This is a genomic window from Halalkalibacter flavus (assembly GCF_036663575.1).
Classification (GTDB): Bacteria; Bacillota; Bacilli; order Bacillales; family Bacillaceae_D; genus Halalkalibacter; species Halalkalibacter flavus.
This window is the reverse complement of sequence record NZ_JAWRVK010000033.1, coordinates 1-48591: the sequence shown is the minus strand read 5'-3', so window position 1 is coordinate 48591 and position 48591 is coordinate 1. Positions and strand designations below refer to the sequence as shown.

The window sequence follows — 48591 nt, the reverse complement described above, 5'->3', positions numbered from 1 at the left end:
CTTATAATTTGACTGCGATCTAGATGGGTAGCATGAAAAACATTCTCCACATACTCTTTGTACACATCCTCATATCTTACCGTCGGTCTATACATATAAACCCCTCCTGACGTCTTGTTGACGTGTATTGACTCCCATTAATACAACTAGCATCACCATTCCATTTTATTGGCGTGACGCTCCCTTCCGTCTTTGGTAAAGGATATGTAAGGGAGTTTTTATTTAGTCCAAATTTTTTGGAATTCCAGACAATTCAATTTTTCAATTATTTCGGATGTTTAATAAATAGGATTTTTGACCATCCTCTTTAGTATTGAATAATCAAATGATAAGGGGTTGTTATAAATGTTTTTCGGATTAGGTAGACGCGGAAGTAAGTTTGGTAGGTTCTTAGATAAACACGGTATAAAACAAAAAGATTTAGCTCAACATAGCGGAATTTCTAAATCAACTATTAGTCGTCTGGTTCAAGGAGATTCTTTTCACCCTTCTATGAAGAATGGGAAAAGAATCATAAAAACATTGAGAGATGTTTTTAAGAAGGATGTTGATTATGATGATTTTTGGAGCGTTTAAGAGGCTGTTAGAGTCGATATCTAATGGCTTTTTATTATTTGAAAAGAAAAATGGACTTCTCATTAAATTCGAGAAATGACTGTTTAAAATTGCGGAGGAATTTCCAAAATAAGTATTAAAGGGGTGTAGTTTGGAATGGGTGAAAAAATCCTTAATTTACAATGTAACTTATTAGTATTGTTTGGAATATTCTTTGCGGTTCGCTTTAATATACACAAAAGAAATATACATACAGGTAGAGGGCTATCCGATCAATACCTTAGAATTTCTTATATCCATCATTATAATTGTTGGAATATATAGACAATTGGAAAAGCAAATAGAATCTAAAGATCAAAAAAGAGTTTAAATGCTCATCTAGGGGTAGTACCAGCGAATCTGTACCACCCGCAATAAGTCGTAACCCCTACATCAGTAGTGAGGGCATTTCTTCCCATTTGATACGAGAATATACGTTCGTATATAATGTATTCAAAAAGGTGATCTTTTGAATCATATAGAGCGTAAAGTTAAACAAATTATACAAAACATACAAATGACAAAAGGTAGGAATCCCACTATAGAAGAATTAGTACAATGGACTGGAAGAGATAAGAAGGATTTACTTGCGATTTTGAGAAGACTTAACAAAATTTAAGTAGAGTATGCGATATTCAACGTCCGTTAATTTGCGTTTTAGACGTTTTTCAAAGCTTTTAACAACTTCTGCAAAATTGGGCTTCATGGAATAACACTCCTTTCCCCTTTATAATATCCAAAATTTTACAATTGTCAATGAGATATAATGTATTATCTGACATGAATTATTATTCCATTTTCTTTAACTAACTCAATTACAGAGTTCAATATAATGAACCATCTCTATCAAATTACCATGTAAAGAAGCCCTCACATCTGTGAAGGCTTCTTCTGCATGTAGTTTATAAATTAGGACTACCTATGGAAAGAAAGGCAGTCATTTTATCAAAATACAGCATGAAAAGAAAGGAGGTGAGTATGTTATATGTTTTATTATCTCTCTATATATTATATAAATTTTTTTAAAGTGTGTTAGTAAGTTGTAGCCCGGTTGTTGAAGATCATGTTTGCATAGACTTGTTGAATAAACAACCCTTTAGAAGTTGAAGAAAGTCATTAGAATGCTAATAAATATCAATATGAAACTAATTAAATACATTTGTTTAAATAATATTTTTTTATTATTCGTAAAGTATATGTCAAATCGCAAAACCCTTGATAAAACTGGTTTTTGCGATTTTTATCGTTTACACATGATTTTATACACTCTAGAATTATTAAGGGTTTTACCTGTTTTAAGTTATGTAAATTATCAACATTTATACATAAAATTATGTATAATTGAAAGACCCCCTTCTCCTATAGATCCTTAGAGCAGACTGATAATTCACAGTTTGCTCTCCTTTTTGTTTGTTATAAATCATTTTTATTAAATTAAAGCACCCGTTTTGTTCCACAAACAATGACCATTTAATTTAAAAACTTATAAAAAATGTTTCCAATCGCTACTATATAACTAGCTCTTTAATGGTGTTAAGTATCCCTTCTGAATAAGAACCTATGGTTAAACGCCCATGTCCATTTTTTGCCTCATTTGTAGCATTCTCAAGTAAATAACCGAACTTTACAGCCTGTAACATTTTTAAGTCATTACCGCTATCACCGAAAGCAATTGCATTTTTTCGGTCTATCTTAAATTTTGCTAATATATATTTCACAATCTCATCTTTTCCAGTTCCTAAAGGTATAAAATCAATATCATATGCATTCTCTGGGTCTCCAGCCAAAGGATTGCATTGATTGATGTTTATGCCAATTTTAAAATCACAAGCAACTTGTCTAATATGATTAAGGTTTAATTGGTCGTCCCCTTCATTCTTGCAGAAATAGTAGTAATTGCTTTTGTATTTTGATGCGCCCATCTGTGATTGGCTATCTAAAACAATATTTTTAGAAGCCAATAAATCAACTATCTCTTTTATTTTACCGGGATGGTAATTGCCATTATCAAACCTGTTAAGCCATTCTACATCAATTTCACCTTGTTTTAACTTGTTGAAATAATGAATTTCCGTCCCCAAATCACTTGCAATAAAATGAGGAAGATACTGAAATCCACCCCTCTTCATTTTTTCAAGAACAGCCTCAATGCTGCTACCCGTTACCAAGCCAAAAAGTAAACCAGAAACCCTACTTTTTTCTACGATAGTCTGTTCTAATGCTCGTATTTGACTTTTTCGTTCAGCTGTTAATTGGTGAGGAAAGTACGTTTCATCAAAATCACTAAATACAATGTACTTAGGATTTGGTACTTCAGGTAAAGTTCTAAAAAGGTTGTAGTCCATAGAGTAACCTCCATAAATTTGAGTTAATCTGTAATATTTCAGAGCTGATGTAGCTTCTATTGGAGAAATAGCACCCAACGCCATTACTATTGGTTCATCATCATATCACTTCTTCAACTCTTGAGCAGTTTAAGTACATTTCTTCACAATTTCACACCAATATTAACATAAATATCCATTTTTATTTATAAGTGTTATTCCGTTAAATGGCCCTTTACATTAAGAAAGGCACTTTTCCTTGTTTCAGAAAAGTGCCCTATTACTGGAATTATTCAGGCCATTGAAAAGAGTTCACACTTATTGAACATTATGCTCCATAGATGAAAAAAACAAATACAAGTGGGCGACCACTAATACGTTAAATCACCAGAAGCCTCCATCTGAATGGATAATTTGCCCCGTAATCCATTCAGATTCTTCACTTGTTAGAAAGACGATTAACTTTGCAGCATCTCTAGGTTCACCGATTCTACCCATCGGGAATTTCGGTAATAAGTGTTCCTTCAACTCACTGTTCATCCATCCACTGTCAGTTGGTCCAGGATCTACAGCATTAACCGTGATTTTAAGTGGTGCTAATTCAAGAGCGACTGATTTAGTAAAAGTAGAAACAGCACCTTTTGTTGTAACATATGCCAAATTGCCAGGCTCAGGTGATTTGTCCTGACCTGACACCATGTTAATAATTCGACCACCATGTTTGCCTTCAATTTGACGAGCAAATTCAACAGTCAAAAGACACGTTCCTCTAACATTTACGCTATAATGAGCATCGATGATGTCTGCATTTATGGAACGAAAATCCACGTCAACGGAATGTGTTGCATTATTCACAAGAATTGATGGAGAACCCAGTTTCTCGTGAACTTCATCAAGCAGTTTCCTCGGTGCATCTGGTTGCGAAAGATCCAATTCCATTGATTCACATCGTACTCCAAAGCTGCGGATCTCCTCCATAAGATGTTGCGACCAATTGGAATCATCATCTATAAAATACTTCATCAGACGATCATAATTTGACCAATGAGTGAAAAAAATGTCTGCGCCTTCTCTGGCTAATTCTCGACATATTGCAGTACCGATGCCCTTTACTCGACTAGCGCCAGTAACAATCGCGATCTTATTCATTAATCGTTTCATAAAAGTCTCTCCTCGCGGAAACACTGAACAAAGTGATATTGGAGATGTATGCTCACCATACAAAAAAACGAATACCCTAAAATAGGCATTCGCTCGGTGTGTTTATAGCACATGAACTCAGCGATCCTATAATGGTTTAAATGAAAATAGACGATTGATCCTTCAATAAAAAAGGAATCAACAAATCCATTCAATTACTTAGCCATTAAAGGATATCTCCCATTAAAGTCCATGCTCCTTTCGTACATCTCCATTCTTATATGGTATTATAATTACCAATTCTAGTAAATTACTCAAAAAAAAACTACCTTGCAAAATTACTTCCCGTTTGCTCAATATGCCTTTCTCCATTTAATGGCCCTTTAAATAAAGATAGAGCGCAATTCTTCACTTCAGAATTGCGCCCGATTGTGGAAGATTGAAATTACAAAAAGCTACAGACAATGGCTCCTTAGTTATTTTACTAAAGCACTTACTTAAAGAAGCTATAAAGGTGGTCACTAATTGACCACCTTTTACTCATACATTAACTTTATAATTAAGTGCTAACTCATCCCCAGGTAATCCCCTTATTCCCCAGTTATGTTTCGGTGTTTCAAAAATTGTTATCTCAACATCTTGAGGGGATATACTCAATTCACTATTTATACGTTTAAATAGTAGGTTAATTAAATATTTTTTAGCTTCTACCGTTCGACCTTCAAACATACTAATCTCAATTACAGTATATGATTCAGTTCTTCCACTCGCAAAATAAAAATCTTCTTTGTCCATAGGGAAAAAGCGATGAAATTTCTTATCCGAAGGAAATTCAAGAGCTTCCACCATACACGAATGAATAACATTCGATAGCGTTTCCTTAATTGGATTTAACCTATCATTAACCCCAAAAATTTTAATTTGTCCCATTCTCATCTCACCTTTCTCTTCTCATCTAAACTAAGCTCAGCTAACAATAGATACTATTCTTTAAAGAAGCAACAAATTCCTTCTTCAAGTATTGCGCCCTATTCATTAAGAAAGAGCGCAATTCTTATTCCAGAAAAGCGCCCGATTGCTGAAGATCGTTGTATCAATCTATTTAAGAAAAGCACCCGTTACCACAATAAGAATTTTAAATTTCAATGTTAAAAACTACCCAAAATAAAACTATTATTCCAAACATCAATAAGCCAAATAGAAAAGCAGCTACCCGATATACTTTAATATGAATATGTTCTGGGAAGATTTTTTTAGTAATCCATAAAAATAACTTCCCAAAGACTTGAAACAACGTAGGATACGCTGACATTATATCTAAGAAGTTCTCATCAGGGTTATATCTCTTAAAAGCATGTTGAAAACCAATGACTCCAAAAAAGCCAAAAATAAGAGTAGCCAATAAAGGTACAAAGAAATCCATCACGTTACCTCACATTTTTCTCTTTTCATTTAAGTATAACACTGTCTGTTCTTTTTAAATTATCCTGTCCTTTACTTGAAAAGAAAAGGGCGCTACCGCAATTTCATCGATTTCAATAATATTTAAGTCTTCAGTGGCTGGAACATTGCTTTCAATATAACCTACTTCATATCCAAAGTCGTCATTAGTAATGACTGTTTGAATTTCCCCATTTTCTTCAAATGGTCCATCCATTTGGACTATTTCTTTGGCTGTCCATTGACCGTCTTCTTTATGAACATCAGCAACCCAAATGTCTTCATCATTCATTGCCCCTCTAAAAACTATTAAGACTAACTCTTCATTTACTTTATGGGAACCATATACATTTATTTCTCTTTCTTTGTTTTCAATCTCTATCGCCTTTAAAGCATCTTCTGGATAATTTGCTGTTTCTTGACTACCTTCTGGACTACTTTCATTACATCCTGCAAGTAAAAAAACAAATGAAATGATTATAAGCATTAAGTTTAACTTCATTTTTTTTCACCCTCTCTAAATTTTTAAAATATGTACGTGGATTATGACAAATAAGAACTGTTGCAATAACCTGCCCTATAACGAAAGAAGCGAATACCCTGTTAAGCATTCGCACCCGTTAACGCAAGAATAACCCCTTTTTATTTACTGGTAAACCCTTTCCCAAGAACTGCTTTTTTATCCAAACCAACAAAAACTACAAGGTTTCCAGTGGTATCTGTCTCAGTGTTATTAAAAGTAACAGAATAAACTTGGTCTTTGTCATAATTTATATCAATTGATGCTTTTATATCATCATTAACAGGTACTTGTTTTACAATTGAATCCTTTGGGCTTACTGGAATTAAAGCACTTTCTTCATCAGTTAAACTATTGAAAGCTACCATCTCAATTGGCATTTGGTTCTCGGTCTTGGATGCAGAATAGAAAGAAACTATTCCTATAACCATAAATATTAAAAGTACCCCTAAAATCCCGAAAATAAGAAGTATAATTGATTTCTTCAAAATTCTCCTCCCCTGTATCAAATGGCTTGGCTTCCATAAGCATTTCCCATAAAAATTCAATAACCTTGTTAAACAATCCTGCCACTTTACTTTAAGTACAATTCTTCACAATCTCTAATATTTTAACATAAATATCCAATTTAACCGCCAAGTTTTATTCCATTAAATGGCCCTTTTCATGAAGAAAGACGCTTTTCCTATTTCAGAAAAGCGCCCGATCGTTGAATATCATTGTTTAAATCTTATTCAAGATAATGATTCTTTAGCTAAATAAGGAATATGTTGTACAATTTCAATGCTTTGAATTTATTTTTCTTTCATACTTCCAATCCATTTTTTGCAGTTCCTTAGCTATTAACATATTAAAAAATCCATGTCCTACTAATACTATCGATGTGTGTTCTTGGGCATATTCAACCAATAAATCATATGCTATTTTAACTCTGTCTTTTGCGTTGCTCAAAGATTCTCATCCCCACGAATAACCACTAAACCATAGGCATCTTAAAATCACTGCCCAAATATTAGGATCTAATTTTAAACCTCCTAGTTTTATTAAAAGATTCGGTAGCTCTGTTTCACGAAATAAAGGTTCTGATCGTCTATAAAAAACTTTTCCAAAGCAAAAAAGCCAGCCTTAAGGCCAGCCCATAAAAAAATAAAAAAACAGAGTACTTGCTAGTTCACGATACACCTCTATCACAACGCCGCAATGAGCTCCTCCCCATTGTTCCTTGGATTATTCACCAACGTACTGACTTCATATGCACTCATCTTTTCGCTATCATAAGGTTGCAAAATGCTTTTCAATAAATCTTTATCATCAATGCTTTGACCTACCCATGCTTCCCTGTTTCCTTCTTCTAAAAGAACGGGCATCCGATCATGAAGTTCGCTCATCATTTGATTTGGTTCTGTCGTAATAATGGTACAAGACACAATTTCTTCCCCATTCATTCTCCAACAATCCCATAAACCAGCAAAAGTAAAGGGGTCCCCACCTCCAACCGTAATTCGATAAGGCTTTTTCTGACCATTTTCTCGTTTCCATTCATAAAAACTGTCCGCTACGATCAAACAGCGTCGACGCTTCAATAACTGCCTAAAGGCAGGCTTCTCGTCTATCGTCTCCGCACGAGCATTAATCATTTTATACCCAATCTTCTTATCTTTTGCCCAGGACGGAACAAGCCCCCACTTTAAAAAACCAGCCTTCAATCCCTCTTTATGCCCCACGATACTCAGAACATCTTGTGATGGAGCAATATTGTAATTAGCTTTTATCTCAGGAAATAGGATTCCAAATTCCTCTTGAAGGGCCTCTGGACTTGCCGTTAAGGTAAACCTTCCACACATCGTCATCGCCTCTTTCATTGTTTAGATCCTATACAACCGCTATATCCAATGATTTTTAAGAATGCATTTCGTCAGTTGACCTTCTTTATTGAAGTCCTTTTATTTGCTTGCAATTAGGCCTATGTAAGATACCAGTAAAGAGACATCTTCATAGAATAAAGAGAAAATAAATCTATCGTCGGGCTGTTACAGTTGGTTTTAGTCAAAAAAGAGCTTCTCAACTAGGAGCTCTCTTTTATATCGCTTAATGAGGTTGCACTCTCAATAGGACAACTGGTACAGCAAGAAGAAACACCCATAAAATTCTTATCAATGCTTTGGAACCGCCCTTGGTTCCAATCTGTAATATCAGCTCATGCGCTCTTTGCTTTCCGATCAGTCTGTCGTTCTGTCACCAAGACTGTTCATTCTATATACCCTTCGACAACTATAAAATGAAAAAGCAACGCGTCTGCTAGCTTATCTTTCACCTTCATTTCGATCAGCACTGATTTCAGAATGGGAATGAATCAGCCACAAACTCAGCTTCATTTTATGATTGATCACATAGCAGAATGGAATCGACATCAATACTCCCCAATAGAGGTTTTGAAAATAGTGGCGATTCATTTTCCAATCTCCTTTTCTAGGTATGCTTTAACGCCAATACTAAGATTCATCTTTGAGAGTGGACTCTCCCTTTTTCTTGTGCACAAAACATCTCAACAGACTTTTTGTGCCAATAGGGCGTCCCTCCAAGCTTTAGATCAGGTTCTGGTAACTTCCCTCGATGAAAATACACATTCAATTTACGTTTATCATAATTTAATCCATTCTCCGACAAATAATCAGCAAAAGTCTTTTGGGTATAATAATCATTACTTTCTTTTCGGACAAACGAAAGATTTGGTTTTTGAATTAAAAAGGTATCTTCTTTAAAGAATTCAACCATCAACTCTAACGCTAATTCTAACCAATCATTATCTAAATGCTTATATAACAACCCAATATTGAACATTTCTTGATCAGGATCTTGAAAAAAACAAGCTAATCTCAAAAAAGTACCTTCAATATCATCTAATTCTTTCACAGCGTCTTGAATATGAGCGGAATCCTTCAACATCGCTTCAAAACTAGGGAACATGTCAATGATCCTTTTCGTTGCTTTATTCAATTCATCCCCTCCTGTTGACTTAGTCAACTTCAATATAACACCCTGTGTTGACCAAGTCAACACAGGGTGTTCTTTGTTCTGCTTGCTGCGCCAACGCGAAGCTTTGGAAGCAGCTCGACTTGTAGGGGTTCGATACCCCTACAAGTCGAACGTTCGCACAAAAAAAGAAAAGAGAAGGACATCCCATCCTTCTCCTTGTCATAGTTAGATATGATCATGTTCTTTCATACTGTAATATCTAGCATCGGCATTCACGATGATGTGATCAAGTACCTCTATTCCAAGCACCTTGCCACATTCAGCTAAACGCTTCGTCACTTCAATATCTTCTCGGCTAGGCTTTACATCTTGCGACGGATGCTGGTGACTTACAATGATGGATGCACTATTATTCAAGATGGCAGACTTAAACACCTCTCTAGGTACAACAAGACTAGCGTTAAGACCACCAACATGACAACGATGAACCGCAACGACTCTATTTTTCGTATTCAGGCACATCACAAAGAACACTTCACGGTCTTCATCCCCGATGAATGTTGCCGCAACCTTTGCTCCATCCTCAGGACTTCGAATGATAAACGTCTCGCCACCTTCTACCTCGCGAATGACTTGCTTAATTCTTTGAATTTCGTAAACTTTTTCCATTGATAACACTTCCTTTCTTTGTTTGACAAGGAAGCAATGATGGGCGCAAACCGTGTGAAGGGTTCGCTCACGGAGAAGCGAACTTGCCAGTCAGGCATAGGTAACAGGCATGATCTTTGCCTGTTAGCGTTCAAAACCGAGTGAAGCCCAATGACTTAGGGGCAGTTAGGAAGCGGTCTTTGCTTCTTACTGCCCCTTAGCCTACTTGGCTTTGCCGATTTTGTTTGCCTGACGCCCGCCCTTCACACGGTCATAAGCCCACTCATTATAATGAAGAGAACAAAGAAGGATATATACACACTAACCCAAATAAAGCGATCCAACGGGCTACCGTTGGCTGGGTATTGGGCGAGAAGCCCAAGGTCTCTACGGTTTTCGGCTCGTTCGGTACGGCCCTTGAGGCAAATGGAACAGGAACCTACAGATTGTAGGCGAAGAATTGAGCCGTACAATCTGTGGTTATCGGTCCATTTAGTACCGAAGCGACACGTACAGAATGACGGAACGCGTTATTTTGCTTTCCGATCAGTCTGTTGTGATGCCGCCAAGTCCTGTTTGGCTATATGGAAAATGGCTTTCTGTCTTTCTAAGAATGTTCTAACGAACCCCCTTTTTCTAGTTCACTGAAGAAAACCCATAAGAATTTCCATAGTAAAAAGCCCTGTATCATGATTACAAGGCTACATTTCCACGCTATATTCTTTAATCATCGCGACCACTTCATCAAATTCATATTTTTGATTCACGACATCCACAACAAAATCCTCAGCTTGCTTTTGACTCATGTTAAATTGAAAACCATTGTAGGCAAGGAATTGAATCAGTGCCAAAAAGGCCGTTCGTTTGTTTGCGTTATGAAAGGTATGATTTTTGGCTAATGACTCAAACAAAGCTCCCGCTTTTCCGAAAATGGTCGGGTAAGCCTCTTCACCAAAAGCGGATTGTTTGGGTCGATTGATGGCGGAATTAAGAAGATCAGGCAACTTCACCCCTTTATGTTCCTTAGGGCTATATCGTTCAATAACCAGTAAATTGATGGCAATCACTTCTTGTTCAGTTAAATAACGTATCAACGGTCAACCAGCCCTTTAATGGTTTCATCATACTGTTTCATGTTCTTATCTAGAATATCAAAGAAATCGTCGCTAACACCTTTTGGCAACTGTACTTTTTGACTTTTTCGAATCACAATGGCGCCATCCTGTTCCTCAATAAAAACGTCATCACCGTGCGCTACACCAAGACGCTTTAGCAATTCTGCTGGAAACGTCACGCCTAAACTATTTCCGATTTTCGTTACTTTGCGTTCCATATTTTTCACCGCCATTCTTTTTCCCTCCTTCTATGCTATTCAAATCATTCTATGTTTATAACTGTTATAACAATTATAATTTAATACAAATCAAAAAAGCAAGGTTGCTACTCTGTACACACCAAACGTCACAATGGATGTCCTTTGATGTCAATCATGAAAAAACTACTTGATATCAGCCAATAAATGTCATAATATTTAATTAATATCTACTTGTCTCATCACCTTATCTTCTTAAAGCTCCTTCCTATCGAACTTAGCATAGTAAAAAAACACCCGAAGACCAGTAATCTACCTTCTCCATAGTTAACTCATTAAAATCTTCTAAAAGGTTTCCATCTCTTTTTTACCTGATTTCCATTCCCTACTTTCAATACCCTATAAAATTAAAATATAGATTTAGAAAGGTGCGATGTAAATGAGCGTGATCTCTCCAGCTTTATTTCCTGTGAGCGGAATACTCGAGATAGCAAATGATAAGGAGTTTGTTTTTTAAGATCTGGGGATTCGCGGATAGATGATAGAGACATTTATGTTTCTAAATCTCAGATTGGGAAATTTAATTTTTTAAGAACAGGGGACCTCGTGACTGGACAAGTACGATCACCAAAACAAAATGAACAATATTATGGATTAATGAAAATTAATGAAATTAATAGATCTCCTCCAAAATCTCAGATACTCAGGCCTCATTTTAAATCGTTAACTCCTATCCACCCAAACAAAAAAATAACCCTTGAAGGAAAAAACCATAGCATAACAAACCGCCTCATAGACATATTTGCGCCCATTAGATTTGGCCAGCGTGGACTGGACTTATCGCAGCCCCACCCAAAGTAGGGAAAAAAACGCTATTAAAAGACATGGTTAATGGGATTGCTCATAATCATCCTGATGCAGAATTATTGATCCTTCTCATCGATGAACGCCCTGAAGAAGTAACAGATATTAAACGCTCTGTCAAAGCTACTGTACATAGTTCTACATTCGATGAACTTCCCAAAAATCATATTAAAATTACGGAACTCATATTAGAAAGCGCCATGCGCCTAGTAGAAAATAAAAAAGATGTCATTATTCTCGTAGATAGTATTACACGGTTAGCAAGAGCTTATAATTTGAGTGTTCCACCAAGCGTTTGAACCCTTTCAGGAGGATTAGATCCTGTGTCCTTTTATGGACCGAAGCGCTGCATCTTTTAAGCCCGCTATGAGGGGTTCTTCTCATAGCGGGAGCGCAGCGTGCGGAGCGTGCGGAGCCATTGTAAACACCTTTTGAACACGAACTTTAAGTACTATACAATTTTCATTTTTCCCTTATCATTAGACCACAGCCTATTAACCCCTTTCCGTTCAGTTATGGCTAAATGATCAAGTAATTCTAAAAATGGAACTAAGTATTTTCGCGAAACAGTTAAGGCATTCTTAGCCTCTTTTAAAGTGAATTCATCTTTCGTCTGATCAATCAGTTTGTTAAGGTTATATTCAAACACCTTACTATGAATGGTGTATTTTTCATCTAGAAAATAAGTGATTCTTTTACTTTGCAAAAAGAATTTTAAATCATCATGCATCTCTTTAGGAATTCCTTCTTTTGATATCAACTCTTCCCACGGATCAACATCTAAACCTTGTCCCTGTAGTTTCTTTAACAAATTCTCGATTCTATTACTCCATTTTCCAGGATAATTCGGTTCAAAGCCAACGCCTGTGAGAAATTGCTCTTTTCTTTCTATTTTTTTTCTTTAATAAGCTGGTCAATGATAACCTCTGCCGATTTTTGAGGAACATAAGATTTTAAGGATTGGATAATTTCAGCTTTCTTTTTACCAATTCTCATCGGAAATTTCAGATGGTATTCTTGTAAATCTAGTTGGACAATACCTGTTATTTCATTGTATATCTCCGAAGTCATGTATTGTCCTTCAATGAATTGAATAACATCCCCTTGCTTTAAAAGTACTTGAATATTTTCAATTACTACTTCCTCTATTAAACTTGTCTGTTCAACTAATTGTTTGATTGACATGAATTTATGCTCTTTCAACGCATCTGAAATTCGCTCACTTGGAGTCCCTTCCTTCTTACGAGCTAACAATCTAACTGTCTCTTCTCCAAATCTAAAGCGCTTCCCATAAGGATCAATTACAGTACCTCCGCCAATAATTTCTGATGGTGTCGGTCTCCGTAAAATGTAATGATCTCCTCTTTTCGTTACAATCGGTTCATTGAGGCGGACTTGACATAGTACTTCCTCTTTTTCTTCCAGCTGATTGCGATCAAAAAAGACAATCGTTCCTACAACTTGAGCTGTTCCAATATGTACTTTTACTAAAGAGCGCTGTTTAATTGGTAGTTTTAACACATTAACCGTCTGAAGTGAAATATCAATTATATTTGTACTTGAGAACTGATTGGATGAGACCAATACGTCCCCTCGATGTATCATATCTTTCGATAAACCACCCAAGTTAAGAGCCACCCTTTGTCCTGCTTGCGCCTCTTTTTTTGCTTGATGATGAACTTGCATTTGTCTGACTCTTACCTTATCACCCTGTGGTAAAATTTCAAGGATATCTCCTTCTCTAACAGTACCTTCATAGGCTGTTCCACGAACAACAGTACCTTGGCCATGCACGGTAAAAACCTGATCAATAGGTAAACGAAATGGCCCTTGGTAAGAACAACTCCGACCTGGTATATCTTCTAGTACAATTTGAATTTCATGTATCAATTCATCTATGCCTTTACCAGAAATACTGTCTACAAGAGCTAACGGTGCCTGTTCTAAAAAAGTACCTTCTACATGTATCTTAATATCTTCCTTTACTAATTCTATAAACTCTTCATCAACTCGATCAATCTTTGTTATGACAATAAGTCCTCGTTTAATTCTTAAAAAAGACAAAACTTCAATGTGCTCTTTTGTTTGAGGCATTATTCCTTCATCTGCTGCAACAATAAGCAGCACCATATCAATTCCTGCGACACCAGCAATCATTTGTCTAATAAACCGTTCATGCCCTGGAACATCAATAATGGAAACTTCTAATTCAGCATTTATCTTTAATGGAGCGTAACCAAGCTCACTTGAAATATTACGTTCCTTTTCTTCCTTCAAGCGATCTGTTTCAATATTGGTTAATGCTTTTGTTAGAGCTGTTTTCCCATGATCAATATGCCCAGCCATACCAATTGTATAAAATCTATCTTTCATAAAATCACCTACATTCATTTAATCTAAAAAATATCATTTTCATGTAAACGCTCTCTTGAAAAAATAATCATTCTTAGTATATAATAAAAATAGTTAAACTACGGGGGTGGTTGGGGTTGAACAAAAGCTCCCGTTAATAAAGTGCAAATAACAGTTCCACAACTCTCGCTCCCATTTGCTTAGTATCGCTCTCCTAATTACTTATGCAATAAAATAAGAAGATAACTATTTTCACTGCTGCATAAATGACCATCACAGCAACAATAGCTAATCCGATCAGCAAAAGAGTATAAAGAAAGATATCGAAAAAGGTTTTTATTAGAAAAACCAACCCTCCCCCGATTAGTATTGCTACCCCAACGATTAATAAATTTGCTTTCTATTTGTGTCTTTTACTTCTCTACTTCTTCCATGTACCTCCCCTTCCTAACCCTAGCGCTTTAATTATTCGTCGTATTTCTTTTTTAGAAGCTCAAGCGCTTCTGAAATTAAGTCAATAATCGGTTTATCTTGAAAATAAGAAAGTCGTTTGTACTCTTGAAAATCTTCAGGATGTATTCGGACTGACTTATATTTAGGTTGCTGCTTTTTTTCTGCTGAGAGTTTATTTTTTCCCGCTCATATTCCTCGCCTGCCCTTTCTACTATATGATCTTAATATCAGTATTCGATAACACAATAACACTTATGGACTAAAATTTTCTCAAAATTATTAATTTTAAAACAAAGGTTCAAAAAATGAGCCTTTGTTTTATTTTTCCCTAGTATCCAAAATGGTTTTTATCTCACAAGGTTAATCAGTTATATTCGTAATCATATATATAATAATATAAATAAAGCATTATATATCATTATCATATATATAATGCTTTATATTATTACGAATACATTGACTCATATAAAATTTCTAATTATACTGTTCATATAGCACATTGAGCATACGATTATATATATCGATAGGGGTTGTTAAAATGAAAGAATTCGTTATTGATTTAGGAAATGGGTTTGTTAAAGCTAAAAGTGAAAAACGTACCATTGTCGCACCATCTAGCATTGCCTTTTATGAGGACTTAGGTGAAGGTACACTGGATGATTTCTCTGTAGAACGTTCTTATAACGTCTTTGAGAGCACTATTCATGACGAAGTACAATATGTATGGGGCACAGGTATTAAAGACGCTGTAAGCCATAATAAGCTGCTGCCTACGTATACGCACAATAACCGATATAGTAATAAGCGTTTTAAGTGTCTATTCCAATTTGTACTTGCTGAATTGGCAAGTGATTTTGAAGAAAAGAGCATGGATGTTCTTTTAGTAACTTCTTTGCCGTCCAATGAGATTGGATCGGAAGATGAGAAAAAGCTAAGAGAATTCTTGAAACGTACTCATTCTGTTAAACGAAACGATAAAAATTATACGATTAACGTCGAAATCGTAAAAGTGAATGAACAGCCATTAGGGACGCTCTTGAACATTCACATGAACGAAACCTATCAAATACATAAGGATTTACAGACAAAAACTATTGTTGTAGTGGATTTCGGTTCTGGAACTACAATCGTTGATACGTATAAGAACATGAAGCGTCTTCCTGACAGTTCCATCACTATTCTGGAAGGGCAAAATGACATCTACAAAGAAATCGCTAATAAGATTAAAAAGAAGTACAGCGTGAAAGACTTGTCATATACCTATGTTGAAGACGGGTTTCGTGATGGTTCATATACCGCAAAAATCTCTGAACGAGCAATATATCCATTCGAAAATATTGCTCAATCAGTAATCGACAGATTTTGTGCATCCATTATTACTCGTATTGATACGACACTCACCAATCGTGATGCGGTTGATGTCTTTACACTAACTGGTGGAGGAGTTAATAACGTTGGTGATACCTTCCGAGAAGAATTAAACGAAGATGTTATTCAAATGCCAGACGGGGATACGCAAACGGCGTCCTTAGAAGGAAACTGGAAGTTTGCAAAAGCCTTGTCAGAAAGACTCAAAAAAGCAAAAGTAGGCCAGGAGTGAGAACGTGACATGGCAACGAAAAAAGTAATATTCACTTATGATGATATAGAAGATAAAGAAGTTCATACGTTCTTTTCGAAACTACCTAAGGGAGATAAATCGAAACATATTCGCAGAGCATTAAGAGCTTATGTTACTGGTCAGAGCGCTTTTAGCGCTCCTCCAGCTGATTTTGAAGAAGAGGAGCATCCCAAATCCTCTCTACACAGTAAAAAGACTGAGAAAGAACCTGAAAGTGATTTTACAGACCTTCCAGATGATTTGTTTAATCGATAAGAAAAGAGTGCATAATTCAATCATGGCGGAAAGCGTAAAGGGGCTAGAAGACCGGCATTAGGAGAAACTAAGAAAGTTTCCTTACCCCTTTCTGAATTTGTTAGGGATCTGCTTGAAACTATGAAACCTGTTGAAAAGAAATCTTTGTCGGCTGTTGTTCGGGATATAATCGTCGGATTCTATGAGCAACAAAAGGACTCTGATTTAGAAAGAGACGAAGGTGGTTCCTTGCATAAAAAGTAACCCACCCTGTTTAGTTTGGCCACTGAAGGGGTGAGTTACGATTCTCTTTAAAGTGCCGACCGTTTATTCTGCGGTCATGCAATTGTATATTGTCGAGAGTGGTTGCTGCCAGTCTCGGAAAATGCTGAAATGAACATATTCCGAAGACCATAAATGATGAAAACGTATAGTAGAAACTTAAACGTGACCTAGTTAAAGCGATTTGAAAAAAGGATAAAAAATAACCATCTATTGATAAGTTATAACTTGGGCTTCTGCATTAAAAGGAAAGCCTAAAAGCCCCAAATAAGACTGGTTTCCTCCTACATCAGAAAAGGTCTGGCCAAGATAAATGATTTTCAAACTGTCGGAGTCAGTAATAGTCATGTTTATGAAACGTTAATTTAAGATAGAAAAACTCCCTACTATAACGATTGAAAATGGGTCAGTCCTACAAACAGAGCAGCAAGAACATATCAAAATGGCGAATAATAATAAATATTGAAGAAAAAGAAACGAAAGAAATTAGAAATACTCTGGAAAGAAAATACCCTTACTAAATAGAGGAGTTTACGTAAGACTTTTTGAGTGGTTGGACTTATGGTCTTCCGAAAAAATAAATCCCTTTTTTTCAGCAGCAGCTTGAATGAGTTCAATTTCAATATACATTTTTTCAGTTAAAATCCCTTTTTCAATATTTTGTCTTATGGCAAAGTAGAATTCTGAAAGTAAATCAACTGGTAGCTTATCGTAAAGTGACATATGAAAAATCCCCCTTAGTTTGAATAAATTAAATATACTATATGATTGATGGTTAGTTCGATAAATTAGGACAAAACTTTACATTCTTTTTAAAAATTAAATTTATAAAATGGTAAAGAGCAAACTGCTGTGCTAGTTCGCTCTTCTCTGTATACATCAATAGTACCCAATAGATATATATAGGATGGCCGTGTGTCAGACATACACAATGGGCTATTCATCATAGTAGAAAATGCTACAAAATAACTTTACCATTTTTGTAATTTTCAAACAAGTCTAATTGATATCCTTTATCAAATTCATTCTTTTGGTTCACGATATCCTGGAAGATTGATCACTACGAAATACAAAATGGTTTTATTGCAACAAAAAGCGACCCTGTACATTCACATTATAATGACTAGGTCGCTTATTCTATTTCCTCACTCATTAATTGAACATTCCTTTCATTGTTATAAAATCTTATTATAAGGGGGGACTTAGAGTAAATTTCTAACTAGAGTTAGAAATCCAAATCCATTCATAGCGTTATAAAAAAATACACCTACACCTTTATTATTTTTGGAATCACCCATCTTTTTCTATAGGTATTTTCTACATTTCATACAGATGTAAATTTCAACTTCTATTAGCTTAGTTATATCAGCTGTCCTATCTCAAGGTATAAACAATAATTACCAAAAACATTTTACAAATCTGAGTACATTAATAAAAAAATTATTTTACAAAAAAGCTACAACAAGCAATGTGACTTTGGTCAGTATGATGACATATAGTATGATTTCCTTCATTTCCTTCCAAATTTTAAAACTAGTGACACGATTTCATCCTACGTAAATGCTAGCCTATCCTTTAGGCATTAATCTGTTTTTAAAGTGGTATAACCAAAAATTTTGAATAGGAAAGACAACTGCCTTGTCTATTATCCTTTCCAAATAATTGCTTGATATGTATTAAGCAGCTTGTCGAGTTCTTGACTACATTTTACCGTTTTTTCGTTTCGTAACCCATAATTCATTCCAAAACGAATCATTTCTTTTTTCTTTTCTGAAATGTATTTCAATAACTGCTTTTTGTCCACTTTTCTTACCCACTCTCTACTTTTTTTATAACTCCTATTATGAAAGAGATTCGTAGAAATGAAAACACATTAGACAATAAAACAAAAAACTCTACATATATAGTAACAAAACGTGACTTTGTGTATTCAAATAGAATGACTATGTCGCTTATCATTTCCTCATTCATTAATTGAACGAACTTTTTTTCTAACCTCCCCTCTCTTTTTTACAAATTCCGTATTATTTAGACATTTGTTTGTAGAGAGGTAATAACTTTATATACGTTTGCTTACTATTGATACCCTCTTACAAAATTTTCAATGCATTAAAAAGGAGAATGGGCAGCATCCTCCTTAACCTAATAGCTTTCCATCATATTATTGCAAAAGACTTCCTACTTTTAAACCACTCATAATAGTGGAATGCCAAAAAGTTGTTACTTCTGTACTGACAACGGTGTACAGTTTTCGCCAACTAAATGGAACACAATTATTTTCCATATTTGTAAACAGTGGTTAACCTCAAGTCCCTTGAGGGGTACGGCAACCAAAACGACTTTCAACCGCCACATCTGAAAATTTTTCCATATGAGGAATCAACCTACCATATATATGGGTAGGTTTTTATTTTATCATTAAATAAATTAAAAAGTCAGAAAAATATACGTGGCAAAGAAGGGAACTCTATTGCCTAGTATTCAAGATACCATTTACCCTCGAATTAAGAGTAGTTTAACTGAACAAGACTTACAAGAAGTCTATACTCCTAGAAGAGAAGAAATTGAGTGGACAGATACTAAGTCTAGAGGAAATATTCAACAGTTAGGGTTATTGGTTCTGATTAAGACCGTGCAAAAGCTAGGTTTTTTTCCTCGAATGTTAGATATCCCTCAAACGATCATTGAGTATATTGCCAGTAGAGTACAATTACCTCTACCTAGCAAGGAAGATTGGATAGCCTATTGTGAATCTAGAACATGCGAAAGGCACTATCGTTTCGTTCGAGATTACCTACAAATTCGTCCTTTTAATGAGCAAGCTCGTCAATTCATGATCAATACGATGGACAAATTGTCTTTGAGCAAAGATGAGCCTGCTGACCTCGTTAACGCAGCTATCGAAGAATTAATTCGCCAATGTTATGAACTCCCTGTTTATAACACATTAAAAGAAGCAGCGAACGAAGTTCGTAAGAAATCATATCGTGTGATCTATGAACAGATCAACGGTAGATTAAGTGAAGAGCAAAAAGAAACGATCAATGAACTTTTCCAATCCACAGAAGGAACGACTTATAGCCTATGGAATACGTTAAAAGAAGATGCGAAAAGTGCTAAGTTATCTTATCTAAAAGATTTGATTGCTCATCGTGACTGGTTGAAACAACAACAAATCCCCTGTGAAGCATTGAAAGAAATCCCTGTCATCAAAATCAAACAAATGGCAGCAGAAGCGAAAACCTTAGATGCAGGTTGAATGATGAGAATGAAAGCAGATAAACGCTACGCTATTGCGGTTTCACTTGTTTATGTTCAATATTCAAAAGTATTAGATGATATTGCTGAAACCATGATTAAACGCATGATGAGTATTCACAAAAAAGGTCGTCAATTTTTGAAAGACTATAAAGAAAAGAGACAAAAGAAAACCGATTCATTGGTTGAAATGCTTCATCATTTACTGTTGGCTTATCAACTTGAAGGCGAAGCTGAAGAGCGCATTCAAGCGATGCAGAAAGTGCTTGGAGATCGAGAAGAACAGGTATTGCGTGATTGTGAAAATCATTTAGCACTTAGTGGAGACAACTACTTTTTATTCTTATGGCGGTTTTTTAAGAGTCATCGCTCAACTTTCTTTAAAATTATAAAATCTTTACCCTTACGTTCCACTAATCAAGATACAGCTATTGAAGAAGCTGTGTCGTTTCTGTTATCCCATCAGTATACTCGTAAGGAATGGATTTCAGTGGTTCACGTGGAGAAAATTGGTCCATGGAAAAAAGAAGTAACTCCTTTACTTGAACTATCTTGGATTCCTGATGGGTGGTGGAGATGGCTCAGTCGCAAACGAAAGAAGGAAACTAGACCTGAGGAAGTAAACCGTCGTCACTTTGAAGTTTGTCTCTTCTCTCAAATCATACTGGAGTTAAAAGCAGGAAACTTGTATATTGAAGGTGTATGCCGATTATCGGGAACAGTTGATTTCATGGGAAGAGTACGAGAAGAGTGTGGAAGAGTTTTGTGAGCAAGTTAACTTATCCCCTATTGCAACTGATTTTATCCAAAAGATGCGTAAGCGATTTCGAAAAGTAGCTCGACAGACCGATCAATCCTTTCCACGTAATGAACAAGTACGTATTGAAAATGGCGAAGTTGTCATTGGCAAGATCAAAAAGAAATAAAACCCTTGGTTTCTATTTGATTTAGCCGAGGGTTTTTATTTAAATGGGAATATTTTCAGATGTGGCGGTTCATTATTCGAATTGTTCACGTACCCCTTGTTCAGCAATCGCGCCCAATAACGGAACAACTCTATTTTCAATCCACAGTTCATTAATCCACCTTTTAATTCAGATGTTCTTTCCTTTCACTATAAAAACACCGCTTTATACAAAAAAATCGAAACAGGGTAAAACATCGCGACTTTATTTCAAATCCATAGATACCATTTTCGTCATATAAGGACCGTTATCAGCAAAGCCGATACGACCATAGAACTTTTGTGTCTTGTTAAAGTTGACGAAACTTTCGTGCGGTAGGCATACTTTCAACCGTTTAAGAGAATGTTCTCGACAAAACTCTTCGACGGATCGAACTAGTGCCGCACCCAGCGACAGACTTCGATGCGATGGATGAACCCACAGTTCTTGAATAAGTGCATAGGATCCACCCCTGAATATAACCTCTTGGATAAAAACAGTCGCACATCCTATGAGATTTCCGTCAGTCGTTTCAGCAATAAAAACAGCTCCAGGAATCGTGTTACTTATAATACTTTGAAATACATCTGCTGCTATTTCAGGCAGTTTTACATCTTTACCCCTTAATTCCGTACACAAGGAGCGTATCGCCTCAATTACTTTATGTTCATCGGTATGTCTAGCCGGACGAACTATCCAATCCATAATGCACATCCTCTCTCCTGCTTTGTACCTATTTCACACAATGGTTGAGATCGTATTGGACTTTTTCTGTGTAGCTTATAAAGTTTGAGCAAAAATACCTCGCAAACCCTTATTTTACGATAAATAAGAAGAATACATTTTGAAAAGATTGATCAAAATGTATTCTTCTTTAGATTTTTATAAAAAAAGTTTGATCCACACTGGAACACTATTTTCTTATTTATTCAACTTCATTAAGCTTCCGAAAATTTTTTACCCAATAACTTATATAATGCCTGTGTTCCACTATTCTCTTCACCTTTGTTTTCAAGCTCCTCATATAAAGATTTAGCTAATTTTAAACCTGGTGTCTCTAAATCCATTTCCTTAGCACTTTCAAGAGCTATTTTCATATCTTTAATGAAATGTTTAATATAGAAACCAGGCTTAAAATCCCCATTAATCATTCGAGGAGCTAAATTACTTAAAGACCAACTCCCTGCGGCTCCTGTTTCAATGCTTTTTAAAACCGTTTCCGGATTCAATCCTGCTTCTTCCGCATACACCATTGCTTCACATACGCCTATCATATTAGAGGCAATAGCAATTTGGTTGCACATTTTAGTGTGCTGGCCAGCACCAGCCTTTCCTTGTAAAACAATGTTCGTACCCATTAACTTAAGAATAGGGTATACGATTTTAAAGTCCTTTTCTTCTCCACCAACCATAATCGTTAAATTCGCTTCTTTTGCCCCAATGTCTCCACCTGATACAGGAGCATCAAATGCATGGAGTCCTTTATTTTGCGCTTCTTCGAAAATTTTCTGAGCTAAGATTGGACTAGAAGTTGTCATATCTATAAGGTATGTACCCTCTTTAGCATGATCTAATATTCCTTGTTCTTCTAAATAAATTTGTTCTACATCTCTAGGATAGCCAACCATTGTAATTATAACGTCTGATTCAATGGATAGATCAGCTATCGTATCTTTTAAAATGGCTCCTCTTGCCACTAATTCTTTTGTACGAGATGGCGTTCTATTATATACAAGAACTTTATAACCAGCTTCTAATAAATGATTAGCCATACTTTTCCCCATAACACCGGTACCGATAAATCCTATAACTGAATTATTGTTTAGCATCATATATCCTTCCAAACTATTTATTAAATTTGCTTCTGTATATAATCCCAGATGCTTTTTCCAATTAGGACTACAGTAATTGCAATGAATAAAAGCTTAACATAAGCAGCTCCACTTTTTATTGCCACTCTAGAACCTACGAACGCCCCTAGTACCATAGCTATACCCATAGGAATTCCATAGTAGAAGTTAACTGAATTAAATAGAATAAACGTAATTAGAGCAGCAAGATTACTACCAAAATTTAAAACTTTTGCATTTCCAGCTGATTCAACAAAGTCAAATCCTAAGAGTAAAAAAGCAAATATAAGAAAAGAACCTGTTCCTGCTCCTAGAAATCCGTCATAAAATCCTAGAATCAATGTAGCTAAAACAATGAAAATAGTAGTTTTCAATGATAATTTCTTAAATGTAGATTCCATTCCCCAATCCTTTTTTAAAAGCGTATAGATCGTTACAAGGACTAAGAGTACTAAAATAATAGGTTTTAGAAATTCAGGTGGTATTAACTGAACAACATATACACCAATCCCTGATCCTATTATAGATAGGGGTAATAATTTCACAACTAATCTCTTGTTGATTTTTCCTGATCGAAGAAAGTTAATGGTACTCGTTAAAGATCCCATAGTGGCTGCTAACTTGTTGGTTCCTAAAGCAACAGAAGGAGGGAGTCCAGTAAATAATAAAGCAGGAATCGAAATAAGGCCCCCACCACCTACTACAGAATCAATAAAAGCTGCAGCAAATCCAGCAAAAATTAAGAAAGTTAATATATCTAAGCTAATATCTTCCATAGATTTTGTCCTCCCACAAATGTATTAATCATGTAGTAAACGCTAAAAGAACAAATGCATATAGTAACATTTGTTCTTTTATTGTCACGTCAGAGGGTAGAAGCAATTTTTTGCTCTTGAACTAAGTATTTAAAAATTGAGAAATTAGTTTTGTTAAATACATTTTCTTGTACTGTTAATATCTCTTCATTATTGGAAGGAATACAAGCTTCTTTAGCATTAGAAGACAGAGTGATAATACGTCTACAATTTGGATCTATTATTTTTGTTCCCTCTAAATTTGGTTTAGGTGGGAAGTAAAAATGAGCTGATAGGCAAGGATCGTTATGTACCCTAGCAGGAATAATTTGATGAATTAATCCTTTTTCCTCAAAGATCATCTCCCCTGGCTGAGCTATTGTAATGTCCTTAACCAATAAACTTTTATTATTAATAGTATATTTGATATTTATCAAGCTCCCAGACAAAACAAAAATGACAGCAGAATCATCATGAATATGAATATCTGAACCTTTAAACCATGTCATTATCAAGGCACCAATTTGACTTGTTCCTATTTTGTTTCTGTAATAGTTTCCTTGAAAGTGGTTAGGTACTTCACTAATATATTTTTTAATGTCTTCTATTGAAATTTTAATTTCAGAGACATCCTTGACTAATTCATTTAATTCAGGAGTTTTAGATTCATATTTCTTGATAATCTTCTTTATTATATCCACCTTTAATGTCCTCCTCGATTGATATTAAAGTAAGCTACTAGAACCCTTCAATACGACGATTAATAGCATTATAGTTTTTTCCAAATTTATTTACATCGTCAATGAGGTATACTCTATGCAGTTCACGATCCCTATTATTAAAGGTAGGAGTAAATGGTGCTCTTCCGTGAGCAGATAAATGGTTATTAATAATTAGTAATGACCCTGGTTCTAGTTCAATCGCTTCTCTAACCATATCTAGGGCAGACTGTAGTGCTTGTGCAGCTTCCTCTCCCTCTTTAGTATCGCTAACTAAACCATCCTGTCTAATTCTTAAAGAAGGATATCCTTTTTTGGAAGAAAGTAAAGGTATTTTAGATTGTTGTATTTTATCTGCTCCAAAATGAGGAGGAATCGGAATGATGTATTGTGGTTTCTTAAGCTCTTCTATCTGATCACTTGAAAGAAGGTTTAACGCTCTTTCAATACTAGAAAGATATGTATACCCTCCTTTGACATTATTTAAGCAATATAATGAAATGAAGTCTGGTGGTGTTTGAATATAAGGTAACTCTGTATGGAGGTCAAACTTATTCCAAGTAAAATAAGCAGTGGTTTTTTGGGCATCTTGGGTTTTAATAGGCTTATTGGCCATAACTAACTTTCCCTCATCAACATGCGCAAAGGGATAACCGATTAAACTCGTTAACAATAATAGAAGCTCGTCATGCTTTCTTTGAGGTAGATTCTTTAGTAAAAGATAGCAATAATCAGAATCCTTAAATTCTAAAAGATTATCTTTTAATGCTTGCGGTATGTTTTCCTTTTGCAAATGTATTTGATTTATTGCTTCTTCACTTTGTTCCTTATCACTTTGAAATTAATTAATGCTCTTTACCAAAGCAAGTATTTTTTGTTGGTCTGAAGGTGAAACTGAAACAAGTTTTCCTGAATTTAGTGTCTCAACAAACATAATAATACCTCCTCATTATTTGAATTATCAATCAATAATTGATATTACACTACCGCAAATAATAAATAAATACTTTTTGTAATTTATTTACAATTAATTTTATGATAGTGTTACCGATTGGCAATTGAAAAAGAGTTTTGACAGAAAAAATTTTTAAAGAAGAAAATGAATTAAAGATCAGACATCTTATTTGGAAGATTGTTTGTAGCAGAAAAAATAGAAAAGAGGCAGATGGTGCTTTAGAATAATGTTTGATCTAATTGATACGAATCACCTTGATAACTAACAAAAAGAAAAAACGTGTTTTAAAAAAAGATTTTTTATTAAAAGTACTAAAAAGACAGTAAACTATTAAGTTTATTGAGGTTGTATATAATGTCACACATCTTAAAAGAGTGCGAGGTACTCTTTTTGTTGTTGTTACAGAGGTCTGGAAAAGGTCTTAAACCAACAAAAATAATCTTATATATAATGTTAGACATTATAAAAAGACGTTAATGTATCATTACTTTAACGTCTTTTAGGTCAGTTAATGTTACATAGTAGATCAAAGCACGTTCTTAAAATATTCAATTAGATCATTCTTTTATAAGAAAGTTTGATTATTTCTGTGTATCCTTTCTTAATTCACTAATGGAAGATGATATATTAACCAAAAACCGATCAATTCAGCGAATTACATGTTTATTGCTTCTCGGCTAAAATTTTCTTAATGCTTACTAATTGCACACAAGAGCATAAAACTTCAATAGCTTTTTCCAGTTCTTCAACAGAAGGAAATGTAGGAGCTATACGTATATTTCGATCTCTTGGATCCTTGCCATAAGGATATGTGGCTCCTGCCTTAGTCAACTTGACACCAACTTCGGATGCCATATTTATAACATCTCGGGCACAACCGTTTAATGTGTTAAGACTAATGAAATAGCCCCCATTCGGTTTATTCCATGATGCAATAATTCCGACTCAAGTTTGTTTAATACCATGTCAAATTTTGGTTTGATAATGGCTGCATGCTTTTCCATATGTACTTTTAAATTATCTATATCTTTCAGGAAACGAACATGTCGAAGTTGGTTGATCTTATCGGGTTCGATCGTTTGGATGGAAAGCTGCTTCCTAAAAAAAGTCGTATGGGTGATAAATCCCTTGACTTCCGCAACGAATCGATATGGGCAGGTTCATCACGTCCCTGGACTCTTTGTGGCAGACAACAGCCTCTTACCAGCTATAGGTGTTAATCCTTTATTAACGACCGTCGCGTTGTCGATTCGTACAGCAGATTACATTGTTAAAGATTTGGATTAACAGAGGGGAGCCCTTTGTTTTTTATTTTTTCCAGATAGAATCTAACTCGTTGACTGATAAAGAAATAACCTGCACTTCTCCATTTTTCGTATATAATTCAATACCATTACTTGAAGGTTCAGGAAAGATTCGATCTGTAATTGTAACCTCACCTTTATTTCCGAACACTTCAACAGAAGATTGATCGACAAAAATGTGGATTGTTACACGATTATTCTCCGGCTGAAGCGGTGCTAGATGCTTTCCGGGAAATTGTTTATCAAATTGAACTTGTCCTGAATTTGTTCTATCGACAAACAACTGGTTGCTTTTTACGTCATATCCGATAATCGTTTCTTCATTTTCACCTTTTCTTACCTTAAAGCCAAACTCAGAGGCAGAACCTAATTCAAAATCAGCTTTGATTTCAATCATATTCCCTTTAATATCTGAAAGAATATTTTCCTCTGGTGTTACTTTTAGGTCACTCCATTGATATGGGCTTTTCCTAATGGCCTGCAATTCTTTAATGGGAGTTTGAATCAGCTTCATCCCTTCTTCTGGAATTGTTTTTAACGTTAATTCTCTAGGAAGTGACATTGCCCCTCTCCAAGGATACGTTGGAATGGATTCAGCATATTCCCAATTGTTCATCCAACCAATCCATATTTTCCGGTTTCCTGTATTAAACCATGATTGTGTCGCATAAAAGTCTTTTCCATAATCCGTCCATCGAATTTCTTCTGGAGGATTGTCATTGATAAACTTGGTTCCATCAAATTCTCCAATAAAATACTGTCCACCAGAACCACCTGCGACAGCTCCTGAAATAAGATCAACCTGCAAAATCCATTTCGTGTTTTTGGGGTCTCCATTGATAGGCAGCTCAAATAATTCCGGACACTCCCAAACTCCTCCGTGGGCACCTTCATTTTCACCAAACTTACTCATAAATTCCCAGTCGATTAAGTTTTTAGAAGAATAAAACCTTATATGATCACCTGCCGCCACAACCATCACCCACTTTTGCTCTTGCTCATACCAAATAACCTTCGGATCTCGAAAATCTTCTATTCCTGGATTGGGGATAACCGGATTCCCCTCATACTTCGTCCACGTTACTCCCTCGTCTGTACTATAGGCGATGCTTTGTTGCTGCGTCTCTCCCGCATTCGTATAAATGGCAACAAGCCCGCCAGACTCATCTTCAAATAATCCGCTCGTATTCCTTTCATCGACTACCGCACTTCCAGAAAAGATCATACCAAGCTTATCAGGCTTTAATGCAACAGGAAGGTGCTTCCAATGGACAAGATCCTTACTGACAGCATGCCCCCAACTCATATTCCCCCACTTATTCCCATAAGGATTATATTGATAAAACATGTGATACGTTCCCTTATAAAAAACTAAACCATTCGGGTCATTCATCCAGTTTTTTTCTGGAGAAAAATGAAACTGTGGGCGGTATATTTCTGAGTAATAATTTTCGGCAGGATTTTCTCTACTTGCACTGACTTTAAGTATATTCATATTAAATATTGAAATAGATAAAGCGAAAAGCACTAAAAGCGTAATACTGCTCATTCTTAAATTCTTCATTTTATTCTCCTTATTATGATGTTAGTGAAAAACATAGAGACAAACCATCTCCCTTTAAACACAAACTGTAAGTAGATATTTTATCTCCTAGTTTGTACTTAATTAACCGTAATATTCGAAAGCCCAATTAATGAACTTTTCTTAGGAAAACACAAACAACCGACAGGCCGGTGCTAGCCTGTCGGGAAAATTATCTGCTAAAGTAAGAGCCATAGCCAAAACGCTTGAACGATCAGCAGCGTGCAACAGAAAAGATGTTCAATTACGCTACTCGGTTCAATTAAGAAAACAACATAGCATGTAATGGGAGGGGATTATTCCTCCACCGATATTACGAAATTGAGAACACGTCTTATACAGATTTGTTCTTTAGCAGAAAAACAATTATACGAAGCTTACGATATGACCAACATTCTTCTAACTTCAAACGAACCACTTCTCGCTTTAATTCTTCTGTATATGATTTAAAGGTTTGTCCCTTTTTAGCCATAGAAAAATACCTTCCAAGTAGACTGCTAAGAACAAAATATCATGCTCTCTTTTTTTACTGTCTACCTGTAGGGGATAATATTAGGAATCTTCATGCTTCCCCTTCTTTTTTCTTGATAGTTTCGTAGATCTGCTAATTGGACTCGATCGTGTTCTAGTCCTTAATCGACCTTCTTCAAAGATATCTTAAAGAAAACGAAAAAAAACACACATCAACTATTTAAAAATCAACTATCACAATGGATTGCATATTTACCAAGCTTTATCAGGGCTTACCTGCCTAATTTGGTCTGCGAAAGTTGAGAAAATAATAAATAAAGTGTGTATTTTTGGATCTCCCATTTATATTTTACTATCTTTTTTTCTTTCTCCCATTACGATTTCTGTTACTCTGTACGATGTCTTTAGCCATCCGTTTGATTTCTTCTGTATGTTCTTTCCAGAAGTCTTTTGCCTCTTGTTCATCTGCACCATTTTCAATAAGAAAACTTAACACATGTTCCTCTAAGAGAAATGTCGTCACCACTTCTGTAGATCTGTGATACTTCTTGACCATCCAGTCGTTTAGTAATTCTAAAGATAGAGTTTCCTTGTTTGGTTCTATCGGTGATGGTTTCTTCTCTTCGCTTGCATAATCACCTTCTATAGCAGCAATAATATAACCACTAATATTATCAATATCCTCAGACTGTTTGTTGTCCAAAATGTACCTAATATTACTTCTGATTTGGTCTTCAGAATAAAGTTTAACCATTTCACGAGCTTTATCCGGTCTTATTCCGAAGCGAATCAGTAATTCAGCTGGGGTAGAATCTGGAGATTCATTCTCTAGGACTTCTTGTAATATTTTACGGTTTTTCTTAATGAAAAAAGCAATGCCTACAACTTTTCGGCCTTCCTTCTGTTCCTCAAAATCAAACATTAAATCCGTATTTTCTCGAAGTTCTGCTTGTGCCTTTAGGATTATACGGTTTTTTAAGTGAGAGTATTGTTGATACTTAGTTGGTGGAATGTTTAAATGGAATTTCAATTCCTCCAATGAGAATACTCTTTTTTTAACCTTTTCATATTGTTTAAGCAACTCATAGATTCGTATATAGTACTCACTACGTAAACCTAGTACATTCCTTAATTTAAAGGGAGTGTAACTTTGTTTAAGCTCTAATAAAAAGGGGCGAAGTTTTTCAGAAAATTCCAACTCAACATAACCTTGTCCTTTAAAATACTCACTTGAAGATAACCAGTGCATATTTAATTTGGATCTTTCGTTTTCAATGGTTAAAGTTTTGTTTTGCAATTTTGCTACCACATCTTCTACCTTACTATAGAAATTTTTTTCTTTAATACCAATGATATCAGCAAGGTCTTTTACTTTAATTCTATGTATACGAAAATTATTATCTCCCGGTTGAACTAGTGAAGCCAGTGTGAGAATAATTCGTTTTTCTTGAAGTGTTAAATTTTGAGGAGTTTCAATTAAACTATTAGATTGCGTTACTATGTATTCAGGTGAAACCCTTGACTCATACAAGGAAAGTTGTTCAGCTTTCATAATTTTAAATCACCTCTGCCTCACTTTGAATCATTTTCTTCAACTATAGTTGAAGAAAACATAAAAATCCACTCCCTTATGTGTGAGATTTAAAGAGTATTTAAGATGAATAAAGGATTTAATTTGAATGTAAAACACTATGAAATTCAATTTTCATGTTAGTATCATCTCAAATACATAAGGAAATTACAGTTAACTATCACAGTTAGAGGAGTCATTTTTAGTTCTTAGAATAAAATTCTTACTGAGAACGTTTAACTATCACACTTTGAGGAGTAAAAATTCATTAACTACCACACTTTGAGGAGTATCTATACAAAAAAATACAGATTAAAGTGATAATCATCCATTAATTGGTTATTCTAAGAGAAAAAAATGGTGCATATGGATAATATATCACTTAAAAATACCTATATATAAGCTTAAGACTCCTTTATGTGTGGCAGTCCCCCTCTATGTGTGAGAGTTCGACTCCCTTATGTGTGAGAGTTGAACTCCTCTATGTGTGAGAGTTGAACTCCTCTATGTGTGAGAGTTGAACTCCCCTATGTGTGAGAGTTGAACTCCTCTATGTGTGAGAGTTGAACTCCTCTATGTGTGAGAGTTGAACTCCTCTATGTGTGAGAGTTCACTCCCCTATGTGTGAGAGTTCGACTCCTCTATGTGTGAGAGTTCACTCCCCTATGTGTGAGAGTTCACTCCCCTATGTGTGAGAGTTCACTCCTCTATGTGTGAGATTATTCTAATAGAATACTAGTAATAGTAAGGGTTTCAAGGACCTGAAAACAACAAAACAATAAATCTATTAAATCAATTTGTAAAACAAATAAATCAATTTGTAAAACAATCAAGAGATTGTATGCTTACTTTTATTTTATTTATTTATTTTATCTAACAGCTTTATAAAAATATAACATTCTCACCTATCTATTTTTGAAAATGTTTAGGTATATGCTTATTACAATAATCAAATTTAACTTTATACTTCGTTAGAACTTCAACGTCTTGATCTGAAAGCGTTGCTCCACATTTCATACAATTTCTATCTATACTGTCACTAACCCTATTCTCTTTCTCCTGTAAATGACTAGAAGCAACACCTATATCCCTAGTCATTTCATTAAAAGACTTCCCAATCCCAAAAAAAGATATCGCATCTCGAATTGCATCTTTTGTAGCTGATCGAATCGCATAATGACGGTTGATAATACGCCCTTTATCATCTATTTGAAATTTTGAAAAGCCCTCCCCCATGTGTGAGCGATTCAAAATCGATACCTTAACAACAGTATGTACCATACGATCTTCCATATAAAAGATGGGTTCACCAATCCGTTCATGGGACCAGTTCTCTCCTGCTACAGCATTTAGACGCTGAAGGTACACATGAATAGGAATATACGTCCCATGTCCATCATATCGAGGCTCATGTACTTCTTTCGGAAAGGGCTCACATAGTTTCACGATCAACTTATCAAATATTGTCATGTGTCACTCCCGGTTTATTGCCATACTTTACTTCGTTTGCATGAACCTCTACAAATGTCCGTCCGGTCTTTTTATCCTTACGGCTATAGATTGCTCCGCTTACAATCACTTCTTGTCCTTTTTCAAGATAATTCGCAACCGATTCCCCGTAATTTCTCCATACAATAACAGGAATGAAACTAGTTCGTCCGAATTTATCCTCAGATGCGACACTGAAATTACAAACAGGTACTTGCTCATTGCCTTTCTTAACATAATAGAGCTGCGGATCGTCGGTTAATCGCCCCGATAGGACGAGATTGTTAATATCACTCATGAGGTTCCCTACCTTTCAATAAGGTTATCTATTTATTGTTTCCTAGCAAGTTCAAAAGATTAGTTGTAAAGGTGATGGCTTTTCCAATACTTTCAGCAGCATCCCTCCTATAAATCTCTTTCCACTCTTCTGTAAGGATCGGATCAGATATAGAATAGGTCCTAATCTTACGTCTGCTTAATTTCCCCTCATATTGGCTTTGAAGGAGAATAACTGGATGCTCAAGCGGATCATCAAATTCATCTACACCTTCACTCATTTCATTGCGACCAATCAAAAGAAAGTACGAAGGGCTACACGTCCATCCATAAGAGGAAAGCATGTTTTTTTGAAGTTCTGTAAGAGATTGTTTCGGTTCGCGCTTTAGAGTATCTAAGATGTAATAACGAACAACATCTTTTACTGACAATAAAGATCGTACAAATTCGCGATCTTCCTTTGGTACCATAACGGGAGGTGTATGCATCCTCCCACTAACCCGTTCTTGAATAATAAGAAGCGACTGGTGAACGATTCTAATCCGTTTCAATAAAGAATGACGCAGTTGTAGCTCGTTCTCATACCCTTTTTTAGTGATCGAATAACTGGTGACCTCGCTAGAGACGGAGATAATGTCCTCATTGGATTCGAGTTCTTTTAGATAGGATCGTACTTTATCTTTTGAAAAACGTCTTGTTGGACTACCAGGTTGAGGTGGTGGTGGAAGGACGTTGTGTAAAGATTCGTAGCACTCGTCCGCTGTGAGTGGTTGTTGTTTAAGTTGTACAAGAGATAACCATTGTAAGCATTGTTTAAGGTTTAATTTCTTAGTCATCCTCCAATGCCTCCTTCTTTCATTTAAACGAGTTTAGATAATAAGTATGTAGAAACTCAATGATGTTCAATCAGCTCTAGCAGTCATTGTTTGTTATTTTTACGAATCGGATAGAAGTAGTCCACTTGATAATCTGGGATTTTCGCGGGAGATATACTCTTGAATCATCCGCTTTTAAAAAGAAGAATCCTCTTATATATTATCACATTACATAACACAATAGGGGATTTGTTTTAATGGAGCTATCCTCAAATCTCTCCTCCTCCCTACCATTCCCAGCAACTCTCTAATTGCTTTTTTCTACGTTCTTATTATCTTATTACGTATTAATGTTCTTTGTACGTTTAAATGATCTGTATGTGTGGGAGGGGGAATTTTGTTGGCACAGCAAGTTGTGGCAATAGAGAATGAAGCGGGCGCAAGTTTTTGGTTTATAATGAGTATGTGAGGTGCGGTGAGGGAGTTTAAATAATCCCCTATTGTGTTGCGTTATAGTAATGCAATAGGGGATTATTAGAAGCCGTCCTGAATGAAGATTATCAAAAGTTTATTGAATACTCATTTTCATTTCTTTTATAAAACAATGTTTGCATATAATTTGAAATTAGATATAACAACGACATATACAATGACATATATCATATAATCGGTATTGTTGGAATTCAAATTGCTCATGCAGGCAGAAAAACAGAAGCTGGGTTTTTTTACCTACACCTCCCAAAAAAAGGGAATAGCACCCTAGCATTCACTATAACGGTTGCATATAAAAACAAGAGATCGAAGAGAATGTATTTAGCATTTAAAAATTGCTTTTTAAGGTAGATTGTTGAAAACCTACCACCGATAAATAAAAATTTTTTTCTTGAAATCCACATTCTTTCATAAAAGAAATTATTTAATGCGCAGTATACTACGCATTAAAAAGAGCCCAATTAAAGGGGAGGTGCCTGGCACTAACGGGTTCAGTTTTAGGAGGGAAAACGTGAATTCGCAAACTAAATAACAGAGCATTTAGCGTGCCATTCCCAAACAAATTAACACTACAATTAGCGCACAAAAACGCATAGATTTTCATGTCTATGCATTTTTATCATCTTTTCTTTCTCATTGCACTAACGCTATCTGTTACTTTAAGTACACTATTTCACAATATATCATTCATTCAGCAACTAACACTAATTAATTTATAACTCGATAAACCATTCTATATTATAAATAACAGTTATACCTAACATTAGAATAATAAGTGTAACTATATATTGTTTTGAGTTCTTCAGGTACTTCCGCTCTAGAACAGACTTAAAACCGAATAATAAGGAAAGAAATATAATCCAATACCACTTCATTACAGTGATGTCACCAGTATAAGAAAACAGATACGTACATAAAAAGAGGAATAAGATAATACAACTGACCATCGGTCAATATTTTTACCAGAGGTGTCCGAAATTTTTTTCTTTTCTACACCAAGTAATTTATATAGTACTTTTTCTAATGGAAATAAAAGTAGAATAATAGCAAAAAGCACTAAAATTTTCACATACATCATCCTCTCGTTCACATCTGCCTCATCTTAGTTTTGACAAAAAAACAGTTGATTTATTGAATTAACCGTTGGTTGAATAAGGCTTGTTATCATTTTAACATAAAATCCCAAAAAACCTTTTGAAACATACTGTAAATAACATCTAAAATAACAGGCTTTTTACACCATTTTTATTGAGTGGATAATAGCGAATAGGCGCTCGTTATTTAGTATGTTAATAGTTATGCTAATTCCCTTGTCAAAATAGCGCATCCATTGCTGTATCAATGAAATTGATAAGACCAAATCATATGCGATTTGGTCCTGAATTAATAGTGCTATTTAATGTTTTCTCTCCCTAAACTGAACCCGTTAGCCTGGCACCCCTTTCTTTTATTTATCTTTTAATTCATTTAATGATTCTTTTAGTATTTTAACTAGGAAGGCAAGGTCTTCCTCTTCAATATTTAGTGGTGGTGCAATCGTTAAGACATTATTGTACCCTGCGACTGTCGCACCATTTTTACCAATAATGACACCCTTTTGCTTACAAGAAGCAATAACTTTATTGACGATACTTACATCAATTGGTGCCTTCTTATTTTTGTCTGCAACGAGTTCAATGCCAATGAGAAGACCTTTTCCACGAACATCGCCGACATAAGGATGGCTTCGCAGAAGACTCTGCAAATCGTTTTTAAGCCGTTCTCCTAACTGTTTTGATCGTTCAAACAAGCTTTCTTTTTCCATAATTTCTAAGTTTTTTAGAGCCAATGCACATGCAGCAGGGCTGCCACCGAATGTGTTTACATGTCTGAAGTAGTCATACTGCTCTGTTCCGTTAAACGCTTCGTATATTTCTCTTTTAACCGCGGTTGCTGCTAACGGTAAGTATGCACTCGTAATCCCCTTGGCCATCGTAATTATATCTGGTTTGACACCGTAGTCCATAAATCCAAACGGCTCACCTGTACGTCCGAACCCACAAATAACCTCATCAACAATCATTAAAGCCCCGTGCTTTGCACACACGTCTTTTACAGCAGACATATATCCATCTGGTGGAACGAGAATGCCTCCCCCAGTAATGATTGGCTCCATAATCACTGCAGCGATCGTTTCACTTAATTCCCATGTCATCGTGCGATCAATTGCTTGGACTGCTTCTAATTTCTCTGGAGGACAAGCGGGGGCATCATTGGAACGGTATAGGTCAGGTGGTGGTACATGGATAAAGCCAGGAGCTAACGGTTCATATTTGTACTTTCTTTCAGCTTGCCCCGTTGCAGCCAATGCTCCCATTGAATTTCCATGATACGCTCGATACCTTGAAATGAATTTATACCGATTGTGATCTCCTTTTTGCTGATGGTATTGTCTAGCTATTTTGAAAGCTGTTTCATTTGCTTCCGAACCACTGTTCGAGAAAAAGAATACATACTCATCGCCTAGTAATTCATTTAATTTTTCCGCGAGCTTAATAGCAGGTAAATGACTTTGTGTTAACGGAAAGTATGCTAATTCTTTTAACTGTTCATAAGCTGCTTCAGCTAATTCGGTGCGACCATAACCTACATTTACACACCACAGCCCTGACATAGCATCTAAATACCTATTTCCATCATTGTCTGTAACCCAAGCCCCTTTCGCTTTAGTTACTACCATCGTACCTTGTGGATTGTAAGGCTTCATAGAGTGCCAAATATACTTTTCATCTTTTTCAAGAGCTTCCATATTTTCATTGGTTCTAAGCATGCCCTTCCTCCTTCCTTCCTTAAAAAATTTATTATATTAAAAAGCTATTTTCGTTAGTTTTGGCTACGGCTATTTAAAAAAAGACTTGAATGCTAAATGAGTTGGCTTTCGCCCAAAAATGATGAAAGCCTTTTCTATCGATTAGCTCATTGAAATAACAGATTAAAAGTCATATCTTGAAGTAATCATCTTCTTACGAGTAAAGAAATTAACACCGTCTTTTCCATTTACATGGAGGTCTCCGTAGAAGGAATCTTTCCAGCCAGAGAAAGGGAAAAACGCCATTGTTGCTGGTACGCCTACGTTAACCCCTAACATTCCTGCATCAGCTTCTTCACGGAATTTACGAACAGCTTTTGCATCCTTCGTATAAATCGTCGCCCCATTTCCATAACGTGATTTACGGATGTATTCTAGACCTTCATCTAAGTCTTCAGCACGTAGCATACTAATGACTGGTGCGAAGATCTCTTCTTTTGCGATAACCATTTCTGGTGTAACATGGTCAAAGATTGTTGGCCCTAAGAAATTTCCGTCAGTCATTTCGTCCATTTCCTTACGACCATCACGAATGAGCGCTGCTCCCTCTTCAACACCTTTTGAAATATAATCTAATATTTTCGCTCGATGTGAATCGCGAATGACTGGTGTTAAAAGTACTTCATCATCTAATCCGTTACCGATGATTACTTCATCAGCTCGCTTCTTTAACTCCCTTACAAAAGCTTCCCCATCACCTACTACAACAACTGCACTACAAGCCATACAACGCTGACCTGCACTTCCATAAGCCGATGCAACAATATGTGTAACCGCCTTTTCTACATCAGCATCAGGCATAACAATGTGGTGGTTTTTTGCACCAGATAGGGCCTGAACTCGCTTACCGTTTGCTGCTGCTAGTTCATAAACATATTTTGCGACAGGCTGAGATCCTACAAAGGAAATTGCTTTAATTTCTTCATGATCAAGTAGTCCATTTACAACATCATGAGCCCCGTGAACAACATTTAGTACACCTGCAGGAGCACCTGCTTCTGTAAACAACTCAGTGAGTCTATTTGCTAACATTGGTGTCCTTTCAGAAGGCTTCAAGACGAATGTGTTTCCACACGCGACGGCCAACGGAAACATCCAAAGAGGTACCATCATTGGAAAGTTAAATGGTGTAATCCCACCTATTACGCCTAATGGGTATCTGAACATTTCGGAATCAATGTCTTCAGCAATACCAGATAACGTTTCTCCCATCATTAATGTAGGTGCCCCCGCTGCAAACTCTACACATTCAATTCCACGCTGTACTTCACCATGTGCTTCTTTAAACGCCTTCCCATTTTCTTGAACGATTAACTTTGCTAATTCGTCATGATTATCTGATAGCAATGTGTGAAATTTAAATAAAATACGAGCACGCTTTGGTACTGGTGTGTTTTTCCACGTTTTAAAAGCTTCACTAGCTGCTTGTACCGCTTGGTCAACATCTTCATTTGTTGATACATGAACGGTAGCCAATATTTCCCCTGTTGCTGGATTCGGTACATCTAATGTGCTCTTTCCGTTTGATTCCACCCATTGGCCATTAATATAATTTTTTATAACATTTGTTTGTTTTTGTATCATAGTCATTGTTATTACCTCCTGTATTTTTTGATTTTTCAATCAACTATTCCCTTGTAATCATTATCTCTCATTTTAAAAAGGCATTCATTAGACACAATGTAAAATATATTACGAATAAATTTCCACAAAATGAACAATGAAAAAAATGATAAAAATATAAAAATAACGAAAATGGTGCCAGGCACCTATAGCACAGTAGCGCTAAAAGGCGCCTGGCACCATTCCTTTCACTTATTCTATCTCGTTCTACCGTTCATTTATTTCCTGTGCAGGTATGTGTTCATTTTGATCGGTCATATGGAGGTAATCGTATGCTAGTAGCATAAATTCGATTGCTAGTCTTTTTTCTGGATTCATAAAGTCTTGCCCTAGCAGACTTTCTAACTTTTCTATGCGGTGATACATTGTTTGTCTTACAACGAACAGTTTTTTTGCTGTTTCTTGTTTGGAACCGTTACATGCTAAGTAGGCTCTCAAAGTTTCTATTAACTTCCCATTATATTTTTGGTCATATTCCATTACTGGCTGTAAGTACTCCATTACGATTTCTTGTAGGTCACTATGTCTATTAATTAGTGACAAGATTGGGTATAAATGCAAATCATCATAGAAATAACTTTTCTCTTCATTCGACAATTTATCTTGCAGTATTAACGTTTCTTTTGCAGTTCTGTAACTCATATGTACGTCAGTTAGCTGCTTCACAAATTTTCCTACTCCGAATGAAATCGTAGATACCTTTAACTTTTGACAATACTCTGCTGTATTCAAACGCTTAAAGCCATCCGACATTCTTGCTTTCCACGTTTTTACGGTTCGCTTATTTCCTAAAATGAAAATAAGGAGATGTCTAATTTCAATTGAAAAAACATAAAAACCCTGCTGTTCAAAGATCGTTCGAAATAATAGCTTAAAGTAAGTACCGTCTAACGTGGACGATTTATCAGTTAAATTTAACTTACAAGCACAAACGACTCCTCCGTTCAACTTAAGACCTGGCTCAACGTAGGCTAAATGTTCTTTAATCCCCTCATTACTGTGATGACCCTCTAACCAATCTGTCATCCATTCAGCTTCTTCCTTCCTTCTTTTTTCTTGAACATATAAATCGCGTAATAAATATTGTGCAAGTGCCGTTGTCGTCCGATCTAAGATGAGCAGATCAAATTCGGTTATCTCTTTATCTTTTGTCATAATTACTAACTCAGCAAACTGATGGCCTAAAATTTGAACAGGCTGACGCGCAATAGCAGCCACAGGACTATCCTGTTGTTCACCTTCTATTTTTTCTAATACTAACCTTCTTTCGGTAGCAGATAATTGAGGTATAAAAATAGTATCTTCATTGAGAAAGGCAACAACTTGTACATCTAAGAATTTTTGAAAAAACGTTAAAACCTCTTCGTAGTGGTTAATTTCTAATAGTTTTTTATTTAGAGTTTGGGAATAGCTTTCTAGGTTAGAAATCATTTGGTATTGTTGATTGATTAGTACGGAATGGATATCTTGTGTAATTTGCACGAATGCTACTTCTTCATGAAAAAGAATAATTGGAAACTGATGTTCATTTGCTATTTCAATAACTTCTTGAGGAATAATGGAGGTATGTGTTCCCATCTCAATACATAAGCCTAACGCATTGCTTTCAATTAATTGTAAGAGAAAAGAGATAAATAAAGCTTTACTATCTTTCCAGCCTAAACCAGTTGTAAGAATAAGTTCGTTTCCATTTAATAACTTTTTTATATTGATTACTTCAACGACATGAACCCACTTCACATTTCTATTTAAGCCTTCTGCCCCAGCAATAACTTCTGTATTACTAAAATGTTCTCTTTGTAAGATTTCATTAATCGTTATATATGATTTCATTGACTCACTCCTTCTTTAACATTTATCTGTTAATGAGGATACAACGCAACAAACTATTTCGTTATACATTTTTAAATTACCTTTATTTTCAGATAAAACAAAAATAAAGCCCGGTAGATTTACTCTTAAACATCTTAACTTGGAACTTTTCTTTTAGAAAACGAAAAAAAAAACAGGGTTTCCCCTGTCCCCTATTAATCTTCTTCATCCCAGTTTTAGTAATCCCTTCGTGTCTTCCGTACATCCTTATTATTTTACTTCACTCTTATTTAGTGAGTGATTTTTACATCGTAAGTAGCTTCCTAGTATCATCCTAACCTCTTAGCCAGTTCGCTGATTTTGTTGAATAATAATAGAACTAAAATATTTTCTCGCATCAGCTGTTAAAATATGAAGTAGTTCGATCGGATTTTTATGACCAGATGGGTCTGGCTCCTTTAATTCAAACTCTACAAATGCCCCGCTTAAATTTTCGGTTACGCCTTTAATCCCATAACCTTGTTCTATTAAAAAATCAATTTTTTCTCTTTCGGCAATAAATTGTTGATATTCAGCCATCAGTTTCCTCCTTATTCAGTAAATGACTTCCTAAGGTGCAACTTTCTGCACTTCTTCATTTGCTTCGCTAATTTCCCAATCTCTTCCTACCGTGATCCCTAAATACTTGTCATCACTAGGATCTTCAATTTCTGCTTGTTTATATTTCACAAACCACCAATACTTCGCAAGGAAATAATAGGATACTAACCCTACAGCAAATCCAACAATAAACGAATAGTTAGCTAAGAAGTAAGCTGCAGCCCCACCTAGGATCCAAGCAATATAACCCGCCGCATTAAAGCCTCCTGCATAACTATATTGGCCATCTTCCTTATATAAATCAGGGACATTCACACGACGTTTGCGAAGGAGATAGTAATCCGCTACTAAAATCCCAACAATGGCAGATAGAATTCCACCGACAATAAGTAAAGCTGGAATAATTATGCCAAACAAGCTCCATGGTTGCACAAGGGAACCGATCATACCTGCTGCTACTACACCTGCCCAAAACGGAACTTTTGGTCCTCCAATGTTAGAAAAAATAGTCGCAGCTGGAATTAAATTTGCAGATATATTTGTAGACCATTGTGCAAACACAATCATAAGCAATAGAACACCTAATACTAAACCACTTGCTGCTTGTTGAAGGGCAACGACTGGGTCATAGTTAGCAACCGCAATATAGGATACCCCTCCGATAACAACCATGAACGTTTGTACAATTGGCAATGTAATTAAGCTTCCTGCAATTTGGGATTTATTACGCTTAAACCAATTTCTTTCAAGCTTTGGCCCTTTTATAAAACGAGAAATAGACGGCATATCAGCAGCAAGTGTACCCCAGAAGCCCATATTACTCATAATAACAATCATAAATGCAGTAATAGCAGCTCCTCCAGTTACGGGACTCTCAACCCACGCCCATACGTTTCGACCTTCTGCTAACGCTTGATCAGATAATGTTAAGTACATCCAACCTGAAATGATAATAATAATTGGCGCGGCTAAATCAGCAAAACGTTCAACAGCTTTAATACCTAAAGCCGTATTAATAACTTGAAGTGTGGCAAAAATTAAAAAGCAGACAAACCAATTATCGAAACCAAATAAAACAAATAGTATTCCATTCATAGCAGTTGAACCGAAGTACGTATTAATACCAAACCAGCACGCTGCAACAAAACCGCGAATGACAGAAGGGATATGAGTTCCAATCGTACCAAAAGGAGCCCGCATATAGACTGGGAAGGATAATCCATGTTCAACACCAATGTCACCTGTTAATGTCATACAAAGACCTATCGCTATACTACCGATAACAGTAGCTAATATAACCCATCCAAGCGAGAGACTCTGAACACCAGAACCACCAATAGCAAATGCTGCTAGAACAACGGCCATTCCAACCCAAATGAATGCGAACCCAACTGACCCTATTTTCTTTCCACTATGTGGGATTGGTAACAAATCAGGAGACTTTAGATAATTTTGTTTTTCCTTCATTCTATCACCCTACCTCATATAATTCTCCTAACATTCAGTTAAATAATGACAGATCGACGTTGGGCCTCGTACTTTGTTTATGAAAGCAACTGCTCGACCAAATTTACTTTGGCCAAGCAATTGTAATTTTGATGTTGGTTTGTCTCAATTACTAATTACTTACTTTATCCGTTGCATCGGTTGCTGATGAATTGTATCTTGCTCTCTTAATATACTGTCCTTTCCCTATTTTGCCTACAAACTGCTTCTCACGGATAACAAACTCACCTCGAGATAACACTGATACTGGTTCACCCGTTACCTGCATTCCTTCAAACGGATTATAGTCAGCGGCCATGTGATGAGTTTCTGCTGAGATCGTTCTCTCAACATTTGGATCAAAGATGACAATGTCTGCATCTGCTCCGACAGCAATTGTTCCCTTTTGTGGATATAAGCCAAATAGCTTGGCATTTCTAGTTGATACAATATCAACAAATTGGTTCAGGCTAATACGCCCTTTTTTTACACCTTCAGAAAAGAGAATACTGACTCGATCTTCGATAATCGGTCCTCCATTAGGAATTTTAGAAAAATCTCCTTTTCCTAAGTCTTTTTGACCGTTAAAGTCAAAGGAACATTGGTCAGAACCTAATGTTTGCAGGTCACCATTCTTCAGTGCATTCCATAATACATCTTGATGCCACTTTTCTCGAAGCGGCGGTGACCAAACATACTTAGCTCCTTCAAAATTCGGTTTCTCTAAGTAGGTTTGATCAAGTACTAAGTACTGTGGACATGTTTCTCCCCAAACATCATAACCTTTCCGTCTAGCTGCTGCAATTTTCTCAACTGCTTCAGCACAAGATACATGGACAACATATAATTGAGAGTTTGCTAACCCAGTTAGTTGGGCAGCTCTTCCAGTTGCTTCTCCTTCCACTTCTGGTGGACGTGTTAATGCATGATAGATTGGATCTGTATTACCTTGTTCTAACGCTTGATTTACTAAGTAATCAATGACATCACCGTTTTCAGCATGAACCATGACTAGCCCACCAAGTTCTTTTGCCGCTAATAATGTCCGGAACAGTGTACCATCATCGGCTTGGAACACGTTTTTATAAGCCATAAATACTTTGAAAGACGTAATCCCTTCTTCTTCCATAACAACTGGTAACTCTTCTAAAACGTCTTCATTTATTTCACCAATCATCAGGTGAAAGCTATAGTCGATAACGGCTTTATCCTTTGATTTTGCATGCCATGTTTGGATCGCATTTTTCATTGGCTCGCCTTTATTTGTTAAACAGAAATCAATAACGGTTGTCGTTCCGCCAAAGGCTGCAGCAATTGTTCCCGTTTCAAAATCATCCTTAGAAACCGTCCCCCCAAACGGCATTTCAAGATGCGTATGAGGGTCAATGCCACCTGGAAAAACATAAGAACCTCTTGTATCAATTAATTCTGCACCACCTAATGGAAAATCATGTCCAATTGCTGCAATCTTGCCATTTTCAATAAGTAAGTCCGCTTGATACGTATCTGTTGCTGTTACAATTATTCCGTTCTTTACAATTTTCTTCATTTGTTTTCCCCCCAATACTCATTACTTAATAATGTCTACTTCACAGCTTTGGACTGAACCAATAGCCGCCTGTCGTTCGTTCCACGTCATTGGAGGATGCTCACTTTTTACTTCAACCATATCAATGGCTCCATCTACAGGACAGACAATTGAGCATAAGTTACAACCAACACAATCTTCCTCACGAACTTGTAAATAGTCATTTCCATTTCCATCCTTTAGCATATCGATACACTGGTGAGATGTATCCTCACAGGCAATATGACACTTATTACAATTAATACAAACATCATTATTGATCTTTGCAACAACTTTATAATTTAAATCCAAGTTCCCCCAATCCGAATAACGTTTAACTGACTTACCAATAATTCCATCTAGTGAAGCGATCCCCTTTTCATCTAAATAATTAGATAGACCTTCAATCATATCTTCGACGATACGGAACCCATGGTGCATCGCAGCTGTACAAATTTGCACCCCTGTTGCTCCCATTAATAAGTATTCGACTGTGTCCTTCCAGTTGGAGATCCCACCAATTCCTGAAATTGGAACGTTAATGCGAGGGTTGCGTGCACATTCTGCTACCATATTAAGTGCAATTGGTTTAACAGCAGGTCCGCAATATCCACCGTGAGCACCTTTGCCTGCTACATGCGGAATTGTATTCCATGTATCAATATCTACCCCTGCTAGACTGTTGATCGTATTAATCATACTAATAGCATCGGCCCCGCCTTGAACGGCTGATTCAGCAGTAACAGTAATGTCCGTAATATTTGGAGTCAGCTTTACGATTACAGGTGTTTGAGCTACTTCTTTCACCCAGTAGGTCTGCTTCTCAACGAGTTCAGGTACTTGACCAGAAGCCGCTCCCATTCCACGCTCAGCCATACCATGTGGACAGCCAAAATTAAGCTCAAGGCCATCGACACCAACATCCTCGACTCGTTTCACAATCTCATGCCATTTTTCCTGCTTGGGTTCAACCATTAACGATGCAATAATTGCGTGATTAGGGAAACGTTTTTTCGTTTCATAGATTTCTTTTAAATTAACTTCAAGTGGGCGGTCTGTAATTAGCTCGATATTATTAAATCCAGCAACCTTTTGACCATTAAAACTGACAGCAGCAAAGCGTGAGGAAACATTTAAAATAGGATCACCTAACGTCTTCCAAACTGCTCCTCCCCATCCTGCTTCAAACGCTCGTTGAACTTGGTAGCCTGAATTTGTTGGAGGAGCCGAAGCAAGCCAGAATGGGTTCGGCGACTTTATTCCTGCAAGATCTATACGTAAATCAGCCATAGTGAAATCAACCTCCTCGATTTTTCTTTACGCAGTTTCTGTTACTTGCTTAAATAATTGCTTATGAATTGCGTAAGCCGTTTCTTTTCCTTGCTGCGTAGCAGATACAACCATCGCTTCTCCTTGTCCTTTACCGAAAATTACATCTCCACATGCAAAGATTTTTTCATTTGATGTTTGAAAAGTCTCTCCATTAATCTTGACGACTCCACCGTCATGCTCTAAACCAAACTGTTCTATTAATTGAATATAGCGTGATTGACCAATCGCTTTAATCACAGCATCTACTTGTAAAGTAAAAAACTCAGACCCTTCTACAGGTACAGGCCGTCTTCTCCCACCTTCATCAGGCTCACCTAGCTTCATTTTGATACATTCAATTGCTGTCACCTTACCATTTTCATCCCCAATAATTCGTTTCGGAGCGGTTAACCATCGGAATTCAACGCCATCTTGTTTGGCGAATTCATATTCAAAATCGTAAGCTGTCATCTCTGCTTCTGTTCTACGATAAAGAATTTTTACATTTTCAGCCCCAAGACGAACAGAACATGTCGCACCGTCAATGGCTGTATTTCCAGCTCCAATGACGACTACACGTTTTCCTAACAGATGATCGGAAACTTTTTCTTTTGTCTCTTTGACAAAATCAATCGCATCATACACTCCATCTAAGTCTTCTCCATCAATACCAAGCTGGGGTACACTAGACATTCCTATTGCTAAAATGACAGCATCGTAGTTTTCTGTAAGCTCATTAACAGAGACATCTTTTCCAACTCTTGTATTTGTACGGATTTCTACATCTAAGCTCTTTACTTGATCAACTTCCCAGAATGAAATTACTTGAGGTAAGCGGAAGGAAACGATACCGTACGTATTTAAACCACCCGCTTCCTTTTCGGCTTCGAATATCGTAACTTGATAGCCTAGTAGTGCTAATTCACGAGCTGCAGATAAACCAGCAGGACCACCACCGACAATCGCAACTTTTTTACCGTTTTTCTGACCAGCTTTGAACAACACTTGTTCATTTTTGATGGCCCAATCGGTTGCAAACCGTTGCAGGTTTCCGATCATGATTGGTTTGGTAGAGTGGTTAAGTACACAAGCACCTTCACACAATTCTTCCGTTGGACATACGCGAGCACAGCTTGCACCTATTGGGTTTGACGTCATGATCGTCTTTGCAGATCCTTTTAAATTTTCAGATGCAATCTTTTTAATAAAAGTAGGGATATCAATTCCAGTAGGACAAGCGGTAATACAGGGAGCATCGTAGCAATATAAACAGCGGTTCGCTTCTTCAATAGCTTCTTGGTTGGATAGGCCTGGGTGGACTTCTTCAAAGTTTTTCTTTAAATCGACTAACGATATATTTGTAGAGCTCTTGGCATTCAATAGAATTGCCTCCTTTACAAATTAAAGTCAAAACTTTCATAGGGGCTACAACTTTATATAATGTTTTTAATGAAATTAGATGGATTTAATTTTAGAAGCGTTATTTATTAAGGCTGTTAAAGTCGAGTGGTTATTAGGCTTATATAACCATAACAGCTTGGGTTTCGGTAAGAAGATTTATTTCTTTCTTTTATTTGTTTCCGTTTATTAAGCCCTTTCAGTAGCATAAGAGCAGCCGTTTTGAAAATAGAAGATGACTCAAAACCAAAACATCATCCAGCCACCGTCAACGTTCAATAAGAGTGGTAAAGCGGAGACACTTTTGATGAGTCACCATCATTCGTTTTAGTTTTTTATGGGAGAAGTGAGGTCATTTCCTCATAAGTTTCTGGACGACGATCACGATAGAATTGCCATGTGTCTCTTACTTCACGGATGAGCTTTTTGTTCATATCACCAATTATGACTTCATCCTGGTCACGGCTTCCTAGTGAAACGAAGCTTCCTCTAGGATCAACTAAATACGATTGGCCATAGAATTCTCCCATATTCCAAGGAGCTTCTACTCCTACTCGGTTAATTGCACCAACATAATAACCGTTTGCTACTGCATGAGCAGGTTGCTCTAACTTCCAAAGGTACTCTGATAAACCAGCAACAGTTGCCGACGGATTAAAGATGATTTCAGCTCCCTTTAATCCTAGTAATCTTGCACCTTCTGGGAAATGGCGATCATAGCAAATGTATACACCGACTTTAGCGAAAGCTGTATCAAAGACTGGATACCCTAGGTTTCCTGGTTTGAAGTAATATTTCTCCCAAAACCCATGACCTTCATTTCCTACGCCTACTTGAGGAATATGTTGTTTTCGGTATTTACCTAAATAAGATCCGTCTGCATCAATAACAGCAGCAGTATTATAGTAAGTCGCAATTCCTTCACGTTCATAGATTGGTAGTACGATTACTACACCTAATTCTTTTGCTAACTCCTGAAACCGTTGGGTTGTCGGACCATTTGGAATTTCTTCAGCAGCATCATACCATTTTGAATTTTGCTCTGAGCAAAAATATGGTCCATAGAAGATTTCCTGTAAACATATGATTTGTGCACCTTTTTCCTTTGCCTCTCTAACTAACTTTAAATGTTTTTCAATCGCCTTTTCTTTATGGACCTCCACTGGTTGGTCCCCATGTACATCGTTAGAAGCTTGAATTAGTCCAATTTTTACGTTATCTGACATTTCCATTCCTCCTTGATATATCAATTCATTTATAGATAAAGTGAAACTTCACCCCGTAGAGTACGACTTTTCTACTACCCTTCTATGTATCTCCCCTCTTCAACATAAAAAATCAATATGACTGAATATTTGAAAGTTTGAGTTAATTATACTTATAATTTCAGGATAATGCACTATACAAAGTGTTAAATGGTGCTATTCAATTATTTATCATTTTGTTAAATATAGTTAACGCGGGTGTAAAATGTTCCCCTGCTTCTTTACCACTTTGTTCAGAGAATTTTCTTAATAGCTCTTCATATACATAACCCATTTCTAGATTTTTGATAATTGGTTAGGACCAAGTACTTCATCTTTATATTGTTCAATCATGGACTCTAATCTATTATTTTTATCCATTAAGCCCACAGTAGCTCGATAATCAAAGTTCTCAAATATTTCATTAATATTTTCTGAGAAGCCATTTAGATATTCTCTAAAAATTTCTTGGATTAATGTTGGGTCATCGTCTTTTATTTTTTAAAGCGTCCATTGTGTATTGTTGTAAAACTTAAATGTTGATGTTTCAACTCCCTTTAAAATATCCTCCAACTCAGTCTCATTGATATCATGAGAATTCTCTAGAACTTCTTGTCATATCAGAGTTTCTTGTTTGCGCCTAAAAATATAAATATTAAAAATAATATTTATATTAAATTAATAGTGGTGTACTCATATTAGTTAACATATATGATGACATATATTTATATATTGAACACAATGACTTATTTAATATTAATCATGAAATTGTCATTAGTGTTTTATTTATGTATATCATGTTGCATAAAGTTTGATCAAAAATACCATACAGACCCGTAACACCTTTAGAAAAAATCATGATGATAAAACTTCTTAGCATGTGTTAATAAGAAGATGCATTACCTTTTAACAATCGTTAATATAAAAAAGGTTAATTAAAATAAGCACAGGTTTTTATAAGAACGTTTTATTTATTTTCAATATCTTGTTTAATACCTTCTGCTTTTGCAAGATAAAATCTATATTCTTTACCTTGCTTCTCTTGGGCTATTACCAAAATTCAATAATATCACCAAAATTGAATTTAGGAATTTTACCACTTCCAAATATAGTTGTGAATTTCACCACTTACTTGAAAAAAATCTTCTCCACGAAGAGTAGAGAAGGTTAAGCGATATACTTTCTACACGCGATGATGGCGGCACCTGTATGCTGTCTCCCAGCGGTCGTATATAAATATTAAAGTTAAAGGGACGATGTAACGCAAGGCCATTAATAAGTGATTCCATTTATGATAAATCAACCAGCCTTTACTGTAAGCAAATAAAGAGAAGAAAATGCCTAAACCAGCAATCATAGCAAGTGCTAGCGGTTTTGCCCAATTACGGATTCTAGGTAAAATGAGTGCACAAATTATTGCTAAGA

The 48591-nt window shown here is 36.0% G+C and carries 47 protein-coding genes and 3 pseudogenes; 9 read left to right on the top strand and 41 right to left on the bottom strand.

Going from position 1 to position 48591, the window contains the following annotated elements; genetic code table 11:
* Window positions 1-345 precede the first annotated feature (345 nt).
* Window positions 346-576, top strand: a complete 231-nt coding sequence (locus SAY88_RS18380; protein ID WP_332633614.1) for a helix-turn-helix domain-containing protein — start codon at window positions 346-348, stop codon at window positions 574-576.
* A 1526-nt stretch (window positions 577-2102) separates the two neighbouring features.
* Here SAY88_RS18380 and SAY88_RS18375 read toward each other — a convergent pair.
* The 13 genes from SAY88_RS18375 to SAY88_RS18315 form a co-directional block, all read right to left on the bottom strand.
* Complete coding sequence (locus SAY88_RS18375; protein WP_332633613.1) at window positions 2103-2939, bottom strand: HAD-IIB family hydrolase; 837 nt, start codon at window positions 2937-2939, stop codon at window positions 2103-2105.
* Window positions 2940-3302: 363 nt separating this feature from the next.
* Entirely contained in the window at window positions 3303-4079 is a 777-nt protein-coding gene (locus SAY88_RS18370; RefSeq protein WP_332633612.1) for an SDR family oxidoreductase, read from the bottom strand.
* A gap of 519 nt (window positions 4080-4598) precedes the next feature.
* Complete coding sequence (locus SAY88_RS18365) at window positions 4599-4988, bottom strand: tautomerase family protein (protein ID WP_332633611.1); 390 nt, start codon at window positions 4986-4988, stop codon at window positions 4599-4601.
* A gap of 205 nt (window positions 4989-5193) precedes the next feature.
* Window positions 5194-5481 (bottom strand): hypothetical protein, encoded by a 288-nt coding sequence (locus SAY88_RS18360; protein ID WP_332633609.1) that lies wholly within the window; start codon window positions 5479-5481, stop codon window positions 5194-5196.
* Between the two features lie 54 nt (window positions 5482-5535).
* Window positions 5536-6000 (bottom strand): hypothetical protein, encoded by a 465-nt coding sequence (locus SAY88_RS18355; protein ID WP_332633608.1) that lies wholly within the window; start codon window positions 5998-6000, stop codon window positions 5536-5538.
* Window positions 6001-6140: 140 nt separating this feature from the next.
* A complete protein-coding gene (locus SAY88_RS18350; RefSeq protein ID WP_332633607.1) occupies window positions 6141-6506 on the bottom strand; it encodes a hypothetical protein in 366 nt (121 codons plus the stop codon).
* A 292-nt stretch (window positions 6507-6798) separates the two neighbouring features.
* Window positions 6799-6969 carry a hypothetical protein gene (locus SAY88_RS18345; RefSeq protein ID WP_332633606.1) on the bottom strand — a complete coding sequence of 57 codons (171 nt, stop codon included), beginning with the start codon at window positions 6967-6969 and terminating at the stop codon, window positions 6799-6801.
* 236 nt (window positions 6970-7205) lie between these two features.
* Window positions 7206-7880, bottom strand: a complete 675-nt coding sequence (locus SAY88_RS18340; RefSeq protein WP_332633605.1) for an SOS response-associated peptidase — start codon at window positions 7878-7880, stop codon at window positions 7206-7208.
* A 441-nt stretch (window positions 7881-8321) separates the two neighbouring features.
* Entirely contained in the window at window positions 8322-8471 is a 150-nt protein-coding gene (locus SAY88_RS18335; RefSeq protein WP_332633604.1) for a hypothetical protein, read from the bottom strand.
* A gap of 46 nt (window positions 8472-8517) precedes the next feature.
* Window positions 8518-9015: a hypothetical protein gene (locus SAY88_RS18330; protein WP_332633603.1), complete on the bottom strand. Its 498-nt coding sequence runs from the start codon at window positions 9013-9015 to the stop codon at window positions 8518-8520.
* Window positions 9016-9219: 204 nt separating this feature from the next.
* Complete coding sequence (locus SAY88_RS18325; RefSeq protein WP_332633602.1) at window positions 9220-9663, bottom strand: JAB domain-containing protein; 444 nt, start codon at window positions 9661-9663, stop codon at window positions 9220-9222.
* Between the two features lie 680 nt (window positions 9664-10343).
* The gene (locus SAY88_RS18320; protein WP_332633616.1) at window positions 10344-10733 is read right to left on the bottom strand and encodes a type II toxin-antitoxin system death-on-curing family toxin; all 390 of its coding nucleotides are present in this window, start codon (window positions 10731-10733) and stop codon (window positions 10344-10346) included.
* The gene (locus tag SAY88_RS18315; protein WP_332633601.1) at window positions 10733-10990 is read right to left on the bottom strand and encodes an AbrB/MazE/SpoVT family DNA-binding domain-containing protein; all 258 of its coding nucleotides are present in this window, start codon (window positions 10988-10990) and stop codon (window positions 10733-10735) included. Before SAY88_RS18315 ends, SAY88_RS18320 begins: the two co-directional genes overlap by 1 nt.
* A 477-nt stretch (window positions 10991-11467) precedes the next feature.
* On the opposite strand from SAY88_RS18315, the pseudogene SAY88_RS18310 reads away from it, so the two are divergent.
* Together SAY88_RS18310 and SAY88_RS18305 are read left to right on the top strand one after the other, a co-directional pair.
* Window positions 11468-11815 (top strand): annotated as a pseudogene (locus tag SAY88_RS18310) (transcription termination factor Rho); the annotation flags it as partial.
* Window positions 11816-11838: 23 nt separating this feature from the next.
* A complete protein-coding gene (locus tag SAY88_RS18305) occupies window positions 11839-12117 on the top strand; it encodes a hypothetical protein (RefSeq protein ID WP_332633600.1) in 279 nt (92 codons plus the stop codon).
* A 152-nt stretch (window positions 12118-12269) separates the two neighbouring features.
* Here SAY88_RS18305 and SAY88_RS18300 read toward each other — a convergent pair whose 3' ends face one another.
* Together SAY88_RS18300 and selB are read right to left on the bottom strand one after the other, a co-directional pair.
* Window positions 12270-12629, bottom strand: a complete 360-nt coding sequence (locus SAY88_RS18300; protein ID WP_332633599.1) for a SelB domain-containing protein — start codon at window positions 12627-12629, stop codon at window positions 12270-12272.
* 77 nt (window positions 12630-12706) lie between these two features.
* The gene (gene selB, locus SAY88_RS18295; protein WP_332633598.1) at window positions 12707-14191 is read right to left on the bottom strand and encodes a selenocysteine-specific translation elongation factor; all 1485 of its coding nucleotides are present in this window, start codon (window positions 14189-14191) and stop codon (window positions 12707-12709) included.
* Between the two features lie 970 nt (window positions 14192-15161).
* On the opposite strand from selB, the gene SAY88_RS18290 reads away from it, so the two are divergent.
* Window positions 15162-16223, top strand: a complete 1062-nt coding sequence (locus SAY88_RS18290; RefSeq protein ID WP_332633597.1) for a ParM/StbA family protein — start codon at window positions 15162-15164, stop codon at window positions 16221-16223.
* A 9-nt stretch (window positions 16224-16232) separates the two neighbouring features.
* Window positions 16233-16499: a hypothetical protein gene (locus SAY88_RS18285; RefSeq protein WP_332633596.1), complete on the top strand. Its 267-nt coding sequence runs from the start codon at window positions 16233-16235 to the stop codon at window positions 16497-16499.
* Between the two features lie 792 nt (window positions 16500-17291).
* On the opposite strand, the gene SAY88_RS18280 is transcribed toward SAY88_RS18285, so the two are convergent.
* A complete protein-coding gene (locus SAY88_RS18280; RefSeq protein WP_332633595.1) occupies window positions 17292-17483 on the bottom strand; it encodes a hypothetical protein in 192 nt (63 codons plus the stop codon).
* A 922-nt stretch (window positions 17484-18405) separates the two neighbouring features.
* Entirely contained in the window at window positions 18406-18564 is a 159-nt protein-coding gene (locus SAY88_RS18275; RefSeq protein WP_332633594.1) for an aspartyl-phosphate phosphatase Spo0E family protein, read from the bottom strand.
* Window positions 18565-19230: 666 nt separating this feature from the next.
* Between SAY88_RS18275 and SAY88_RS18270 the strand changes: the two genes are divergently transcribed.
* From SAY88_RS18270 to SAY88_RS18260, 3 genes are read left to right on the top strand one after another with little or no spacing between them, the layout of a single operon-like run.
* Window positions 19231-20019, top strand: coding sequence for a DUF4158 domain-containing protein (locus SAY88_RS18270; protein WP_332633593.1), 789 nt, complete (start codon window positions 19231-19233; stop codon window positions 20017-20019).
* Window positions 20020-20028: 9 nt separating this feature from the next.
* Window positions 20029-20787 carry a hypothetical protein gene (locus SAY88_RS18265; protein WP_332633592.1) on the top strand — a complete coding sequence of 253 codons (759 nt, stop codon included), beginning with the start codon at window positions 20029-20031 and terminating at the stop codon, window positions 20785-20787.
* A complete protein-coding gene (locus SAY88_RS18260; RefSeq protein ID WP_332633591.1) occupies window positions 20771-20944 on the top strand; it encodes a hypothetical protein in 174 nt (57 codons plus the stop codon). Before SAY88_RS18265 ends, SAY88_RS18260 begins: the two co-directional genes overlap by 17 nt.
* A 243-nt stretch (window positions 20945-21187) precedes the next feature.
* Here the strand turns inward: SAY88_RS18260 and SAY88_RS18255 are convergent, their stop codons facing one another.
* The 6 genes and pseudogenes from SAY88_RS18255 to SAY88_RS18230 all read right to left on the bottom strand — a co-directional run.
* Window positions 21188-21667, bottom strand: coding sequence for a GNAT family N-acetyltransferase (locus SAY88_RS18255; protein WP_332633590.1), 480 nt, complete (start codon window positions 21665-21667; stop codon window positions 21188-21190).
* 233 nt (window positions 21668-21900) lie between these two features.
* Window positions 21901-22794 carry an NAD(P)-dependent oxidoreductase gene (locus SAY88_RS18250; RefSeq protein ID WP_332633589.1) on the bottom strand — a complete coding sequence of 298 codons (894 nt, stop codon included), beginning with the start codon at window positions 22792-22794 and terminating at the stop codon, window positions 21901-21903.
* A 20-nt stretch (window positions 22795-22814) separates the two neighbouring features.
* On the bottom strand, window positions 22815-23588 hold the full coding sequence (locus tag SAY88_RS18245) for a sulfite exporter TauE/SafE family protein (RefSeq protein WP_332633588.1): 774 nt from the start codon (window positions 23586-23588) through the stop codon (window positions 22815-22817).
* Window positions 23589-23677: 89 nt separating this feature from the next.
* Window positions 23678-24307, bottom strand: a complete 630-nt coding sequence (locus SAY88_RS18240; RefSeq protein WP_332633587.1) for a cupin domain-containing protein — start codon at window positions 24305-24307, stop codon at window positions 23678-23680.
* 37 nt (window positions 24308-24344) lie between these two features.
* Window positions 24345-25118 carry a TauD/TfdA family dioxygenase gene (locus SAY88_RS18235; RefSeq protein WP_332633586.1) on the bottom strand — a complete coding sequence of 258 codons (774 nt, stop codon included), beginning with the start codon at window positions 25116-25118 and terminating at the stop codon, window positions 24345-24347.
* A gap of 825 nt (window positions 25119-25943) precedes the next feature.
* Window positions 25944-26440, bottom strand: a pseudogene (locus SAY88_RS18230) (aminotransferase); the annotation flags it as partial.
* On the opposite strand from SAY88_RS18230, the pseudogene SAY88_RS18225 reads away from it, so the two are divergent.
* Window positions 26403-26567, top strand: a pseudogene (locus tag SAY88_RS18225) (GMC oxidoreductase); the annotation flags it as partial. The pseudogenes SAY88_RS18230 and SAY88_RS18225 overlap by 38 nt on opposite strands.
* Window positions 26568-26588: 21 nt before the next feature.
* Here the strand turns inward: SAY88_RS18225 and SAY88_RS18220 are convergent.
* The 18 genes from SAY88_RS18220 to SAY88_RS18145 form a co-directional block, all read right to left on the bottom strand.
* The gene (locus SAY88_RS18220; protein WP_332633585.1) at window positions 26589-28148 is read right to left on the bottom strand and encodes a glycoside hydrolase family 32 protein; all 1560 of its coding nucleotides are present in this window, start codon (window positions 28146-28148) and stop codon (window positions 26589-26591) included.
* A 352-nt stretch (window positions 28149-28500) separates the two neighbouring features.
* Window positions 28501-28638, bottom strand: coding sequence for a hypothetical protein (locus tag SAY88_RS18215; protein WP_332633618.1), 138 nt, complete (start codon window positions 28636-28638; stop codon window positions 28501-28503).
* Window positions 28639-28989: 351 nt separating this feature from the next.
* Window positions 28990-30189 (bottom strand): replication initiation protein, encoded by a 1200-nt coding sequence (locus SAY88_RS18210; RefSeq protein WP_332633584.1) that lies wholly within the window; start codon window positions 30187-30189, stop codon window positions 28990-28992.
* Window positions 30190-31116: 927 nt separating this feature from the next.
* On the bottom strand, window positions 31117-31677 hold the full coding sequence (locus SAY88_RS18205) for a Rad52/Rad22 family DNA repair protein (RefSeq protein WP_332633583.1): 561 nt from the start codon (window positions 31675-31677) through the stop codon (window positions 31117-31119).
* Window positions 31664-31993, bottom strand: coding sequence for a single-stranded DNA-binding protein (locus SAY88_RS18200; protein WP_332633582.1), 330 nt, complete (start codon window positions 31991-31993; stop codon window positions 31664-31666). Before SAY88_RS18200 ends, SAY88_RS18205 begins: the two co-directional genes overlap by 14 nt.
* A gap of 28 nt (window positions 31994-32021) precedes the next feature.
* Window positions 32022-32807: a hypothetical protein gene (locus SAY88_RS18195; protein ID WP_332633581.1), complete on the bottom strand. Its 786-nt coding sequence runs from the start codon at window positions 32805-32807 to the stop codon at window positions 32022-32024.
* Between the two features lie 1184 nt (window positions 32808-33991).
* A complete protein-coding gene (locus SAY88_RS26055) occupies window positions 33992-34153 on the bottom strand; it encodes a DUF4181 domain-containing protein (protein WP_431308893.1) in 162 nt (53 codons plus the stop codon).
* Window positions 34154-34725: 572 nt separating this feature from the next.
* Window positions 34726-36087, bottom strand: a complete 1362-nt coding sequence (locus SAY88_RS18190; protein ID WP_332633580.1) for an aspartate aminotransferase family protein — start codon at window positions 36085-36087, stop codon at window positions 34726-34728.
* Window positions 36088-36249: 162 nt separating this feature from the next.
* A complete protein-coding gene (locus SAY88_RS18185) occupies window positions 36250-37710 on the bottom strand; it encodes a CoA-acylating methylmalonate-semialdehyde dehydrogenase (RefSeq protein WP_431308894.1) in 1461 nt (486 codons plus the stop codon).
* Between the two features lie 246 nt (window positions 37711-37956).
* Complete coding sequence (locus SAY88_RS18180; RefSeq protein ID WP_332633578.1) at window positions 37957-39582, bottom strand: PucR family transcriptional regulator; 1626 nt, start codon at window positions 39580-39582, stop codon at window positions 37957-37959.
* A 321-nt stretch (window positions 39583-39903) separates the two neighbouring features.
* Window positions 39904-40140, bottom strand: coding sequence for a hypothetical protein (locus SAY88_RS18175; RefSeq protein ID WP_332633577.1), 237 nt, complete (start codon window positions 40138-40140; stop codon window positions 39904-39906).
* A gap of 30 nt (window positions 40141-40170) precedes the next feature.
* A complete protein-coding gene (locus SAY88_RS18170) occupies window positions 40171-41628 on the bottom strand; it encodes an NCS1 family transporter (protein WP_332633576.1) in 1458 nt (485 codons plus the stop codon).
* A 151-nt stretch (window positions 41629-41779) separates the two neighbouring features.
* A complete protein-coding gene (gene hydA / locus SAY88_RS18165; protein WP_332633575.1) occupies window positions 41780-43195 on the bottom strand; it encodes a dihydropyrimidinase in 1416 nt (471 codons plus the stop codon).
* A gap of 21 nt (window positions 43196-43216) precedes the next feature.
* Window positions 43217-44503, bottom strand: coding sequence for an NAD-dependent dihydropyrimidine dehydrogenase subunit PreA (gene preA / locus SAY88_RS18160; protein WP_332633574.1), 1287 nt, complete (start codon window positions 44501-44503; stop codon window positions 43217-43219).
* Between the two features lie 27 nt (window positions 44504-44530).
* Complete coding sequence (locus tag SAY88_RS18155) at window positions 44531-45904, bottom strand: NAD(P)-dependent oxidoreductase (RefSeq protein ID WP_332633573.1); 1374 nt, start codon at window positions 45902-45904, stop codon at window positions 44531-44533.
* A gap of 353 nt (window positions 45905-46257) precedes the next feature.
* Window positions 46258-47148: a nitrilase-related carbon-nitrogen hydrolase gene (locus tag SAY88_RS18150; RefSeq protein ID WP_332633572.1), complete on the bottom strand. Its 891-nt coding sequence runs from the start codon at window positions 47146-47148 to the stop codon at window positions 46258-46260.
* 199 nt (window positions 47149-47347) lie between these two features.
* Window positions 47348-47461, bottom strand: coding sequence for an N-6 DNA methylase (locus tag SAY88_RS26050; RefSeq protein WP_431308892.1), 114 nt, complete (start codon window positions 47459-47461; stop codon window positions 47348-47350).
* An 888-nt stretch (window positions 47462-48349) separates the two neighbouring features.
* On the bottom strand, window positions 48350-48591 hold a 242-nt coding region (locus tag SAY88_RS18145), incomplete at its 5' end, for a hypothetical protein (protein WP_332633571.1).

Bases quoted from the DNA above. Each gene is read 5' to 3' on its own strand.
- SAY88_RS18360 (WP_332633609.1), bottom strand. From the start codon at position 5,481: ATGGATTTCTTTGTACCTTTATTGGCTACTCTTATTTTTGGCTTTTTT.
- SAY88_RS18305 (WP_332633600.1), top strand. From the start codon at position 11,839: ATGGTTAATGGGATTGCTCATAATCATCCTGATGCAGAATTATTGATC.
- selB (WP_332633598.1), bottom strand. From the start codon at position 14,191: ATGAAAGATAGATTTTATACAATTGGTATGGCTGGGCATATTGATCAT.
- SAY88_RS26055 (WP_431308893.1), bottom strand. From the start codon at position 34,153: ATGAAGTGGTATTGGATTATATTTCTTTCCTTATTATTCGGTTTTAAG.
- SAY88_RS18265 (WP_332633592.1), top strand. From the start codon at position 20,029: ATGAAAGCAGATAAACGCTACGCTATTGCGGTTTCACTTGTTTATGTT.
- preA (WP_332633574.1), bottom strand. From the start codon at position 44,503: ATGGCTGATTTACGTATAGATCTTGCAGGAATAAAGTCGCCGAACCCA.
- SAY88_RS18335 (WP_332633604.1), bottom strand. From the start codon at position 8,471: ATGAATCGCCACTATTTTCAAAACCTCTATTGGGGAGTATTGATGTCG.
- SAY88_RS18195 (WP_332633581.1), bottom strand. From the start codon at position 32,807: ATGACTAAGAAATTAAACCTTAAACAATGCTTACAATGGTTATCTCTT.
- SAY88_RS18370 (WP_332633612.1), bottom strand. From the start codon at position 4,079: ATGAAACGATTAATGAATAAGATCGCGATTGTTACTGGCGCTAGTCGA.
- SAY88_RS18290 (WP_332633597.1), top strand. From the start codon at position 15,162: ATGAAAGAATTCGTTATTGATTTAGGAAATGGGTTTGTTAAAGCTAAA.
- SAY88_RS18170 (WP_332633576.1), bottom strand. From the start codon at position 41,628: ATGAAGGAAAAACAAAATTATCTAAAGTCTCCTGATTTGTTACCAATC.
- SAY88_RS18215 (WP_332633618.1), bottom strand. From the start codon at position 28,638: ATGGCTAAAAAGGGACAAACCTTTAAATCATATACAGAAGAATTAAAG.
- SAY88_RS18375 (WP_332633613.1), bottom strand. From the start codon at position 2,939: ATGGACTACAACCTTTTTAGAACTTTACCTGAAGTACCAAATCCTAAG.
- SAY88_RS18255 (WP_332633590.1), bottom strand. From the start codon at position 21,667: ATGGATTGGATAGTTCGTCCGGCTAGACATACCGATGAACATAAAGTA.
- SAY88_RS18205 (WP_332633583.1), bottom strand. From the start codon at position 31,677: ATGACAATATTTGATAAGTTGATCGTGAAACTATGTGAGCCCTTTCCG.
- SAY88_RS18180 (WP_332633578.1), bottom strand. From the start codon at position 39,582: ATGAAATCATATATAACGATTAATGAAATCTTACAAAGAGAACATTTT.
- SAY88_RS18340 (WP_332633605.1), bottom strand. From the start codon at position 7,880: ATGAAAGAGGCGATGACGATGTGTGGAAGGTTTACCTTAACGGCAAGT.
- SAY88_RS18365 (WP_332633611.1), bottom strand. From the start codon at position 4,988: ATGGGACAAATTAAAATTTTTGGGGTTAATGATAGGTTAAATCCAATT.
- SAY88_RS18250 (WP_332633589.1), bottom strand. From the start codon at position 22,794: ATGATGCTAAACAATAATTCAGTTATAGGATTTATCGGTACCGGTGTT.
- SAY88_RS26050 (WP_431308892.1), bottom strand. From the start codon at position 47,461: ATGGGTTATGTATATGAAGAGCTATTAAGAAAATTCTCTGAACAAAGT.
- SAY88_RS18220 (WP_332633585.1), bottom strand. From the start codon at position 28,148: ATGAAGAATTTAAGAATGAGCAGTATTACGCTTTTAGTGCTTTTCGCT.
- SAY88_RS18315 (WP_332633601.1), bottom strand. From the start codon at position 10,990: ATGGCGGTGAAAAATATGGAACGCAAAGTAACGAAAATCGGAAATAGT.
- SAY88_RS18285 (WP_332633596.1), top strand. From the start codon at position 16,233: ATGGCAACGAAAAAAGTAATATTCACTTATGATGATATAGAAGATAAA.
- SAY88_RS18245 (WP_332633588.1), bottom strand. From the start codon at position 23,588: ATGGAAGATATTAGCTTAGATATATTAACTTTCTTAATTTTTGCTGGA.
- SAY88_RS18190 (WP_332633580.1), bottom strand. From the start codon at position 36,087: ATGCTTAGAACCAATGAAAATATGGAAGCTCTTGAAAAAGATGAAAAG.
- SAY88_RS18150 (WP_332633572.1), bottom strand. From the start codon at position 47,148: ATGTCAGATAACGTAAAAATTGGACTAATTCAAGCTTCTAACGATGTA.
- SAY88_RS18185 (WP_431308894.1), bottom strand. From the start codon at position 37,710: ATGATACAAAAACAAACAAATGTTATAAAAAATTATATTAATGGCCAA.
- SAY88_RS18210 (WP_332633584.1), bottom strand. From the start codon at position 30,189: ATGAAAGCTGAACAACTTTCCTTGTATGAGTCAAGGGTTTCACCTGAA.
- SAY88_RS18325 (WP_332633602.1), bottom strand. From the start codon at position 9,663: ATGGAAAAAGTTTACGAAATTCAAAGAATTAAGCAAGTCATTCGCGAG.
- SAY88_RS18200 (WP_332633582.1), bottom strand. From the start codon at position 31,993: ATGAGTGATATTAACAATCTCGTCCTATCGGGGCGATTAACCGACGAT.
- SAY88_RS18175 (WP_332633577.1), bottom strand. From the start codon at position 40,140: ATGGCTGAATATCAACAATTTATTGCCGAAAGAGAAAAAATTGATTTT.
- SAY88_RS18355 (WP_332633608.1), bottom strand. From the start codon at position 6,000: ATGAAGTTAAACTTAATGCTTATAATCATTTCATTTGTTTTTTTACTT.
- hydA (WP_332633575.1), bottom strand. From the start codon at position 43,195: ATGAAGAAAATTGTAAAGAACGGAATAATTGTAACAGCAACAGATACG.
- SAY88_RS18380 (WP_332633614.1), top strand. From the start codon at position 346: ATGTTTTTCGGATTAGGTAGACGCGGAAGTAAGTTTGGTAGGTTCTTA.
- SAY88_RS18280 (WP_332633595.1), bottom strand. From the start codon at position 17,483: ATGTCACTTTACGATAAGCTACCAGTTGATTTACTTTCAGAATTCTAC.